Consider the following 57,671-nt stretch of genomic DNA (forward strand, 5'->3'; position numbering starts at 1 on the left):
TGGGAAAAACAAGATTATGGGAAAGCGGCGATCGCCTATTCCAAAGCCCCAAAAACTCCTAAAAATCTCTATCGTCATGGCAGAGGCTTATGGTTAGATGATAAAATTCCTGAGTCTCGAATTGCTTATCAACAGTTAATTAATACCTTTCCCAATGAGATTGATCCCCAAGGAGAAGATGCCGGATTTGGTTTATTAAGATTATCCAGACTTTCCGATCAAAAAGACGCTTTAGTGTATTTAGATCGAGTGATTTCTCAATTTCCCCGCCATGCAGCCGAGGCTTTATTAGATAAATCTAAACTCTTAGATCAAATGCGATCGGAAAAATCTGCTTCAGAAACTCGTCAACAATTACTCAGCCAATATAGTGAGTCTGAAGCCGCCGCCCAATTGCGTTGGGAACTGGCCCAACAAGCAGTAAAAGCCGGGAATTTACAAGTAGCATCCGACTGGGCTAAACAAGTTTCACTGAAGAATCCTGATAGTGAATTTGCTCCAGAAGCCACATTTTGGGTGGGGAAATGGGCAGAGAAAATCGGCAATTCTCAAGAGGCAAAAAAAGCTTATGAATATTTAATTGTCCGTTATCCTTCCTCTTATTATGCTTGGCGTTCTGCGGTGCATTTAGGATGGCCTGTAGGGGATTTTACCACCGTTCGACCCCTCTCTCCCCATGTTGAACATCCTGAGATTCGAGAAGTGCCTCCGGCGGGTTCTAAAATATTACAAGAACTGTATGCGTTAGGGCAAAATCAAGACGCTTGGACGCTATGGCAAACGGAGTTTAAAAATCCGATGCAGCCTTCGGTTTCTGAACAATATACCGATGGGTTAATGCGAATGGGAGTGGGGGATAATTTGGATGGAATTTGGATGTTATCGAGTTTAAATCGGCGAGATGATCCCCAAGAGCGATCGCAATATTTAGACTTAAAACAAAGACCCGCTTATTGGGAAGCATTATATCCTTTTCCCTATTTAGAAACCATTGTTAATTGGTCAAAAGAACGGCAATTAAATCCGGTCTTAGTAACGGCTTTAATTCGTCAAGAATCCCGATTTATGCCTCAAATTAAATCTGTTGTCGGGGCGACGGGATTAATGCAGGTGATGCCAGAAACGGGGGCGGATGTTGCTAAACAAATTAAATTGAAGGATTATTCCTTAGAAAATGTCAATGATAATATCAATTTAGGAACCTATTATCTGGATTTTACCCATCGAGAATATAACAATAATTCAATGTTAGCCGTCGCCAGTTATAATGCTGGCCCTGGTGCGGTTTCAGATTGGCTGAAACGATTTGGTTTTCAAGATCCTGATGAATTTGTAGTCAAAATTCCTTATCCTGAAACCCAAGGTTATGTAAAATCGGTGTTTGAAAATTACTGGAATTATCTCAGAATTTATAATCCCGATATTGCTCAACGTTTACAAGAACATACTGCTAATTATAAAAATTAAGGAGGATTTATGGAATCTGGAGCCTCTTCTACCTTAGCTGTTGCTCAACAAGGGTTTGATCGACTTCAGCAAGGTTTAGTGACTGGACAGTGGGAACCTTTTTTAGAAATGGTGATGGAAGATTGTACCTTTTCTTTTCCTGCGGGCTCCTACAAAGGCGTTAATCAAGGGAAAACAACGTTAGCCAAGTTCTTAAATTATGCCAGTGAATGTGTGTTTAAAAAGAGTTTAACGTTAACGTTACAACGGATAACTTATAATGAAACAACGGTGGTTTTTGAAGTGAGTTCAGAAGGTGAAATGTGGGATAAACCTTATCAAAATCAAGCCGCTATTGTATTTGATATTCAAGGCGATCGCATTTGCAGTTACCGAGAATATTTAGGTGTTATTTTTACCTTACCTTCCTAATCAAACGTAGTCAGCCCTTCAGGGCTGTCTGGATTCAATCATAATAAAGAGGGCTGAAGCCCTCACTACAACTAGAGGGCTGAAGCCCTCACTACAACTAGAGGGCTGAAGCCCTCACTACAACTAGAGGGCTGAAGCCCTCACTACAACTAGAGGGTTTATATTAACTGATCACTGTTTTCGGTTAATCGAATTAAACGAATAAATCGACAAGGATAACCAGAAACATGACTTTTAAAGCTTCCAATTTCTTGAAATCCGGCTTTTTGATAAAATGCGATCGCTCGTTGATTTCCAGCCATAACAATTGTATAAGCGGGGGAACCAATTAGCTTTAAAGCTAAGTTTAATAACCGTTTACCAATGCCTTGATTTTGATAATCGGGATCGATATATAATAAAGCAATACAGTTGCGATCTATTGCAACAAAACCAACAATTGTTTTCCCTTTACAAGCTACAAATTTATCATAAACATAGCAAATTTGATTCCCATTGGGATTGTGCGCTAGAGGGGTCATCGCCCTTAAATCACAAGATCCCAAAAATTCCGCAGGTTGAGCGCGATCATGAACACGACAAATTAGTGGCCAATCTTGATCTAAATAAGGGCGAATTTTAATCATTGTTGTTGATCATTAAACAAATTTTGGGCGTTCTAAAGCTTCCGAAAATAAGGTTTTAAATTCAGCTTTTTGGGTTTCTGATGTCATCATTTGTTTCCAGGTTTCATAGAAGAAAAATGATGTTCCTGCAAATTGGCGATCGCGGGTTAGTTGGATTTGTTCTGTTACAGTAGCAAAGGACATCGGTTTAATTCTGAGTCCCGTTAAAATCCCAATACTCACAGGAATATGGCTTTTGGCTTCCAAGAGTTCAGGACGTTTTAAATCGGCTAAAAAGCCATTCATATCCTCTCGATAGACTTGTAAGACTAATTCTTCTAAATAGCCTTCCTGTTCCCAGGTTTTCCAATCTTGTAAAAACTGAGAATAAGCATACAAATAAGGATTAGGAGATAAAGATAGAATACAATTCGGTTTATAATCTTTAATCACCCAGAAAATTCGAGTTAAAAATTCTGTGATTTTTTTTGCCCTCCAACTCACCCAATTTGCCTCTTTAAAATCCTCTGGAGGAGTTGAATTTCCCGTTTCTTTCTGATATAATTTAACAGTAAATTCATCATAACCTAAATCAACAGGTAAACCAAAGTGATCATCCAGTTGAATGCCATCAATATCATAGTTTCTGACGACCTCAATGATTAATCCTAAAATAAATTGTTGAACTTGAGGATGAAAGGGATTTAACCAAACTTGATTAACTTGACTTTCTTGATAACCTTTTGTCCCATCTTGACGACAAGTAATCCAATGGGGTCGTAGTTCTGCAATTTTAGAATTTGGGGGAACCATAAACCCAAATTCAAACCAAGGAATCACACTCATATTTCGTTCTTTGGCTAAAGGAATCATTTCTTGAAGAATATCTCGATCTTTTAATTCAGGAATTGGATCAATTTTAATTCCCGTAAATCGTTCCATTAAAACACTGGGATACAGGGTATAACCGTCATTCCAAACCGTCGGATAAACGGTATTAAATTTGCATTCGGCTAATAAATTAAACGCTTCTGTTAACGCATTTTTAGAGAACAGAACATCACTATCAATATTGGTTAACCAAACTCCTCTTAATTCTCCAGTAGGAACAGGGAGAACAGGAGGTTTCACAATATATTGTTCTGGAATGGTTAAAGGTTCATTTTGTTGACGCAATGCTTGACAAAAAAACACCGCTACTTCCCCACGAGTTGCAGGTTTATTGGGGTTTAAAAGTTTCACCTCTGGATAATTCACCACTAACCCAGATTCAATCGCCGCAGCAACAGCAGTTCTAGCATAAATTGGGATATCTTTAGCATCATTTAAGCTTTCATTTAAAGTTTTAACAATAGATTGAGTGGGTTCATAATTTAATCCCTTAACTAAAGCCACTAAGGCTTGAACTCTGGGAATATTTTGTTGGGGTTTAAAACTTTGGTCTTCATACCCACTCATAAACCCAGTTCGATAGGTTTTTTGAATCACACTATAGGCCCAAAATTGCGACGAAACATCCTTAAATTCGATGGGTTCTCGATTCTCTAAAAGTTGAGGAAAAGCTTTAATCAGCATTGTAGCAAATTCGGCCCTTGTGACGGGTGCATCGGGTTTAAAGCTGCCATCTCGATAACCTGTGATGATGTTTTTATTGGCTAAATTTTCAATACTGTCTTTAGCCCAATGAGTGGTTATATCTGTAAATTTTACCATAAGGAATTCAATTGATCAGGAGTTTTCAGTTGAGGAAGAGATCGGTTATAGATTCCAGTTTCAGGGTTAATCTTTCAGAACAAAACTACACAATAATTTAATTTTGTATCAAATTTCATCCTAAAAGAATATAATATAAGTCAGAATTTTACCCTAAAGTAGGATAAGTTACAATCCTTGAAGATGTTAACTTATTCATAGCCTTTCAGTTATTGTTTTATAGCTTCAGGTCTAATTATGAAATTCATTTCTACACTGGTTTCTGGAATCACAACAGCCATTACAACTCTCACGTTAGTTACAAGCGTGGGAGTGGCTCAAATGGCTGAAGTTCCCCAAGCGAATTCTAAAGGAGATTTTGTGACTGCAAAAGTTCAAGGAAATCGAGGACTTTATAATAATATTTATTGGTTAGTTGTTGACCCCGAATCTCTCAACTGTCGGAATACTCCCGAAGGAACGATTAAAGCTAAATTAGTGTCGGGAGCGATTATTAATGCCCTGTTTTCTAATAATGGTAAAGGAGATGCCATTGTTCTTAAAAATGGTCAACCTTGGTTAAAAGTAGAAAGTATTCATCCGGCTGGCCCTCGGTTTAATTCAGGAGTGTGTTATGTTCGGGCTAATTTGAAATATATTGCCCCCATTAATGCAGATTATCTTGAGCTTTTTACCAAGGAATAAAAGTTATGCGTTTTATTAACCCTAAAACTGATTTTGCCTTTAAAAAAATTTTTGGTTCATCAGAAAGTAAGGATATTTTAATTAGTTTCCTGAATGCTTTGGTTTACAATTCTGAGCTTATCATTCAGGATTTAGAAATTTTTGATCCTTATCTTTCTCCCAAAATTACGGGTTTAAAGGACACTTATTTAGATGTTAAAGCTCAACTCAATACAGGTGAAATTGTAATTATTGAGATGCAGGTTTTAAATGTAGAAGCCTTTACCAAACGAGTTTTATATAATGCAGCAAAAACCTACTCGCTGCAATTAGATGCTGGACAAGGCTATCGATTTTTAAAACCTGTTATTGCTTTAACGATTACCGATTTTATTGAGTTTGAAAATACTGATAAACTCATTTCTCGGTTTGTCTTTAAAGAAAAAACTCAAAACTTCAATTATTCTGAAAATGACTTAGAATTAGTGTTTGTGGAATTACCTAAATTTCAGAAATCCTTAGAAGAATTAGAAACCTTAACGGATAAATGGATTTATTTTATGCAAAAGGCTCGATTATTAGAATCTGTTCCTAAAACGTTGGAAAGTGTTCCTCAGATTCAACGGGCGTTTCAAATTGCTAATCAAACCAATTTAACCCGTGAAGAATTGGATGAAGTTGAAAAACGAGAACTGTTTTTACAGGATCAAAAAAATGCAATTACTTTAGCTCAAAATGAAGCAAAACGTGAAAAAGCAATAGAAATTGCTCGTCAACTTTTAAATATTTTAGATGATCAAACCATCAGTCGAACAACAGGATTGAGTTTAGAAGAAATTCAAAATTTGCGTTATTTTCGTTCTTAAACTCTCAACTCTCAACACAGATATCGACCATATTTGGCAATAATAGGGGTCTTATTTTGTTGTTGATTCGTTAACCAAGCCCATAATTGATCTCCCCAGGAAAAATGCCACCATTCATTGGGATGTTGTTGAAATCCTGCGGTTTTCATCACTTTGGATAAAATTTGACGATTTTGATGATAGTTTTGTTCCGTTGGGTCTGAACTGTTTTCAAAATAGTTGGGGTAAGATCGAGGAGAAATTTCATCAATTTCTGACCCCATATTCAGCCATTTTCCGGTTTCATTTACTAACGTAATATCCAGTGCTGCACCTGTACTATGGGGGGGCGGTGTAGCGGGATCTAAACTGGGAGATGCCCAAAATTGATCAACTTCTGTTAAGATAGATTGGTGTTGTTCTGCGGAAAGAGAGTGTTGATTTAATCCCCGTTCTTTTAATAACTGATTAAAAGAATAATCTACCATAAATTGTTGCACTTCTACGGGACGATAGGCATCAAAAATGAGAATTTTCCAGTTAGGATAATTGTCTTGTAAGAGCAATTGTGCGGTTAGTAAACGCTCTAAAACACTTTGTCTTAAATAATAGGGAGAATCTACCGCCGAAAGATGATAAGGCGCACCTAATTTTTGATACCCATGGGGAGTTTCTACGACAAATTTTTCTAAGGGAATCTTAACGAGAGGTTCACCGCAGTCTTGAATGGTAATTTGTTGATAAGGTTTCATAATATTGGTTAATTTTAAGTAGTAAGCCCTTCAGGGCTTAGAGTCCTGAAGGACTCACTACGGTTTAGAGTCCTGAAGGACTCACTACGGCTTAGAGTCCTGAAGGACTCACTACGGTTTAGAGTCCTGAAGGACTCACTACGGCTTAGAGTCCTGAAGGACTCACTACGGTTTAGAGTCCTGAAGGACTCACTACGGTTTAGAGTTTCGGGATGCAATGACCGCATAAAAGGGATCGCTTCCTCCCATTCCTAACATTTGCATAAATAGAGGGGTTTTAGATTGGTTAGAAATAACTTCTGGGGAACTAAAACCGGGTAAATGATTGATTTGAACTGAATTAAAATATCCTTTTACTAATTCAATACGATGGGCTTCTGTTTCTTCTCGCCAAGCTGCGATCGCTTTTTGATAAAACATTCGATTAGAAAAGCTAATAATGGAAATTCCACCGGGTTTTAAAATTCGATGAATCTCTGAGACAATGGCTTCAGGATATTGTAAATATTGAATTGAGACACAGATTAAAACCGCATCAAACTCTTGATCTGATAGGGGAAGTTTAGGATTTTGATTTAAGTCTTGAATAAAATAATGATCGAGTTGAGAATTTTTAGCTAATTCTTCTTCGTTCATTCCATGTCCTTCAACATGAGCAAATTCAATATCATTGGGAAGATGAGACACCCAACTACTCATTAAATCTAAAATGCGTGTTTGGGGTTTTAAACGGTTTCGATAGAGGGTGGTTAACTGATCAATAAAGGCTTCATCGACGTGGGTAACAAAACGAGGAAAAGAGTAAAATAGAGAGTCGTCTGTCTCGTCTAATTTAATCCGTTGATGACGTTGCAGTAACATAATGGGATTGATTAAGCGTGAGTTCAATTTGATCTGGCAATCTGAATATTAAGAATTGTATCCTATTTTCAATTAAATGGCTATAATGATTCTAATATTGATTTATTAGTCAAAAAACAAGATTCAGAATCGATCTGAAACATACGATAGAAACTCATGCCTCGTACACCTATATTAACCTTTGATCGGGGTACATTATTATTACATCCACCTCCACAGGGAAAAAGTTGGATTGATTTTGCCACCTGGGATGATCGGGTGGAAAAATTTAGAATTCCAGCATATTATTATCGTAGCTTAGTAGAAACATTACGCAAAAATCAAGTTAATTTTATTGATCAAGCTCAGAATTTTAACTCTTTAGAATTAACCCCTAGTTTTGAAATGCCTCCCTATGTTCATCAACAGGAAGCTTTAGAAGCTTGGCAAGCGGTGGGAAGTCAAGGGGTTGTCGTTTTACCCACTGCTTCTGGGAAAACTTATTTAGCTCAATTAGTCATGCAAGTGACGGGATATAGCACTTTAATTGTGGTTCCCACATTGGATTTAATGCACCAATGGTATGCCCATTTATTGGCAGCCTTTCCTGATATTGAAATCGGATTATTAGGGGGAGGATCGAAAGATAGAACGCCAATTTTAGTGGCAACTTATGATAGTGCAACGATTCATTGTGAAACGTTAGGCGATAAATATGGGTTATTGATTTTTGATGAATGTCATCACTTACCGACGGATTTCTATCGCGTCATTGCTGAATATTCCCTCGCTCCTTATCGGTTAGGACTAACAGCAACCCCGGAGCGTTCTGATGGTAGGCATAGTGATTTATCAATCTTAATTGGGTCTACCGTTTATCGAAAAACACCGGAACAGTTAGCCGGAGGAGCATTAGCTAGTCATAAAGTTGTCCAAATTCTAGTTAAACTTTCTCCTAAAGAACGAGAAATTTATCAAGAACAAATGAAAATTAGAAATGAATTTATTAAAGACAATAATATTAAATTATCGAGTTTAGAGGGGTGGAAACAATTTGTGATGTTAAGTGCGCGATCGCCTTTAGGAAGACGGGCAATGTTAGCCCACCGACAAGCGAAAGAGATTTCATTATGTACCCATGGGAAATTAAGAATATTAGGAGATTTACTCGCTCAACATTATCCTGAAAAAACCTTAATTTTTACAGCCGATAATTCTACGGTTTACCGAATTTCTCAAGCCTTTTTAATTCCAGCTATTACCCATCAAACCCCCATTAAAGAACGCCATGAAATTTTAACTAAATTCCGAGAAGGAGAATATAAAACCCTGGTTGCATCCCATGTTTTAAATGAAGGGGTTGATGTTCCCGATGCTAAAATTGCAATTATTTTATCAGGAACCGGATCAGAACGGGAATATATTCAACGGTTAGGACGGGTTTTACGCAAGGGAAATACCCCCAATAAACAGGCGATTTTGTATGAAGTGGTTACGGAAGATACCAGCGAAGAACGTACCGCCCAACGTCGCAAAGGAGAAACGAAATCTAAACCCCAACCCCCGAAAAAAGCCTCGAATTCTGGTTATCAACAATTAGATATTTTTCAACCCACTCCTTTATATAGTCGCCCCAATTCTCAAAGCAAACGAGTTGCTGAATCTTCTGAACAATGGAATTCTTCAGAAGAGTCTGAATATAATAGGGAACAGGAAGAAGCAAAAGACTTTAATCTCTAGGTTTTCTGCATCAGCTTTGGTTAATCACTGTGTTTGTATGGCTACTCTATGATAGGATTTAAAAATATATTTTCTTACAACCATCTTGTGAATTTAGGAACCTTAATTTCTCATGCTACCTTCTGAACTTTTAAGTTATAAACAACAGGGAGAAACGGTTATTCCCCTGCGTTTAAATATTGATACAAAACATATCAATCTAGCAACGGATGTGATTCAATGTTTTGAAGAATCTGTGAATCAAACCCAAGGAGAACTGAATAAGAAATTACAGGAATTTGAAGGGGATAGTCCTGACTATCGGTTGAAACGAGGATTAGCTCATTTATTAAGAAGTAGTTTTTGTACCTTTGAGGTTGTTAGTCCCTTAGAACCTGTAGAATTACGACAAAAAGTATTTGCATTAGCGGCGAAAACTGTACCCAGTTCGGCGGCGACAGAACACACCTTAGAACAGTTAGCGACTCAACTTAGCCAAGACTTAAATCGAGAGGTTTTACCGCATCAAATTCTATCGGGTCTTTACGCAGATTTACAGGAAAATCGAATTTTAACCCAATTAGATTCTCCCACTCCAGAAGCATTATTACATCGGTATAATTTATCTCAAGTTCAGGGTATTTTCTATCAAGCCAGCCAAATTATTATTAACGCCTATCGCAATGACCCAGGGGAATATAAACTATTATTTCGATATTTAAAATTATTTCAATTAATGACGTATATTGAAGGAGATGCCGATCAAGGATTTACCTTAACGATTGATGGGCCGACGAGTTTATTTAAAGCCAGTACCCGCTATGGTTTATCTTTAGCTAAAATGATTCCGGCTTTACTTCATGTCACAAAATGGAGTTTAAAGGCGAAATTACAACAACGTGACCCCTATACTCGTGTGGTGAGAACGGGTTATTTTAGTTTAAATTCTGATTGCGGTTTGGTCAGTCATTATCCACCGGGTAAACCCTATGATAGTATGATTGAACAATCCTTTGCTGAACGTTGGAATAAGTTAAAAACGGAATGGAAATTAGAACGTGAAGTTGATTTAATTCCGCTTCCGGGGAGTGTAATGATTCCTGATTTTCGGTTAGTTCATCCTGATGGACGGGTGTTTTTATTAGAGATTATTGGCTATTGGCGACCGGAATATTTACAGAAGAAGTTTTATCAAGTTCAACGTTCTGGATGTGATACTTTAATTTTAGCGATTTCTGAACGGTTGAATTTAGAAAATGCTGGAATTAATATTAATCGTCTCCCGGTTCCTGTGGTATGGTTTAAGGATAAGTTATCTCCCAAGGCGGTATTAGAAATTTTAGAAAATCAGCTTGACAATTTTAACAAAAATTAGCTATAATTAAGGCTAGGTTTAGGTTTTTATGTTTATGTTGGCTCAATCTCCTCGTCCGACTGAAACGTTATACGACCAAGACTATTATCTCTGGTTGAAAACAACGATTAACCAACTCCGTGCTAATCAGTTTTCACAGGTTGATTTAGAGAATTTACTGGAAGAATTAGAGACAATGGGGAGAAGCGAAAAACACAAAATTGAAAATTTATTAGTTAAGCTATTTGAGCATCTCCTAAAATTGCAATTTTGGCAAGAGGAACGAGAGCGAAATCAAGGACATTGGAAAGGGGAAATTATGGCATTTAGGAGACAAATTAACAAGCAACTTAAAACCAGTCCTAGTCTAAAACCTTATATTTTAGAAATCTTTGATGAATGTTATGAAGATGCCCGGAAAGAAGCGAGCGCTCGTTCTCAACTTCCGTTAGAGACTTTTCCAGTAATTTCAATTGGATCTTTAGAACAAATTTTAGATGAAAATTGGTTTCCGATATAACTTTTCTCTAATGAGGAGATTTGTGTCCCAGAAAATTCGTGAACTTAAAGCCATTTTACTGAAAGCCGGATTTACCTATCGACCGGGTAAGAGTAGTCACACAGTATGGAGTCATCTTCTTTTAGAAAACAGTGTATCAAGCGAGGGGGAAACAATTACCATCAGTGCAGATATAGGTTTTCTGGGGATAAAAACCCTCACTAATATTTTGCTCCTGTTCTAATTGACCCAAGAGAAAATAGTGATCGCTATCAAACTCCATAACTTAACTTTGTTTCATTAAGCTGTTAATTTTGTTGAACTTGGATAAATTCAATATGGGGTAAGAGGGGATCTTTAATCATACCAATTCCCGCAAAACCCCAGCGCTGTAAAATCGGTTTAATTTGCGAACCTGTAATTGATTCTACCGCAAACCTATCTTTCAAATCCCCCGCGTGTTTGTTTAAATAACCCAAGGCATCAAATTGTTCTGAAAATAATAATAAATAACTTGATGGCCTATCCGGGTTAGGACGGGCGGTGACATAACGGCCATCAGATCTCGCTCTAAGAATATAATAAACTTCTGAAAACATTTTAACACAATCCTCAGCGTTTTAAAACAAAATGAAACGATGGAAAACCCTCAGATTTTAACGTAAATCTTCTAATTTTATTCGAGGGTCAACGGCTTTTAAAAGTAAATCTGCTAATAAATTACCAATAATTAACATCACCGCCCCCATCATTAAACTCGCCATAACTAAATATAAATCCTGTTGTTGTACTGCTTGCAAGATTAATTTACCTAATCCCGGCCAATTAAAAAAGGTTTCCGCAATAAAAGCTCCTCCTAATAAACTGGCAAATTCAAAGCCTAATAACGTAATTAAAGGGTTAACCGCATTGCGGAGGGCATGAATATAAATAACGCGATTTTCCGGGAGTCCTTTCGCCCTAGCAGTTTGAATATAATCTTGACGTAAAACATCTAAAAGCTGCCCCCGCATTAACCGTTGTAACCCAGCAAAACTGGTAATACTTAACGCTAAGGTGGGTAAAATACTATGCCAAGCAATATCAGCAATTTTTCCCAAAGGAGATAAATCCGGGAAATTAATACTGGTCATTCCACCAACGGGAAATAAGGGGGAGGTTTTTTGAGCTAAAAACAATAATAATAAAGCTGTGATGAAACTGGGAAAGCCTTGTCCGGCGTAACTAATCACTTGTAAAAATCGGTCAATGAAACGGTTTTGATGAACCGCCCCAACAATGCCTAACGGAATTCCAATCGCCCAAGTGATAATTAAGGATAAAATGGCTAATAATAACGTAGCCGGAACTCGTTCTAAAAGCAAAGAAGTAACAGACCGTTGATTGGCAAAACTATAGCCAAAATTGCCGTAACCAACAATTTGCCCTAACCAATACCAATATTGTTCCCAAGCCGATTTATCAAGGCGAAATTGTTGTCGCAATTGGTCTAAGGTTTCCGGTGAAATTTGGGGATTATTCGAGAGGTTATCTAAATAATCTCCAGGGGCAAGTTGAGTAATGGTAAAACATAAAGCCGAGGCTAAAAATAGCGTTAAAATAGCTTGTAATAATCGTTTGCCAATATAGACCAATGTTTCACTCATCATCTGGATTTTCCCCTTTTATAACCTGCAAATAACGTCACGGAAAACCTGGAATTATTAATCGTATTGTAACAAACTAATCACCGGAACATCGGGCAATTGTTCTCGACCCTTTAAACCCGTGAGTTCCACAACAAAACAAAATCCGGCAACGGTAGCCCCCGCTTGTTGAACTAATTCAGCCGTTGCTTTTGCTGTCCCACCTGTGGCAATTAAATCATCTACAATTAACACCCGATGTCCTGATGAAATTGCATCTTGGTGCATTTCTAAACAATCCGTGCCATATTCTAATTCATATTCAGCCCGATAGACGGCGGCGGGTAATTTTTTAGGTTTACGGATAGGAATAAACCCGACTTCTAATTGATAAGCTAAAGGCATTCCAAATAAAAATCCCCTCGACTCCATTCCGAGAATATAGTCAGGAGACAAAGGACGACATTTTTCCGTTAAACAATCAATGGTATACCGCAGTCCTTGGGGGTCTTGTAACAAAGTCGTAATATCTCGGAATAAAATTCCAGGTTTAGGAAAATCGGGAATTTCCCGAATGAGAGACTTTAAATCCATGAGTATTGTAATCAACGAGAAAATAGAATAGACTCAGGGAAATTGTCTCTCATTCTGTGCCCTCTGTCGAGTTATTTTTTCCCTTTGTGTTTGCTGTCTTCATCAGGAAAACGAATAATATCATCGTCCCCCAAATATTCGCCATTCTGTACTTCAATCATCACCAAAGGAATCACCCCAGGATTTTCTACGCGGTGGGGGGTATTCATGGGGACATAGGTGGACTGCTTTGGAAGCAGTAAAGTTTCCTCGCCCCCACAAACGACTTTAGCGGTTCCTGCTACTACAATCCAGTGTTCACTGCGATGATAGTGCATTTGGGTACTGATATGATAACCTGGATTGACGACAATGCGATTAATTCGGTAGCGATCGCCTTCTTCAAGTAAACTCACCTGACCCCAAGGCGGTGTCCGAGTTGTACTTTCTTCGGAAATAGGGGTTTGTGCGGTTTTATCTTTGCTCATATTCTTGTCAGTATCAGAGAATACCAATTTTATCACCTAATTTTGGGGTTAAAATCCCTCTTCATCTTACCGATTCATGAATCCGAATTCAACAATTATTGTTCAAATTCAAGAATCTGGTCAAAATATTTACCAAGGACTGCCAATTAAAGTAAACGCTGACCAATAATAAGGATGAGTCAAAGTTTGAGGCGGTAAATTTCCCAGTTCTGGCGGCAGGAGAATTGTTTGTTTCTCATCGAGTTGTAAATAACCTTTTTCTAATTTTACCTCGCCTTTTAAAAGTTTAATTTGAGCTTTTCTTAATGCCTCCGCTTTAATTTTAGACCCCTGTAATTGACGATAAAACTCAGTCATTAACCCCAACGTTCCCTCATCACTAACATACCATAAACTCGCTAAAGCTGATTTTACACCCGCTTGAACGGCTAACCCCGCAAATCCGAGTTCTGCGTGTTCATCCCCTAAAGCAGTACGACAAGACGACAAAACTAATAACTCCACTGCGGGTTTATTCCATCCTAACTGTCTTAACTGATTTAAACCCAATCGTTCCTTATCCCACAATTGTATAAAAGAATTATCAGGATGTCCGGGGTTAAATTCACTATGGGTCGCTAAATGAATAATTTGATAGGGATAATCTCGCCGTTGACGAATTAAATTATTAATCGTAAACGCTTGATTCATAAACACATGACCCGACCACATCCGTTGAGTAATTAAATTTAACTCAGTTTCCACCGCAGGTAAGGGTTGTAAATCCACAAACTGACTCGCTCCCATGGCTAAAACTTGCGTATTTTCCAGAGAACGATAACGAGTATCTAATAAACTCAAACTGGGAATTAAACTCAAACTATAATTTTCGACTAAAAAATGCTGACCGTCGTGGAGTGCCGCCATCGGTAAACTGCGTAACCCGGCATCTAAACTTAATAATAAGGTTTCAATATTACCTGCTTTTAATTGAGATTTAATCGGAGCAATTAACCAGCGATAAAGTTGTTGAGAAGCTGATAAATAATTCTCCGAATTTCGATCTCGTGGATTTGTAATTCCGGCTCTAAACTCCTGAACTTTCGCCATTAATTCGGCATGAGAAACATCAACACGTTTCAATTGCGGTTTTCCATTTTCCGTTAACACCACCACATCTAAATCATTTTTCCTCAACATCACATAAACCACCGCCGCATGGGTTCCCGTTTCTCGATAAATGCGTTTTAAAACCGATGCTGCATCCGCCGTTGTTAACGAAAAACCTACCACGTCTTGACCGAAATATTCGGCAAATTCATCCCGACGTAATTCCTCTAAGCCAGTAAATCCCCCCCAATTTCTATCCTGTAATTGCGTTTGATTAGCACTAAAGATTAAATTATTAACTTCACGAATAGGAATCTCTAATTTTTGTTGAGCATTAACGTCTTTTAAGCCCGGAAAACCCATCATCGGAGGCATTCCCGGTGCACCATTTCCAGGAACTAATCGAGAATCCAACTGCAAAATCCCCGGAGAATGATTTGAAAACGGCCCAGAAGTTATCCCCATTGAGGAAGGGTTAGTATTACTTAAAATCATCTGACCTTGAGCATTCACACTCACATGATTTGCTGGACTATTAAAGGGAGAACCTGTTAGTAATTCAGGTAAAGCCAAAGGACTCACCGACCCATTTCCCAGAGTTGCTGTCACCGGAACTTCTAAATTTAACATTTGTCCCATTCCTGATAACTGAACAAAATGACCATTCCCCCCTGGAGTAGGCTGGGGTGCTGCATTTCCTGGTATTGAATGGGGAGCAGGTGAGAGGGGACTGGTTGAAAACATAGAGGGCGAATTAGGCGGTAAAACAATATTATTTCCACCCATCGGTTGATTAGGAATTTGCATGAAATTCCCCGGCATTGGAGAGACAGAGTTAGGGCTAAAAACAGGGGAATTATTAACAGGAATAGCCGGAAAAAATAGTGCGGAATTTAGATTCGAGAGTTGGTTCGGGGGGACAGCACGCCCCTGATGTTCCCCAGGGACAGCCATGACACCCCCAGAAACCCCAGGCATTTCAGCCATCGCCGGACGAATAAGACCATTTAAAACCAAAAGGGGGATCAATTTTGCAGTGAATCGATGGGTTTTCATGTCGTCTAAACTCCTTAGACATCCGGCGAATCCAGACGCCTATCAATAGTTTAGGATATTTTCTGCCTAAAAAATCAGGCTTTACCAACTCTTTACCGATTGCCTATTTATTTCTTCAACCCTTGATTTAACCATTGCTGCATTAACTTAATTTCCGCTTCTTGAGATGTTAAAATAGCTTGAGCAAGTTGTTGAATTTCCGAGCGTTTTGATTTGGTTTGAGCATCTTTTGCCATGATTAATGCCCCTTGATGATGGGGAATCATCGCGGTGAAAAATCGTTGATCAAAACCTGAATCAGCCGCTCCTAAATCACCCATCATCATCATTGAATCCATTTCTTGCGAAGACATGGGCATACTATGACCCATCGCCCCATGATAAGCAATGGCATCTTTTGCTTGGGGATACCACGTTTTCCGCCATTCCTGCATCTGAGCAATTTCTTTTTCTTGAGCTTTAATGATGTCTTCGGCTAATTTTTTAACTTCAGGACGAGTCGATTTTTGGAGAACTTGTTGAGCCATGTTAATAGCGCCTTGATGATGGGGAATCATAGCATCAATAAAGCGTAAATCATACTCAACATCGGCTGGGCCTAAATCCATGCTCATGCCATGATTTTGACTCAGGATTGTTTCAGAACTAACGGGAGTTGCTGTTGAAGAATTAATCGGTTTAGAAGAGGATTCAACTGTTGTACAAGCACCTAAACTTAAGGTCAGGGAAATTCCGAGAAGGGAAGATAACAAGTCAGGGTTAAATCTCATAAAGTTTGGGTTAAAAATTCAGAATGGAAAGGTGAATCTGTTAGAATAAAAGCGGAGTTAATCTCAGAGGTAAACTCCTCAGTTTTAGTTTGACATTCAAAAATGAAATCAGGATGAAATGATCAAAAATCATCACCCCTCATCGTCTCCTTGGAAAGTTATTCAACTTTTAGCCGAGATTCGTTCTCCTTGGGTAACGGTAATTGCGGAACAATTACAAGATGATCAAGGCAAAATTGTAGACTATTGGCGAGTAGAAAAAGCTGATTCTGTTGTGATTTTAACGATTCAGAATCAAACCTTGATTTTGCCTCGACCTATGTATCGTCCAGGAGTTGGAAAAACCACACTTGATTTTCCAGGAGGACGAGTTTCCTCAGAACAAACACCTTTAGAAGCAGTTCCCTTGATTCTCCAAAAAGAGTTAGGAATTCAATCTCATGAAATTGCTCAAATTCTCACTTTAAATCATGAGGGATGGGCAATTAATAGTTCTTTTTCTAACCAAAAATTATATGGATTTATGGCTGAGATTTTACCGAATATTTCTATCAATCCCGAACAAATTGGGGCAATTTACCCGATTACAACTCAGGGAATTGAAGCGTTACTCAAGGATTTAGTTTGTCTTCAATGTCGAGGAATTTTATTAGAATGGAAACAGCAATTTAAAATAAATTAGCATCTGAAGTATCAACTACAATAACCCGATCTCGTCCCTGTTTTTTAGCTTGATATAAAGCGATATCTGCTAGTTGTAATAACTGATCACAGGAGTTTCCATGATCAGGAAATCCAGCAATTCCAATAGATACCGTAATTCCTTCTAAAAAATTATAGGAATATTCCTGTTGTAAGTTTTTAATTTTGAGGCGGATTCCCTCAGCAATCATTTGAGCAATTTGAAGATTGGTATTCGGTAAAATAAAGACAAATTCTTCACCGCCATAGCGATAAGCCATATCAGAAATACGGAGAACATCTTGTACTGTTTTACTCACCAATTTCAGAACAATGTCTCCGGCTTTGTGACCAAACTTATCATTAAAACTCTTAAAATAATCAATATCTGTCATTAAAATACTTAAACATTCTTGCACCTTTTGTGCTGAATTGAGTACCTGGGGAAATACGGTGTCTAAATATCGGCGATTAAATAATCCTGTTAGGGAATCATGAATACTATCATAATGTAAGCTTTCTTCTACCAGATTACTATGTTCAATCGTGGTTTCCAAAATTAACTCTAAATCATTTTTTTCCTGACGTAATAAACCAACTAACGATTGCAGGTGTTCTTGAGAAGCTTGGAGTTTCATTTGCGCTAAATGACGTTCGTGAATTTCTGCTTTTAGTTGTTGATAGGATTTCTGTAATTGAGCTTCTACTAAATCCCCATGAGCCGTCGTAATTTCTAATAAAATTTCTAGATCAGCTTTTTCCTGCTTCAGGGTTTTAATCTTCTGGCGGAGTTCGTAAATACAGTCCAGTAGTTGTTTTTCAGAACAAGGATCATTTTCCATTAATTTATGCTAGTCATCAAGGATGAAATAATAAGGAAAGTTGTCTAAATTTAATATACATTTAAAATTCATCCTATTCAGATTGGATGAGTTGACTATAGCAAGAGTTCAGTGGCGGTAATCGCACAGTTTCGTCCTTTGGCTTTTGCTTGATATAAAGCGGCATCAGCCGATTCAGTGATTTGCAAACTCGATAATCCGTGGACGGGAAAACTCGCAATTCCCAAAGAAATTGTCAGATTTTCCCAAAATGGGTCATGCTTTTCTAGCCTCAATCTTTCAACTCCTAAACGCAGTTTTTCTGCTAAAATTTTAGCTTCTTCTAAAGACGTTCTGGGTAAAATCAGCATTAATTCTTCCCCTCCATATCGACAAGCTATATCTGATTGACGAATATTGTCAATCAAAAATTGACTGATTTCCTGTAGAACCACATCTCCGACTTGATGACCCCATTTATCATTAAACCTTTTAAAATTATCGATATCAATCATAATAACACTGAGGACTTGCTGATATTCCTGGGCATATTTGAGATGACGGTCTAAGGATTTTTCCTGATAACGCCGATTAAACAAACCAGTCAAGGGATCTCGAATGCTAAGATTGTGAGTATATTCTTCAATAAAATCTCCATGAGCCGTTGCTGTTTCTAAGATAATTCTCAGATCATGATTGGCTTGGTTGACCGTTTCCAGTAAGCTTCTAAGTTGACGTTCTGATGCTTTTAATTTAGCTTCAGCCAGTTTTCGCTCTCGGATTTCCAGGTGCAATTGTCGGTTGGATTCATATAATTGAGATTCTACTAAATCAGCATGAACGGTTGTTGCTTCTAATAAAATTTCTAAATCCAACTTTTCCCGTTTCAAGGTTTCTAACTCTTGAGAGAGTTTTTGCATTTCCAAGAACAGTTCAGAGACTGAGTGGGGGGTAGTTTGCTGCATCTTTAAAGTATCCCTCTGGTCTATCAATAAATACTTTAGTTTAGCCTTTAGCCTTCATGGGTCATGGAAATGAAAGAAATTATTTAATCTTGAGTTCCAAAGTTGGCATTAATCGTTGTAAATTTTTTAGGGATTTTCCTTGCCAGGGAATTGTATTAGAGGCTAAAATGATTAATCCCATTTCTTTCTTTTGACGAACTTTAATAACAAATTTAGACAGCATATTAATCCCCGAACTATTCAAAAACTCTAACTCTTGGAGATCCAGGGTAATCAAGGTGGGTTCTTCTAGCAAAATATCATTCAGTAACTTAATCACAGGATTAGTATCTTCAAGACCACTCAAACGCAATGAACCTGATAAAGTGATGGTATTGGTACTACTTTCATAGCTCACTTGATAATCTTCCGTTTTAAATTCTTTCATCACCATTGTTATAATCCTTATATTTTGGGGGTAAATTAAACGTGAAATTGTCAAGTTTAAATGGCAAGTTGAACCATTGTTGTGACGTTGACAATTTTAGGTTCTGTTTGAATGGTTTCAAATTTCCATCCCAATCGAGCGAAGTAATCATTAATCATGGTTAAATACCCTAAGCCCGACTGGGTATCATTTTCTAAGTTTTGTTCAATTTGCTGAATGTACAATGTTTCAGTATCAGAATTTATGAGTTTTTCAATAAATTCTTTAAAGGGTTTAACAGCTTCAGGAGTAATGCTATTCACAACAACAAAGATTAGTCTATCTGTTTTTAAATACAGTTGAATACTAATAGGTTGATTGACGGTATCATCGCTAAATTTCATCGCATTTTCTAATAATTCATTTGCAATAAAACTAACGGAACTTTTAATGTCATTTTGTCGAGATGAAGTCGCTTGATCATATTCACTTTTGGGAAAAAATGTTGTTACATAATCAGCCATAAAATTAGCTGACAATCCATTATTCCGCCAACGCTGTTTGAGTGGCATGGAATAGGGAGAGAAACCAATCATCAGAAATTCGTTACTGACGGGAGGAACTTCAACAAAGTCGCCAAAAATCTCGGTCATAAATTCTTTAAGTGATAACAAACAAAAGGCTATTGAGCTAATCATTTTACTTTTTTACAAAAAGTAAACGAAGGTAAAATAAATAAATTTAGGGAAAAGCACTAAAACAGTGGGAGTCGAATCTCTAAGTGTAACTGGTCTAGGGTGAGTGTAAACAATCTAACCCCATAAAGCAGTCTGGTGAATGGTTGTCAACTTCCCGATTGAAATCTTAGACCTAGATTACTGAACTTGTGTACAAGCTGTCAAGAAACAATTAATCTAGATCCTCCCGGTCTAAAATTTAACTCCTTTTCTGTTTCTTTCAAGCTGAATTTGCTGATCCTGTGGAAACAATGCAGATTACCTTGAGAAAGATTGCAGCACACGCTGTAAATAAATTTGAGCAACTTGATCCGATGGATTTTCCCGCAAACAGGCTTCAAAACAATGAGCAGATTCAGGAAAGGCTTCCAGATGATAGAGGGTTAAGGCTTGTTCAAATAACGTTTTTGTTGCCACTTTTCTGCGATATAAATCGGGCGGATCAGCATCAAAAACTTCAAAAACTGATACCATTTCTGATTTGCCTTTCACCCTAACTTTATCAATCACACGGAAGGAATAAATATTGGGATCTTCCAGTCGCAAAAAGGTATGTTCACTAATTAATAAAGGGATGCAATAACGTTTACTTAATTCCTCTAGTCGAGCCCCTAAATTGACAGCATCGCTAATAACGGTACTATCCATTCTGTGTTGTCCACCCACGATCCCCAGCATTAAATCCCCCGTATTAATTCCAATGCCAATTGTAATCGCAGGACGATTAGGACGTTGACGAGTGAGATTATATTCTGACAAGCGTTGTAACATTGAAATTCCAGCTTTGACGGCATCATCCGCACTCCCTCCAAACAGTGCCATAATCGCATCGCCAATATATTTATCAATAAAGCCTCGATTTTCTGTAATCGCAGGTTCCATCCGCGATAAATAAGCATTAATAAATTTAAAGTTATCTTCAGGAGTCATCCGTTCAGACAGTTGGGTAAAACTCCGAATATCTGAAAATAAAATCGACATTTCTTTTTGTACCGCATCCCCCGATTTAACATCCACTAAACTTTCATAGCCTAAAAACGATAAAAATTGATTCGGAACAAATCGACCCGCCGCATCCGTTAATTGTTCTTCTTCATCTAAGGCTAATTCTAAATTACAATTAATCTCAAACATTTCTTCAATAAACCGTTGCCGTTCTTCTTCGGCTCGTCGGCGTTCTGTAATGTCTTGAAACACGCCAATGGCATAGGCAATTTGTCCCCATTCATCATAAATTGGGGTTCCCCAAGTTTGTAAGGGAATAATCCGCTCTAAATATTCAATTTCTAATTGATCAATACTGCCAATTCCCTCATGCAAAGCTTTAAAAATAGGTAAATTTTCTAAGGGATAGGGTTTCTTAATATCTGAGGATGAATTAGAATAAATATTCAATTTTAAAGGGGGATCAGAAAAGAAAACTTTGTTTCCTAATAACTCTTTAACCACTTGATTCGTATAGTATAATTTTCCGGTTGCATCCACAACCACAACTCCTAATGGAATCGCTTCTAAAAGTTGATAGAGTCGTTGATTTTGTACCCGTAATTCCGTCATTAAATCCAAATTTTCGGTTTTAAGCCGTTGGTTGAGTAGGGTAATTTCTTGATAGGCTTGGGTTAATTGAGTTTTCTGAGCTTCAACGGTTTGTTTTTCTTTTTTTAATTGGGTGAAGCTGTCTCGTAATTGAGCTTCTTTCTGCTGAAGCAGGGCAACTTTTTCTTCTAAACCTGCATAAAGACGGCGTAATTGTCGAGTCATTCGGTTAAAAGCGATCGCTAATTGTCCGATTTCATCATCGGTTGTTACTGGCGCGACTAAGGTTAAATCTCCATCCGATACTTGAGTTGCCGTGTGAGTAATTGCTAAAATGGGACGAGTAATTTGTCGAGCTAAAATATAGACTCCTAGAGCTAAAATAACCGCCGATGTTAATCCAACTGATAAAATAATCCAAGCCAATCGGTGGGCTGGTGCATCAGCTTCTGATTGGTGCATTTCTACTAATAATGCTAAGTCTCGTTGATCTAACCACCGATAAACCCCAATGACTGGAATTCCTGCATAGTTTAAATAGATTTTGCGACCGTCTTCTCCTGCTAACGCCGCTTCAATTCCCCGGCTATGAATCTCAGCCGGAAAGTCCTTTCGACCAAAACCTTCGGCGGTGACAAACCTCTGAGATCGATCCACTAAATAAGTTTCCCCACTCTGACCTAAACCGGTTTTATCAAAAACAATTTCTTCCATTTTTTTTAAGTTCAGATGAGTAACTAGCACCCCAAAGACATTTTGATCTTGTCCAATAATGGGTGTGGAAATGGTTAAAGTGGGTTTATTCGTGATCGACGAAAAATAAATATTTTGCACAAAAGTATGGTAACGACCTTCTTTAAAATATTGTTCGTTAAACCGATATTGGCCTTCAAATTGGGGATTGGTCGAAAAAATAACTTTTCCGTCCTTAGCTGTCAAAAGCTGTACTTCCTTTAAGTCTGGTTTAGCCGCTAGAGCAGAAGCCATATACTGCTTAATTTGAGTATAGGCATCCCTCCATTGGGGGGAACGCGCATCCACCGTCAATAGAATCGCTGCGGCTGTTTTGAGATCGGGTAATTGTGCTAAAGAAACGGTTGCATTTTTTTGGTTCTCCACCCATAGATTTAACGCTTCTTCTTTCAGGGTAGCCGTCACTTCCAATCGGTCAAACACCAACTGTTGAATAGAGGCTTTGGCGCTTTGAAAGGCGATGGCCCCCACACAGAAGACGGTTACTACAGATAACAGTAAAAAGTAGACCACAAGCCTGGACATCAGGCTTTTTGTCCAGAATTTCATTCAATTGGCCCTTCATCACCTGTCACAACTCACGTTTTCAAGGTCTTTTGTCTGGCTAAGGACTTTATTTTGTCTATCTTAGCTAGTTCCGAAAGAACTCATGGCAGCAGCCTCAATTGGTGATCCTTATTTTATCGGGTTTCGGTTGACCCTTGAGTATTAAGGCTTTATTGTTAACAGCGAATCCCTCACACCTGACCCTTGAGTTCATGCCAAAATTGAGGAACTGTTAACTTGAAATTTACCTCCATGTCAAGACCTACCGTCTATTTAGCGATTACAAATCATGGATTTGGTCATGCTGTGCGATCTGCTGCGGTTGCCAATGAAATTCAAAAGCGTTGTCCTGATGTGTTATTAATTCTGGTGACAACAGCACCTCGATGGTTATTAGAATCTTATCTGGAGGGGGATTTTATTGTCCGTCCCCGTGCTTTTGATGTGGGAGTAGTGCAGTCTGATAGTTTAACAATGGATCAAGCCGCAACCTTACAGCAATGGCAACAAATTCGCCAACAAGACCGTTCAATTATTGCCGGGGAAGTCAGTTTTATTAAACAAAATAAAGTTAATTTAATTTTAGCAGATATTCCTCCCTTAGCTTCAGCGATCGCCTCATCTGCGGGAATTCCCTGTTGGATGATGGGGAATTTTGGTTGGGATTTTATCTATCGAGATTGGGGGGAAGAGTTTATGGAATTAGCGGATTGGATTTCGGGTTGTTTTAGGCAGTGCGATCGCTTATTTCGCTTTCCTCTCCATGAACCGATGACGGCTTTTCCCCATACCATTGATGTCGGTTTAACGGGGGGAAATCCTCGGTTTAATTTAGAGGCTTTGAGAGAAAAATTAGGAATTACGACTCCTCCTGAAAAAACTATCTTATTAACCTTTGGCGGTTTAGGATTAAATGCGATTCCAGTTCATAATTTTGAACAATATTCTGATTATACTTTTATTACCTTTGATGTAAATTTACCTCCTTTCCCGAATTTAGTTCAAGTGAGTAATTTTTTGCAATTACCGGATATTCATTCCCATTTATTTCATTTGCGTCCGGTGGATTTAATGCCTTTGTGTGGACGAGTTATTTCTAAACCGGGATATAGTACCTTTGCGGAAGCTTTACGCTTAGATATCCCTTTAATTTCTTTAACTAGGGATGGATTTGCCGAAGCCCCGGTTTTATTAGACTGGTTACAAAATTATGGGGGGCATCAAATTATCACAGCTAGTGATTTTTTTGAAAATAATTGGGATTTTATCAATCAACCCCTCCAACAACCTCACCTTTCGGAAAGATTAGATAAAAATGGCAATGAAGCGATCGCTCAAGCGGTTGTTGACTATCTTTTGAATTTACCTTAAAATATAAGAAAAATAAAGCCCTGAAGGGCTTACTACGGGTTTTGATTATGGCGCATTATCAGGAAATTTTAGATGTTCAAACCAGTGGTAAATCATTTTCTAATGTTACCGCTTATGTGCAGGAAATTGTTAAAAATTCGGGAATAAAAATCGGAATTTGTCATTTATTTTTACGGCATACTTCCGCTAGTTTAATCATTCAAGAAAATGCTGATCCTGATGTGTTACGGGATTTAGAAAACTTTTTATCGAAATTAGTTCCTGAAGGTAATTATTATATTCATGATGCGGAAGGTTTAGATGATATGCCAGCCCATATTAGAACTGTTCTCACCCATACCTCTGAACAAATCCCCATTTCTCAAGGACGATTATTATTAGGAACCTGGCAAGGAATCTATCTCTGGGAACATCGTCGCCATCGTCATACCCGTGAATTAGTGGTACATATTATGGGGGAATAATATTAACACATTATTTTATTTATGGAAATTATAGGTTATAATTTTGATTAATACGATTGGAGGTTAATCGTTATGGTACAACAAACCCATCCCATTCATGACGAATATCCTGAACCCAAAGGAACTTTAACCCGTTCTCTGAGATATTATGGGAGAACTCCTGAAGAACAAATAAAGATTAACCAAAAAGGTCTGGAGTTAATTAAAATTTGGCGTCAGGAACAGTTACATCGAGAAAAAAACATGACTCCGCAAGAATTGGAAACCTCACAAATAAATTGGAAGGGGATAGAAACAATAATTGATGAAAATCGTAGTCGCAAGTTATTTTCATAATCTATGATTGTTTTTTTGGATACAGGGGTTTTGGGAGAACTCAGTAATCCTAACGCTTTACCCAAAGTTATTGCTTGTCAGAACTGGTTTGAGAAATTATTAGCTAGGGGGGTTTATTTTGTTTCTTCTGAACTCTGTTTTTATGAAATAAAACGCAGTTTAGTATTATCTATTAAAACTGGAGCTACCGATGAAGGACTCAAAAAATTAAACGCTTTAAGGACAGTTGTAGATTTTTTAGACGTTGATCAAACAGTTGTTGAATTAGCAGCAGAAGTTTGGGCACAAGCTCGATTACTGGGAACACCAACAGCCGACGAAAAAAATATTGATATCGATATGATGATTGTTGCTCACTGGCGACTTTTAACAGAGGAGTTTCCCGGTCGTTCCGTCGTTATTAGTACAACCAATGTCAAGCATTTAGGGTTGTTTTCCAATGCTGAAAAATGGCAAGATATTAGTTATTAAATCTCTAGTTACAGTGGGGTGAGTCAGTGGATTTCTTCTCACTCACCCCCACCCCAAAACTTACCAACTAGACATCACTTCTCTAGCGGCTGCTAAGGTTTTTTCAATGTCTTCATCCGTATGAGCTAAAGACGTAAACCCAGCTTCAAATTGAGAAGGCGCTAAATAAATTCCCCGTTCTAACATTCCCCGATGGAAACGGCTAAATTTAGCTAAATCGGATTTTTTAGCATCCTCATAATTGTGGACTGGCCCTTGGGTAAAAAATAAACCAAACATTCCACTAATTTGTCCCCCACAAGCCGCATGACCTGTTTCTTTGGCAATTTGTAACAACCCCTCACTTAATTTTTTGGTGATTTTATCCAAATATTCATAAGTTCCTGGTTTTTGCAATAACTCTAGGGTTTTGATTCCCGCCGTCATTGCTAAAGGATTTCCTGATAAGGTTCCCGCTTGATACATCGGGCCAGCCGGAGCGACCATGGACATAATATCCCGACGTCCACCATAGGCCCCCACAGGTAAACCACCACCAATGACTTTTCCTAATGTCGTTAAGTCCGGTGTCACCCCAAATTTCTCTTGAACGCCGCCATACGCAATGCGGAAGCCGGTCATCACTTCATCAAAGACTAATAAAGCCCCATTTTCCTTGGTCAGTACCCGTAACCCTTCCAAAAACCCAGCATCGGGAGGAATAAAGCCAGCGTTGCCTACAATCGGTTCTAGGATGACTCCAGCAATTTCGCCTGGATTTTCATTAAATAGGTGTTTGACGGCTTCTAGGTCATTGTAGGGGGCAGTGAGGGTACTACTGGTGACGGATTTGGGAACCCCTGGGGAGTCGGGTAAACCCAAGGTCGCAACCCCTGAACCCGCTTTCACGAGGAACATATCTCCATGTCCGTGATAGCAGCCTTCAAATTTAATCAATTTGTCTCGTCCGGTGAAGGCTCGCATTAAACGCAATACGGATAAACACGCTTCCGTTCCTGAATTGACAAATCGTACCATTTCAATGCTCGGAACCGCATCAATCACCATTTCGGCTAAAACATTTTCTAATACACAAGGCGCGCCGAAACTGGTGCCTTTTTCTAAAGCCTCTTTGAGAGCGTTGATGACATCGGGATGGGTATGACCGCAAATGGCTGGCCCCCAAGAGCCAACATAATCAATATATTGATTGCCGTCAACATCCCAAACATAAGCCCCTTTGACTCTATCAAAGACAATGGGTTGTCCGCCAACGGACTTAAACGCCCGCACGGGAGAATTAACGCCACCTGGCATAATTTTCTGGGCGGCGGCAAAGATTTCTTCTGATTTTGTAGTTATTAAGGGTAGGGTCACTCTGAGATAATCTCCTTGAATGGTAAGATTGTTTAGGTTAGTGCGTTAAAAGCTGTGTGAATATTGCTTTTTTACAGCTTTTTAACAGGCAGGATGCCTGTTCCACAGGAAAACCAACAAGATGATATTGTAGTCAAGTTAGGGTTCTGGTTGTATTGGTTAAATTTATGTCAAGCTCAAAACCCCTAGAGTTAAGCCTGTTGAGTCCTATTGATACAATTCGTTACAATGAAAAAGGATTGATTCTGGCCGTTATCCAAGATTGTTTAGAAGGAACGGTGTTTACTTGGGTTTGGATGAATGCAGCGGCTTTAGAAAAAACTGTATCCTCTCAGCAAGTTTGGTCTTGTCAAGACGCAGAAATTGTGTTATGGAATGCAGAAATTTTAGTCAAAGAAATTCGCTACAGTGATGAAAATCCGATGGTGATTATTGGAGTTGAAGAACAACATCAAGAATTATCAGGAAATACTTTATCAGGATTATTTAATATAATTTGCGATCGCCGTGACTATCCCCAACTTGAATCCTATACTTGTAAATTATTAGCCGGAGGAGATAACAAAATTCTCAAAAAAATTGGGGAGGAATCCGCCGAAGTGGTGATGGCTTGTAAGGATAAAGACAAAGATGCGATCGCCGGAGAAGTCGCTGATTTATTTTATCATACTTTAGTGGCTTTAGCTTATCATGATGTAGATTTGAGAGAGGTTTATCAGAAATTAGAATCACGACGAAAATAAACCCGTAGGGTGCGTAAGCGCAGCGCACGCACCATCCAGCAATTGATTTCTGATTAGCCTCTAAAATATAATGCCTAAAAAGATTAGAGAGCTAAAACAACTCTTGCGTAGTTGTGGTTTTATAGAGCATCCAGGTAGAACAAGAAATCATGAATCCAATTCAGTATAAAATGGTCATTCAATGGTCAGAGGAAGATGAATGTTTTTTAGTCGGACTCCCTGATTTTAGGGGTCAATATTGGAGAACTCATGGCGCTACTTACGAAGAAGCGGTTGCGAATGGAAAAGAAGCCCTAGAATCTTTGATTATTTCCTATCAAGCAGATGGTGAACCTTTACCAAAAATACATATTCAGTGAAAATACGGATACAATTCTTGAACGGTTGAGTTAGAATGATCCTTAATAAAGGATTCGACCATCACGGATTAATAATTATGGTACTGACCAGGGGTTTTGATTCACTCACCCATCTGTTAACCGGAAGCGCTACCGTTGCGGCTATTGTGATTAGTCAAAGCGTGGCGGTTCATGCTAAAACTGGCGAGGAAGTTTACAAAATCGCTGTTCCCGTTACCGTCCAAATTAATAGTGATATCGGTGGCGGAACTGGGGTAATTATTGCTAAAGATGGCAATACCTACACGGTTTTAACCAATCATCATGTGGTTTGTCAACCCCAAACTTTTGTTAACAATTGCAATACTAATCGCTCCTATAATATTACCACTTCTCAACGCAAAACCTATACTGCTAACTTTGTCCAACCCTTCCAAACTAACGAGAGTAGCCCGGATTTAGCAATTCTAACCTTTACCACTTCTGATAACTATTCCGCCGCTATTTTAGGCGACTCTAATCAACTGATTGAGGGAACATTTATCTGGGTTTATGGATTTCCTGGGTTAGGGGGACGTTCAGGAGTGGAACGAGAACCCCAATTTACTCAAGGGGCAATTACCAGTTTACCCCAACGCAAACCCGGCGGCTACACCATCAACTATAGCGCCTTGACCTGGGCTGGGATGAGTGGTGGCCCTGTATTTGATAGTGAAGGGCGAGTGATTGGAATTCATGGACTGGGGGGACAAGAAGCGAGTCTAATTTATGATAGTAATGGTCAACCTACTGGACAATTTACTCTCGTCAAAACGGGAATTAATTATGCGATTCCGATTAATACTTTTATCGCCCTCAAACCCCAAATCCGTCAAGGAAATACAACGGTTACGGTTAATAATACCGCCAAGAGTCGAGTTGCTAACCTGAATAATCCTAGTACGGCTGATGATTACTATGCTAGAGGTGCTACTAATTTTAGTCAAGGCAATTATCGCGCTGCTCTTGATGATTTTACTAAGGTTATCAACGTTAATTCTGATAACGCAAATGCTTATATTTATCGGGGTAATGTTCGCCGTGAATTAAAAGACTATCAAGGGGCGATATCCGATTACGATAAAGCTCTTAAAATTGATCCTAATTATGCTGGCGCTTACATCAATCGGGGTCTTGCTCGCTCTGATTTAAAAGACTATCAAGGGGCGATATCCGATTACGATAAAGCTCTTAAAATTGATCCTAATTATGCTGGCGCTTACATCAATCGGGGTCTTGCTCGCTCTGATTTAAAAGACTATCAAGGGGCGATATCTGATTACGATAAGGCTCTTAAAATTGATCCTAATTATGCTATTGCTTACCTCAATCGGTGTAAGGCTCGCGTTGATTTAAAAGACTATCAAGGGGCGATATCTGATTGCGATAAAGCTCTTAAAATTGATCCTAATTATGCTGCTGCTTACAACAATCGGTGTAAGGCTCGCGTTGATTTAAAAGACTATCAAGGGGCGATATCTGATTGCGATAAAGCTCTTAAAATTGATCCTAATTATGCTGCTGCTTACAACAATCGGGGTAACGTTCGCAGTGATTTAAAAGACTATCAAGGGGCGATATCCGATTACGATAAAGCTCTTAAAATTGATCCTAATGATGCTGATGCTTACGTCAATCGGGGTGCTGCTCGCAATAATTTAAAAGACTATCAAGGGGCGATATCCGATTACGATAAAGCTCTTAAAATTGATCCTAATAATGCTGCTGCTTACCTCAATCGGGGTGGTGCTTTCTATATGGTTGGAGATAAACGAAAAGCGAGGGGAGACTGGGAAACAGCGGCGCAACTGTATCGACAACAAGGTAATGAGGATGCGTATAAAAACGCAATGGATAATCTTAGAAACTTTAAGTAGGGTGCGTAAGCGCAGCGCACGCACCATCAACGCCCACGCACCATCAATTAATTAACAATGATAATGTTTTCCCTGAATACCCATTCCCTGCTCAAAACTTTTTGATTAATATTAAAATTCTTGGAATAAAATCATGATTTAATTGTTAGAGATGTTGGTTTTTTATTTAAAATTGGGTTTTGGTGTGTGCACTGCGATCACCGCACCCTACTATTTCAATAGGTAAAATAATGATGGTGCGTGCGCTGGGCTTACGCACCCTACAGATCAGAATGATAATCAGAGTGAATATTGTTGAGTTCAGAATGACAATCATAGTCTTGAGCATGATTGATTGAGTTATAATCACCTTAATTCAATTCTATTTTAATTATGATTATTAATCCATCTGATCAGCATATTTCCCATGAAGATTATCTCGAAGGGGAAAAAATTAGCCCCATTCGCCATGAATATATTCGAGGAGAAGTTTATGCAATGGTGGCGGGAAGTGATGCTCATGATACCATTTCTGGGAATTTGATTGCTTTATTTAAAAATCACTTACGCGGTCAAGGATGTCGTGTTTATACGGGAAACATGAAAATTTATATTCAAACCGCAGATGTTTATTATTATCCTGATGTTATGGTAACTTGTGACTCCCGCGACAGAAATAATGGTTATTTTAAACAATATCCGAGTTTAATTATTGAAGTCTTATCTCCCTCAACGGAAGCCTTTAACCGAGGTGATAAATTTGCCGACTATCGACAGATTGAAACTTTACAAGAATATGTATTAGTGAGCCAAAATAAAATTAATATTGAATGTTTTAGACGGAATTCAGACGGACGATGGGAATTGTTTACCTATCAACCCCAGGAAGCTCTTCAATTAGAAAGTATTAATTTTAGTTGTCCTGTCTCAGAAATTTATCAAGATGTATTAGGATTAATTCAATAAGTATAATTACGCCCTAAATATTCCGAATTTTCCAAAGATTTAATAAAATTATACTCAATTAACAAAAATTGTGATACCATCTTCAGCTAATAAGCTAGGGGTGCCTGCTAGGTTCAGGCTGAGAAAAGACACCCTTGGAACCTGAGTCCGGTTAGTACCGGCGGAGGGAAGCTGTTAATAAGAGGAAATTCAAGATGCGGACAGAATGGATTGCCAAACGGCATGGACAGAGCAACGTTTCTCAAATGCACTATGCCCGTCAAGGTGTTATTACCGAAGAAATGCAATATGTTGCTCAACGGGAAAACTTACCTGCTGAGTTAATTCGGGAAGAAGTCGCACGGGGACGGATGATTATTCCGGCTAATATTAATCATCCTAATTTAGAACCGATGGCGATAGGAATTGCCTCTAAATGTAAGGTTAATGCTAATATTGGTGCCTCTCCCAATTCTTCTAATTTAGATGAAGAAGTCGCTAAACTGAATTTAGCCGTTAAATATGGCGCAGATACCGTGATGGATTTATCCACCGGAGGCGGCAATTTAGATACAATTCGGACTGCTATTATTAAAGCTTCTCCGGTTCCCATTGGTACAGTTCCCATTTATCAAGTTTTAGAAAGTGTTCACGGCAAAATTGAAAATCTCACCCCCGATGATTTTCTCCATGTAATTGAAAAACACGCCCAACAAGGTGTGGATTATATGACGATTCATGCGGGATTATTAATTGAATATCTGCCCTTAGTTAGAAGCCGAATTACCGGAATTGTCTCTCGTGGTGGCGGAATTATTGCCCGTTGGATGCTGCACCATCATAAACAAAATCCCCTTTATACCCATTTCGACGATATTATTGAAATCTTCAAAAAATACGATGTTTCCTTTAGTTTAGGAGACTCTTTACGTCCGGGTTGTACCCATGATGCCTCCGATGATGCTCAACTTTCGGAACTCAAAACCCTCGGACAATTAACTCGCCGCGCTTGGGAACATGATGTACAAGTCATGGTAGAAGGCCCCGGTCACGTTCCGATGGATCAAATTGAATTTAATGTTAAAAAACAAATGGAGGAATGTTCAGAAGCGCCCTTCTATGTTTTGGGGCCGTTAGTAACAGATATTGCCCCCGGTTATGATCATATTACCTCTGCCATTGGTGCAGCGATCGCAGGTTGGCACGGAACTGCAATGTTATGTTATGTTACGCCAAAAGAACACCTGGGTTTACCCAATGCTGAAGACGTCAGAAATGGGTTAATTGCCTATAAAATTGCCGCCCATGCTGCCGATATTGCCCGTCATCGCATTGGAGCCCGTGACCGAGATGATCAGTTATCCACAGCGCGATATAATTTTGATTGGACTCGTCAATTTGAGTTATCCTTAGACCCAGAACGGGCGAAGGAATATCATGACGAAACCCTTCCGGCGGATATCTACAAAACGGCTGAATTCTGTTCCATGTGTGGCCCTAAATTCTGTCCGATGCAAACGAAAGTTGATGCGGATGCGTTAACAGAATTAGAAAAATTCCTAGCCAAAGAAAAAGAAGTTGTAACTCAAAGTTAATTGAGTCAATGAGTTAGAAACCGGGTTTCTCAAGCAGGGTTGTTGGTGTTAGCTTACCTTCTGGTTAGAAACTCGGTTTGTGAGTGTTTACTCTTGAAGGCTAGAGATTTCATCCACCACTTCAATTTGTTTGCGAACAATAGACCGATAAATTCGACTGAGCGATCGCAATTCCTCTTCCGTTAAACTCTCATCAAAAATTGCAGCCAATAACCCATAGCGATCCGCTAATGTGATCTGGCCTGTTTCATGAACTTTAACGAACAATTCGCTGAGTGCGGACTCAATTAAACAAATAGGTGCTTCCATGATCCGGTTAGTTGGGATAACTGAATTGATATGATGATGGAGAATTGAGAATTTGAAAAACTCCACAGCTTTAGAGGTAATTCCGTAGAGTTTTAGCCTGTAATTCGATGAGAACTATTAACTGGGGGCCTTGAACTTTTAAACTTTACAATTATTATTTCAGAATTTTGGCTTCAAAGAGGTGATTAAACTTCAATAGCAATTGTGATTTTTGGGAGATCAGGCTGTGATCTCAATCACCTATACAAACTTAATTTAATTTTAAGGCACTGACAGGAACATCATCCCAAGATTCAACGGTTCTCAGAATAGCAACCCAGCCTTGTTGTTTTTGAATTTCTGTTAAATTTCTTTGAAAGGACTCATGGCAATCTTGAGCTTGCTTCTCATCACAACAAGCAATACAAGAATAGACGATTCCCATTGGATCAAGTTGTTCATTTACCCAAATCGTCATTGTAATTTTCTCCTCACTCAATACCCATTAATGAATTTTATTTTATCAACATTCAAGCCCAAGGCTCAAAAAACTAAAAAGGACAGATTATTTTCGATTTCCCAATGCTGCTAAAGAAGCTCCAGTGACCCGACAAATGCGCCAGTCAGGTAAAATTTTCGCGCCTATTTTTTCATAAAAATCAATAGCGGGTTGATTCCAATCTAAAACAGACCATTCTAAACGTCCACACCCTCTGGATACGGCTAATTCTGCTACATGAGTGATTAATGCTTTACCAATCCCTTGACGACGATATTCAGGAAGTACAAATAAATCTTCTAAATAAATTCCAGGTTGGGTTAAAAACGTAGAATAGTTATGAAAAAACAAGGCAAAACCAACGGCTTTTCCTTCAACTTCAGCTAAGATTGCTTCTATATAGGATGGAGAACCCAATAAATGCTGTTTTAAGTTTTCTACACTTCCACTCACTTCATGGGATAAGTTTTCGTATTCAGCCAAAGCTTGAATCAGTTGGAATAAAACCGGAATATCCTCAAGGGTTGCTGGTCTTAAAATGGCTGATTTAGACATATTCAATGTTGAATAGTTGATAATGACAACAGAATTTACGTTTAGGTTGTTATATTTTTGTCAGTATACAACAATTCCAACCCATCATACCGGAAAAAATTATTTAATCCAACCTTTTAGCCTTTCTGCAATATGAGGACGGCGTAACTTTCGCATGGCTCTGGCTTGAATTTGTCGCACTCGTTCCCGTGAAAGATCATAAAGACCACTAACTTCTTCTAAGGTATAAGGAACTCCGGTGGTTAATCCAAATCGCAGTGCTAAAACATCTTTTTCTCGTTCCGTTAAAACGGTTGCTAAAACTTCTAATAAATCCTGACGCATCATCATTTCATTCATTTGAGCTTCAGGAGTTTGAGTTTCTTGATCTTCTAAAATATCCATTAATTCGGAGTTTTCTTCAGTCCCAATTCGGTGATTTAAAGACAGAGATTTCCGATGAACTTGTTCAAGAACCCGAATTTGTTGGGGGGTAATCGCAACAGCTTCTGCTAATTCTTCTTCTGTCGGTTTTCGTTGAAGCGATCGCTTTAAATCTCGGTAAGCTATCTTCAATTTATTCAATTGTTCAACAACATGAACAGGTAATCGAATGGTGCGTCCTTGATTAGCAATCGTTCGGGTAATCCCTTGACGAATCCACCAATACGCATAAGTGGAAAATTTATATCCTTTATCAGGATCAAATTTCTCCGTAGCGCGATTGAGTCCTAAAGCCCCTTCTTGAATTAAATCTAAAAACGGAACCCCTCGATTAATATAACGTTTAGCAATAGAAACGACTAATCGTAAATTAGAACTAATCATCCGACTTTTAGCCGCCGTTCCTAATTTTAATTGATGTTTGAGTTCTGTTTCCGTAATTCCTAGAAATGTGGCTAGTTCTGCGGGAGGAGGTAAGTACCCTAATTCCAGGGTCAGTCGAGTTTGTAATTCTTCAATTTTAACCAGGGTTTGAATATGACGACCGAGTTCTATTTCTTCATTGGGTTTAAGTAAAGGATAACGCGCCATGCGTTTAAATAATGCAGCAATTGCGTCATCTCCCGCTACAGTGGTTTCTGTAATCGGAAAAAACGTCGAATTCTGTGGATTCATGGTTATATCCTCCAGTTGACGATCTAAATTTGAACAGTTCGCTTGCAGTTTTCCCTATCGTCAAAATCTTCTGTCAGATCAGAAGACAAGGAAATCCCATCTATGACTACTTTAAGTTGGTTCCATTATAGAAGACTCTCTCAAAAGACTGGGAGAATCGATCTGATCTCTACAGAAGTCAGCAGATAGGAGTCAGGTATTTTTATCCCAAAACTCAAAGCTCAAAATTCAAAATCCAATTTCTTGAACTTTGAACCATGAGCCTTAATAAAATTCAGAAAATTTTAGAGGAATAACCCCACTGCTTAACTCCACATTCCTACACTCTTAGTGGGTCGAGGAACAAAAGGAGGAATATCCGCATCAGAGTCAGACGGAACAGTAGGAGTTGTTGGGGGGGAAGTAAATTCCGAGGTGGGAATACCTTTCGGTTCTGCATCGGGTTCATCGGGGCAAAATTCTAAACGAATCCGAAACTTCCCGGTTTGCCAAGATTTACCAGGACGCAACAGTTGACACTCGATTCCTTCCTTAAATAAATTTTCCTCCTCTAACTTAGATTCCATAATAGACAAAAATTCACTAGCTTTAAATGTGCATTGAAACATCAAGGCACTTTCACTGGTATTAATCACATCATCATCATTGAGAATATAAGTTGAATCGCTCATTTCTATGTCCTGTAAATTGTCTTTTGTACAAGGGAATTACCCTCAAAAGGGATCGATTCATTTAGAAGAACCAACCGTAGGAATGTAACCCTTTTCCTAATAGATTAACTCCTAAATAGCACACCCACACCACGACGAATCCTGTGGCTGCTAAAATAGCAGGTTTGCGTCCTTGCCAACCGCGAGTAATGCGGGCGTGTAAATAAGCGGCGAATACTAACCAAGTAATTAATGCCCAGGTTTCTTTGGGGTCCCAACTCCAATAAGAACCCCAAGCTTCATTTGCCCAAACAGCCCCAGCGATAATCCCAATGGTTAAAAGCGGAAATCCTAATCCAATAATCCGATAACTAATATTGTCAATCGTTTCCACTAACGTTAATCGTTGTGGAGACAGGGGTTGAACAGAGGGAAGAGTCTGTGTGAGTTTAACCGCTTCTAGGACAGCCGTTGTACCATTTCCATTCGTTGTTAACCCTGGTGTGGGGTTCGACTCTGTAACCGTGGACGAAGAATAGGTGACTAAATTAGTAACCGGTTTTTGATGATTTCGAGAAATGCGCGTTCCCAGTGAACTACCACTTAATTCAACCTCCTGTCCCCGTGTCAGAATTAAAAAGGCGATCGCTAACAAAGAACCGACCATTAAAGTGGCATAACTTAACATCATGACGCTGACGTGCATCATTAACCAGTTAGATTTTAAGGCGGGTACTAACGGTTCAGCCACGCGCATTTGGGGCGGTAATTTTAAAGCGGCAAAGGCTACAATTGCCATCGCCACAGGAGAAGTTACAACTCCCACTAAACGGCTACGACTCATATTTTCAGCAATCAGATGAATCGTTGTAATACCCCACGTTAGGAAAAATAGCGATTCATATAAATTACTAATAGGAAAGTAACCCGCCTCAATCCATCTCGCTCCCAATAAAGCCGCAATCGAAAGATTAGCGATCGCCATTCCTGCGGTTCCCAACGCCCACAGATAAGGAATATTAGGAAATGCAGCCCCCACCCAATACAACAATAGGGTGGCAAATAAAATGGCAAAGGATATATTATCTAATCCATTCTGGAGTATAACCAGACTCATGAACGATTCTCCTAGTAACGGTATGAATTACCGAGTTTTTTCAGAACTCTATCTCTACTGATCCTACCGATTCCTGGCGATCTTGGGTGATGTTTCCGTCGAGATCCTAATTTCGTAAAGTTCGGACATTGCGCTGATTCCATCAGCAACAACCGAACCCAATTGTCTTAAAAACCTTGATACCTTGTAAGAAAGATTGAGCAGCACTGAGATAGGGGATGTTGAGTGTAGGGAAATCCAGCCTGATTAAACCCCTAAATTGAGATCAGGATCAGCTTAGGAAATTAATCTGCTGAACTATATTTAAAGAATATTAATCATAAAACAACTGGCTTCAGGATCACTGTATTGAGGAGAGGGGAAGAATGCCTGGGACTGACTATAAAGACTACTACTCGATTTTAGGATTGGACAAAGTGGCAACGGCTGATGATATTAAAAAAGCCTACCGTAAACTCGCCCGTAAATATCACCCGGATATGAATCCAGGGAATAAACAGGCTGAGGCTAGTTTTAAAGAAGTCAACGAAGCTTATGAAGTTTTGTCCGACACTGATAAACGGGGAAAATACGATCAATTTGGTCAATATTGGAATCAAGCCGGAGGTACTGGATGGCCCGGTGGGGCGGGTTCCAACGTAGATTTTAGCGGATTTGACTTTAGCCAATTTAACAGTTTTGATGAATTTATTAATGCTCTTTTAGGCCGTGGGGGTGGAGGGCCAAGACCTGGAGCCAGTAGCAGTCGCAGTTATTCCTATCGTACCCAACCCGGAAATCCTTCGGGATTTGGAGGGGGTGCTTATAATGATTTTTCCTCTGGATTTAATAGTCGCAATCCCTCTGCTGTTGCTGATTCCGAAGCGATTGTAACGCTCTCCCTCAGTGAAGCCTTTCATGGAACCCAAAAACGTTATGGAACCGGGGAAGTCACGATTCCGGCGGGAGTCAAACCGGGGAGTAAAATTAGGGTTCGCGGTCAAGGTCAACTCGACCCCTACACCCAACAACGGGGGGATTTATACCTGAAAGTGGAACTACAACCCCATCCTTTTTTCCAATTTGACGGGGAAAATTTGGTTTGTGAACTACCTTTAACCCCGGATGAAGTAGCGTTAGGAACCTCTGTTGAAGTTCCCACACCCGATGGGATGGTAACGATGAATATTCCACCGGGAATTCGTTCAGGACAGTCTTTGCGATTGCGGGGCAAAGGATGGCCAAAACCCAAGGGAGGAGGACGCACGGATCAATTAGTTAAAATTGTTGTTGTTCCGCCTAAAGAACTTAATTCTAATGAACGAGAATATTATGAAAAAATTCGTGCAACTCGAACGTTTAATCCCCGCAGCAGCTTGAAAGAAATGAAACTCTAAAAATGTTTAAACCGATCAGAAGCATGGTGTCCTGATCGGTTAATACTGTGAACTTGCATAAATTGTTGAATGTTTTTGGACGATAAAACTACTCATTCACCCATTGGCAAGAAAGCCGAGAATTTTCATCCTTCACCCAACGCGCCACTAATTGTCCTTTTTTGGCGAGGCTTTTGCTTTGGGTCTGGGTCAAAATCGGCGTTTCTTGGGTCGGTTTTTCTAGGTGTGGATGAGAAAAAGGTTTCCTCCAGTGAAGATTGATAAACATTGTTGGTTTTACTCCCCAAACTTTTCTATTTCTTTTTTAATTCCACTTTATCCTTTGTCGAAATTTTGTTACAAAAATGACAATTTTTTTAACAGTTGTGCAAAGTTTTGTAAACAAACTGTTAAGGATTGAAAGACGTTTGGGGAAAGAAACTACCAATCATTTACCTTCAGTTTTGAATCTGTTCCCAAGCGGTAATAATAGTGCGTAAGGGTTGGGGGAGAAATTGAACGTTTAAATCGGCATAGCGGGTTACGGTGGCTTGTCCCACTAAGGTTACGGTGATGAAATCAGCGGCTCCCGAAGGCGCGGGAAAACTGAGACGATGATATTGAGTTAGCTGTTGTGTAGTCAGCAGTCTTTGGAAAGCCTGGACTTCTTGGGGTGGAATCCAATTCCTTTGGATCACAGAAGGTTGACCTCCGTTTAGTTGTTGGGACGTAATCCATCCATCTGACCACAACGTTACTTTAGACAAACCTCCCGTAATTCCCCCAGAAGAAATCGTCTGAAATACAGCACCTCTGGGTAAGGAAGGAGAGACTTCACTGGGACTAAAGGGAATCGGTTGCAGGGTTCCAATATTATTATTACCTTGAGTCGTGGTGCTATAAAGTCGGACTTGAAACCCATCCTGATTTGTATGGTAAATCCAACGTTGACCCCTACCTCTGACGGTGATTTGCCAACCCATAATTGCAATTTGAGGACACATTTGATGGGGTTGATAAATGCCTAAACATCCATCCCAAAGACGAGAATTGGCTTGAATAATTTGAAGTTGATTCCGGGGAATTCCTGACTGGGACTGTGCGGTTTTTAATACGGCTTCTTGTACAGAAACAGGTAAAACACTTAAACCATTTTCCAGATAAATTGTATTCCCTCGGTTATCCGTGCGAAACAGTAAACCTTTTTCGCCACTCTTAACGGTAACTAACCAGCCTTCCACTTGGCTTTGGGAACAGGCGATGTCGGGAAAGGAAAGACCTAAACAGCCATTAGGCCAGATGCGACGTTCTGCATTCAGGAGGGTGACACTTGATGCAGGGACACCGGTAAGTTCCATAGCTTTTTGTTTGACCAAACCCGCAAGGGATATTGGAAACTCAGGAGCCAAAGAATTAGAGGGATTTACAAACTGAGCAACAGGAACTGAATTGTTGTTTGCTTGGAGGGGAAAGCCATAGAGGGGTTCAGCCGGAAGTAAACATAAAACACTGAGTAGAGCAATGAATCGAGGATGAACTCTCATAGCAGAAGAAAGCTAAACGCTTCAGAGGAATCTTTAACCCGATCTTTCCTGTGGCTGGCCTACAGATTCAGGAAATTTTGGGGATGGAGAGTTACAGCATGACTTTTTGAATACAATTTTGAAAATATTGGCTACATTTTTTGTGTCATCTTCAGATTTTGTCTACAAAAACACCCATTTATCTATATTGACAAAATACACATTTTGTGTATTTTTGCTCCCAATGTACAAGGATCAGTAATTTTACAGATGTAACTTGTTAACTTTATCGATTTTCAAACCTCTAGTTTCATTGAGATAATGGGCACACAGTAGCAGAGAGATGTGTCCTATGCACTTAAGGAATTTCTGGGTTAGAACTTAATCTCCTTAAGTGACTCACAGGAGCCAGATGTAGACTCAATCCGGTAGCATCCCTGTTGGAAGATGTGGTAGCGGGTTTGTAAGTAGGGGCGGAAGTAGATAAGATCGAAGTTCCCATCAATCTGAGCTTCGATTCCCCCCTACACTTTTTTTTAAGAAATAGAGAATAATAAAAAACAGAATTAGCCTTTAAAAATAAGCACCTATAGCAATCCCAAATAGATTGTAATCATTTACAACTGACCTGAAACAGCCAGAAGTATTATCTCGGTTCCCTGTTCCCTGGAGAAATTAACAATGCTATCCGATCTGTCTGCGGGTAGAAAATCTAAGTATTTGTTAAATCAAGGTGACATTACAGCCAAGCCTGCATGACAATCAAAATAGTCGATGTAAGTCTGATCCGCTCAGAAAGAGTAATAATTGAAATAGCCCAGATCACTCATTGTCTACCTGTGTTACTAATCATCAGACGTTCGATGATGCCTCTATGAAGCGTAAATGGCTCTATAAGTTCTTGTCACCCAATCGGCAGATTGTTCCGTATGTTGTTCTGTTAAGCACATTGCTGCTGACAGCACTGGCAACCTATTATGTAGAATCTACGGCGCGTGCTCAAGATCGGTTGCGATTTGACTCTTCTATTCAACGTACAGAAAATTTAATCCGAGATCATGTTAAAACCTATATAGCTTTACTACGGGCAGGAAGTGGATTATTTGCGGCTCAAGAGACTGTAGACCGAGAAGAGTTTCGCGCCTACATGGAACGGTTACAACTGCGTGAGGAATATCGCGGTATTCAAGGAATTGGGTTTAGCATTCGGTTTTCGCCCTTGGAAAAAGATCAATTAATTGACCGAATGCGACAGGAAGGGAGTTCCAACTTTGCGCCTTATCCTGATTATCCTCGCCCCGAATATCATGCCATTATCTACCTTGAACCCTTAGATCAACGAAACCAAGCCGCTATTGGTTTTGATATGTTTAGCGAACCTGTGCGTCGTAAGGCGATGGAACGTGCTCGTGATGCGGGTCTACCCATCGCATCCGGTCGAGTCATTCTTCGCCAAGAAATTGACCAGAAAAAACAAGCGGGTTTTTTAATCTATTTCCCCATTTATCAAGGCAATTCTATTCCGCCAACGGTAGCAGAAAGACGGCAGAAATTACTGGGATTTATCTATAGTCCATTTCGGATGGGAGACTTGATGCAAGGACTTTTCGGGAGTAATCAAGAGTCTTTGATTGATTTTGAAATTTATGATGGTTTAGCGATTACCCCAGCCCATCTTCTGTATGATTCTACTTCTGAGCGTCTCTTCGGATTTGAACCTCGATTTGAGCGACGGAAAATGATCTCGATTGCTGGACAAACTTGGACAATTAAATATACGTCTCGCCCGGAACTGGATTTTAATTCTCAACGTTTGATTGCTCCCTATATTGCCTTGTCGGGGAGTTTAGTTGGTATTATTTTATTTGGATTAATGCGATCGCAAATTCAAGCCCGAGGCATTGCTGAAAAAACGGCAACAGAATTAAGAAAATCCGAAAAAGCGTTGCGAGATAGTGAAGCCCGATTTCAAGCTTTTATGGATTATAGTCCAGCCATCGCCTGGATTTGCGATCGCCCAGGTCGAATGTTATATTTTAGTAAAAGTTATACTCAAACCTTTAATATTTCCCAGGACGCTTTAGGAACAACAGTTGTTGATCTATTTCCTCCCCACTTAGCTTCAGAATTCCTCGATTGTATTTCTATTGTTGCTTCAGAAAAACGTGTTTTAGAAGTGATTCAGTCTATCCCTAGGCGGGATGGCACGATGGGAGAATTTTTAGTTTATCAATTTCCGATTTGGGATGCTTACGGACAGCCGTTAGTCGGGGGGGTGGCGATTGACCGCACAGAAAGCCGTCAAGCGGAAGCTTTATTACGTCGTTCAGAAGTGCAATATCGAACGATGGTTGAACAATCTCCCTTGAGTATTTTAATTTTATCGGTAGACGGTTCTGTTCAGCGTGTCAACCGAGCCTGGGAAGATTTGTGGGGAATTAAAGGAGAAAATATCAAAGATTACAATCTTTTTAATGATCAACAATTCATTGAAAAAGGAATTATCTCTTATATTAAACGGGGATTTGCTGGGGAATCGGTGACCATTCCTCCGATTTTGTATGATCCCCATAAAACCTTCCCAGGATTCTCTCGTTATAGCTATGCTCAACGTTGGGTACAAGCTTATATTTATCCGGTGCGGGATGAAATTGGTCAAATTCGGGAAGTGGTTTTTATCTATGAAGATATTACAGAACGAAAACACGCAGAAGAAGAATTACAAGAAAGTGAAGCTCGGTTTAGAACGTTAATTGAAACGACGTTTGATGGAATTATTATTCATGAAAATGGGATGATTTTAGATGCTAATCAAGGGGCAGCCATTATGTTTGATTGCTGTTTAGAAAACATGATTGGATCGTCTTTTTTAGATTTTGTCACTCCCGATAGTCAAACTTTAATTTTACACAATCTTCAGAAGAATTTAGAAGCTCCCGTTGAAGCCGTTGGCTTAAAAAAAGATGGGATAAAATTTAATTTAGAAATTATCGGTCGTCCCCATGTTTATAAAGGGCGTCAAGTTCAAGTAACGGCTTTACGCGATATTACCAACCGTAAACAATTAGAAGCTCAACTCCGCACCCGTGCGGAAGAGTTAGCGGAAGCAAACCGCCTCAAAGATGAATTTTTAGCAACCCTTTCCCATGAATTGCGGACACCGTTGAATGCCATGTTGGGATGGACACAACTATTAATGTCGAAACATTTAGATCCAGAAACTTTTAATCGAGCTACAGAAACAATTAACCGCAATACCCGTTCTTTAGCTCAACTCATTGAGGATTTATTAGATGTCTCTCGAATTATGAGTGGAAAATTACATTTAAGTTTGGCTCCAACTTCTTTAATTCCGATTATTGAAGCCGCCATTGACACAGTACGTCCGGCGGCGGAGGCGAAAAATATTAAGATTCATGTTTCTCTTCAATCTAATATTGGGATTGTGATGGGGGATAGCAATCGTTTACAGCAAGTGATTTGGAATCTACTCACAAATGCGGTGAAATTTAGCTCAGAAGGCGGAAAAATTGAAGTGCGACTCGGTAAGTTTCAAGAGAAAAATTTCTGTTCTTGTTTAGATGCTCTAACTCAACGGAATAGGTCGTTTTCAGAAGGATTTGAAAAGGTAGAATATGGAGAAATTCAAGTTAGTGATACAGGACAAGGAATTAGTCCAGATTTTTTACCTTTTGTGTTTGAACGTTTTCGACAAGCTGATGGTTCTATTACTCGCAAACAAGGGGGATTAGGATTAGGATTAGCTATTGTGCGCCATTTAGTTGAACTGCATGGGGGAACTGTTAGCGTTGATAGTCCAGGGTTAGGACAGGGTACAACCTTTACGGTCAAGTTACCTTTTATGACATCAGAGTTATTAGAAGAAAATGATGATTTTCAAGATTTTCTCAGTGACAATGATTTGATCCTAGAAAGTTGTTTAAAATTAAAAGAGATACGGGTATTAGTTGTTGATGATGAAGTTGATGCTCGTGATTTAGTGGCTCATATTTTACAAAATTGTGGGGCAAATGTGGTGACGGCAGGTAGTGCTGAAGAAGCATTTAATTTATTAAAAGACAACAGTAGTACATCTCCATTTCATATCTTAGTGAGTGATATTGGAATGCCTCAAGGAGACGGTTATTCTTTATTACGTCGAATTCGTTTATTACCCCCAGAAGAAGGTGGTCAAATTCCGGCTTTAGCGTTGACGGCTTATGCCAAAGCTGAAGACCGCACAGCAGCATTCTCAGCAGGATTTCACGCTCATTTGGCAAAACCTGTAGAATCCCATGAATTATTGTTTACAGTTGCCAATTTAGTTGGAATTATTGGATAATAAAGCGGGGTTATCATTGGAAATTAACTCGATGCGCTGGTATAGAATTTTAAAGCAAATTCCCAAAACTTTGCCGAAAATATTAATAGTGCTAAAGCTAATAATCCTGAACCCATCACCCAGGAGATTTGAGTTCGCCCTAAAATAGATTCGGCGGGAATTGTTGTTAAAAATGCGACGGGAACAATAAACGTAAAAAAGAACCGATAAGCCATTGGATAAGCGACCATTGGATATCGTCCGGCTTCTAATAATCCCCGTAATACCTCGGTGACATTATAAATTTTAACAAACCAAATACTGGTTGCTCCTAAGATAAACCAGATACTATATAAACTCATAATGCCAAAAGATAAAGGCAATAAACTATCGAGATAATCTCTGACCGTTAAGCCGAGTTTATTGCCTTCATAGACAACAATTGAACAACCAAAAATTAGATCCGGGGTTCCCCAAGGAGAAATCATTCGGGTGGATAGCCAAAATTGACTACTGAGGGGTTTAAGTAAGACAAAATCTAAGGTTCCATCTTGAACATGGGTAACAATTCTGTTTAAATTGGGAACTAATAGTGTTGTAGAAATTCCTTGTAAAATTGTAAAAATTCCCAGAACAATTAAGGCTTCTTCCCAACTCCATCCTTCAAAACTATAGCCGGTTCTATAAAATAGAAACAGGCTAAACATACTGCCAATTAAACTTCCTAAGCTAGTGATAGCAGAAATTAAAAAATTTACCCGATATTCTAGTTCTGCCGCGATCGCAGTTTCCCAAAATAAGGTTAAAATTTTCAAATAGCGTTGGATCATAACTTCCTGTTGTTCCCTTGTCCCTATAAAATCGAAAATAACCGTTCAATGGTGCGTTGATTTTCATCAGGACGACCAATGGTAATTCGCAGTCCTTCTCCGGTGTGACGGACTAATGTTCCTTTGGCTTTTAATTGTTGCATGATCTCGTTTAAGGCAGCTTCAGAATTGTGTTCATCGCTGAGTCTAATATAAATAAAATTAGCATCACTTCGCCAAAGCTTTAATTGTTTATTTTGAGCTAAAGCGTTAATTAAACGAGTCCGTTCTCCTAATATTTCAGGAATAACGGCTAGTAAATCTTGACGGTGGTTTAAAGCTAATAACGCTGCGGTTTGTGTGAAGCTGGGGAGATTATAGGGGAGACGAACTTTTTCTAATGCGGTGATCAATTCAGGATGAGCGATCGCATATCCAGCGCGTAATGAAGCCAAGCGAAAAGCCTTAGAAAAAGTGCGTAAAATCACCCAATTGGGATGTTGTTTTAACTCCTCGACAACGCTGGTTTGACTAAACTCAAAATAAGCTTCATCAATAACCACTAAAATATGTTTGGGTAAACTTCTTAACCAATCTAATTCATCTTCTGTTAAAGCATTAGCCGTTGGGGAATTAGGATGAACCACAAATACAACTCGAATGGGAGGGTTTTGTGTGGTTTTAATCGCCGTTTGAGCAGCTTTTAAATCCATTTCAAATGTGTCTTCATTCCGTCCCACGCTCACAACTGGAATCCCTAAAGTTTGAGCAATGATTCCATACATGGAAAAGGTAGGATTAGCCACTAAAATTGAGCCTTCTCCCCCTAAACAAGTGGCAATTAAGATAGAGCGAATTAATTCATCTGACCCATTCCCCACAGAAATTTGCTCTGGATTAACACAGGCTTCAGCATTAGAAATGATTTCATTAATATAACTGGCGATCGCTAGTTTTAACGGGAAATGGCTGCCATCAGGATAACGATTTGTTTCAATTTCATGTTGATACGTCCACGCCAGCTTTTGTTTTAATGCTTCGGGTAAATCATAGGGACATTCATTAGTATCTAAGCGATCTAAAACTTCAGTTTCGACCGGACTACCGGAACTCCCTCCAGGGTGAGGAGTATAGGCGCGAATTTGGTTGAGATCGTTGCGAAGAAAAGACAGCATGGCGTTGACGTGATCGTAATTTTTTCTGAAGTTCACACAAACTCTATTATCTCTTAATTTAGGCTAAAATAACATCCAAAAACAATATTTTTAGATCCTGATTTTTGCCTAACTACTCGTTATCGTTATTCAATAGAATAAATTTGCATCTTGCTCACCTCCATTCATCCATTATTAATGCTGTCAAAGCTAATTTACAAAGATTGAATCTCTTCGAGACTTAATCCAGTTGCTTGAATAACTTGCTCTAAACTCAAACCCATCCGCAATAAATTTAAAGCAATTTCTTCCTTTGCTTCCTGTCTCCCTTCCAATTTTGCTTCCTGTCTCCCTTCCAATTTTGCTTCCAATTTCGCTTCCAGTCTCCCTTGCAATCTCCCTTCTTGTAGAATTTCTTGATAGATGACTGAATTTCGCATAAGATCACTCCTTAAAAGTCTTTTTACGGTATCTTTATTTAAAACTAAACTCGCCAAAATTGTCGAAGCAGCCACGAGATTATGCAAAAATCGGGTTTCTTGAACAATACATAAATTCTCGATATCACTGACAAGAATACTAAAGCATTTTACAAAGATTGAACCTCTTCAAGACTTAATCCTGTTACCTGAACAACTTGCTCTAAACTCAAACCCATTCGCAATAAATTTAAAGCAATTTCTTCCTTTGCTTCCAGTTTCCCTTCCCGTTTCCCTTCCCGTTTCCCTTCTTGTAGAATTTCTTGATAGATGACTGAATTTCGCATAAGATCACTCCTTAAAATTCTTTTCACGGTATCTTTATTTAAAACTAAACCTGCCAAAATTGCTGAAGCAGCAGTAAGATTATTTTGAACCTGTTGATCTGTAATTCTGCCAATCACTTCAGCAACTTGACTTAATATCATTGTCGGATCATCGGTCTGACTCAGTACCGCAAAGGGTAACAGTCCTGTTACACTTAAAAACCCTTCAGGGGGTTGTTCCCAAAGACGAATTACCTCAAACTGATGAAACGTATTTTCTAGGCGAAAACTATTTTCCTGTACTAAAGGGGAATTAGTTTGACCCAGATAAATCACCACCTGACGCATGACTTTGTTAGGAAAACGACGATAGACCCTTACTCGATAATCTAACATCCGAAAGGGGATTTTAGCATCGGGTTCGGTTTGAAATTCTGTGTGCAAGACAAGATCATCTGATTGCAGTAAGATCAGGGAATCAGCACGAATGGGTTCCAATGATAACTCTTGGGGACTCAAATCAGTTAATGCAACGGGAGAACCCAACAACCAACTCGCCAGATCTTGAGAATAGTTTTCTGCCAGAAACTTGCAAATACTGTCAAACACCCTTGATTATCCCTCCCCAATCATCTGCCGTATTCATTTTACAATCAACAATTTATAATATAAAGGGAAAAGTGATTTTTCTAATTAAATTTATCTTATGGCTGCCAAACAAATTTTAATGCTCGTGGGTGACTTCGTTGAAGATTACGAGTGCATGGTATTGTAGAAGTTAAACTGTAGACTATTCAGAAATCGGGTTTCTTAAAGAAACCCGATTTCTCCTATTAACTTTATTTTTTTATTTCCCCTTTTAATAACCAAAATCCACTAAAAGTCATCCCCGAATCATCCGGTTGAACTAATAAAAAATGTAATCCTTTAGCTAACTGTTTTCTAACTTCAAAGGTTTTAGCTGCTTCCGTAACTTCCGAATCTTCAAAGGTTGCCACAACCCACCGATCAACTAAGCCAGATTCTAAAATTAATCCATCGGGTGAACCCGCCATATAATTGCAAGAAAAAGGTTGAATTTCCGCTAACCATCGCGCCAACTGCATCGATTTTTTACCTCCATCAATCACAATTCCCGGAATGGCAACTACAGATGCTAATCCTAAATTTAACGGTAAAAATTCATCCGGCATTTGTAAAATTGGAATCGGACGATCGGCAAAAAACGCTTGCAAATTTCCCGCAGATAGGTTAGCAAATCGCCAGCGATCGCCCCATAAATTTTCCGGTAAAGGTAAAGGGGGAGGTTGATCTAATTTCACAGGATTATAAAGTTCCCCCGTATAATTTTCCAACTCAGAATAGGATTTTGAACGTTCCTCTAACCACTGTTTTAAGGCGATAGTATTTCGAGCAGGTTCGACGACAATTCCTAATGCTTTACCAGCCATTTCTAATAAACTAAAAGACTGGGGACGAAAGACTTGAATTCGCTCCGGTTTTCGGATTACAATTGCTTGCTGTAACTGTTCAATTAACCAAGTCGAATTCGCTTGCGATTGAGGACACATCGCTATAAACTCAACTTGGCGAGTCTGATCACAGACTAATAACTCCCAAAGGGGTTGCCCACTGGTATCCTTCAGGGGACGACGATAAAAATCAGCTTGCCAGATCAACATAGACACAAAAACCCGTAACATTCTGATTGAAACTATTCTGTATTTTCAATTCTAAGGTTAAGATTGATCAAATGAGGATTAACAGGCATCAGATTCCATTGCTGAGGTTTTGGGTATTGATTTCTGGTTATGATTCTGCCGACGGCCTCCTGATAACAGGTGGATAATGTTAATTAATTGGGTTATAGAACTATGAATCCTGCATTGACACAATTTGGTGAACGGATGTCTCGTTTAACCGGGGTTCGTGCCATTATGAAAGATATTATTGAAACGTTAAGATCGGGAAAAGGTAAAGATTTTATTAATTTAAGTGCGGGAAATCCGGTAATTTTGCCAGAAGTTGAACAACTTTGGCGAGATTGTACGGAACAATTGCTATCGAGTCCAGAATATGGAGAAGTGGTTTGTCGGTATGGTTCGAGTCAGGGATATCAACCTTTTATTGATGTTATTGTTGAGGATTTTAACTCTCGTTATGGGTTAAATTTAACGGATCGTAATGTATTAATTACACCGGGGAGTCAGTCGATTTATTTCTATGCTGCTAATGCCTTTGGGGGATATACCACCGAAGGTAAATTGAAAAAAGTTGTTTTACCTTTAAGTCCTGATTATACCGGATATGGAGGTGTGAGTTTAATTCCTGAAGCAGTTTTTTCCTATCAACCTGCCTTAGATATTGATGAAGCTAATCATTATTTTAAATATCGTCCTGATTTTAGTCAATTAACGATTGATGAAACGACTGGGTGTGTTGTTTTCTCCCGTCCCTGTAATCCCAGTGGTAATGTTTTAACGGAAGCAGAAGTCAAAAAAATTGCAGCATTAGCCGCACCTTTTGAGGTTCCTGTATTTATTGATTCGGCCTATGCTCCCCCCTTTCCAGCGTTGAATTTTACGGAAATGAAACCGGTTTTTGGAGAGAATATTATTCATTGTATTAGTTTATCAAAAGCGGGTTTACCGGGGGAACGATTAGGAATTGCCATCGGGAATGAAAGCACAATTCAGGTATTAGAAGCATTTCAAACTAATATGTGTATTCATTCCCCTCGTTATGGACAAGCCATTGCCGCTCGCGCCATTGGGTCTGGAGCATTATCAGAAATTGCTACTGAGGTGATTCGTCCTTATTATCAGCAGAAATTCACCGTTGTTGAAACGGCATTAAATCAAGCCATGCCTAACAATTTACCTTGGTTTTTACATCGAGGGGAAGGCGCAATTTTTGCCTGGATGTGGTTTAAAGATTTACCGATGACGGATTGGGAACTTTATCAACAGTTAAAAGAAGTCGGTTTAATTGTAGTTCCTGGTAGTTCATTTTTCCCGGGTTTACAAGGAGAATGGAGCCATAAAAACCAATGTCTTCGCATTAGTTTAACGGCAACGGATGAAGAGATTACCGAAGGTATGAAGCGGTTAGCAACAGTGGTTGAACAGGTTTATAAATCCGTAGTAATTTCTATTTAATGAGCATAAAAAAAGGGTGTGTCACTTGAGATGAAACACCCTAATCGTTACTTTTTAAAACCTTATTCAGCGTGTTGACGATACCAATCAATGGTATTTTTTAACCCTTCTTTAAAGCCAACTTCTGCCATAAACCCGAATTTTTCTTTCGCTCTGGTTGTATCTAAACAACGCCGAGGTTGACCATTGGGTTTATCCGTTTCCCAGACAATTTCTCCCTCAAATCCCATCAATTCACAAATCGTTTCTACTAAGTCTTTAATTTTGACTTCGTGATTAGTTCCTAAATTAACAGGATCGGGTTCATTGTACAATTGAGTAGCCATAACAATTCCCCGTGCTGCATCCGTTGAATATAGAAATTCGCGGCTGGGACTGCCATCTCCCCAAACCGGGAGGGTTTTATCTCCCCGTTGTTGAGCTTCATAAACCTTGCGAATTAATGCCGGAATTACATGGGAACTTTTGGGATCAAAATTATCTTCTGGGCCGTATAAATTCACGGGTAACAGATAAATTCCATTGAAACCATATTGTTGACGATAAGCTTGTAATTGCACCAATAATGCTTTTTTAGCAATTCCATAGGGTGCATTGGTTTCTTCAGGATAACCGTCCCACAGATCATCTTCTTTAAAAGGAACAGGCGTAAACTTAGGATAGGCGCAAATGGTTCCCACACAAACAAACTTTTCTACCCCTGCACGATAGGCACTTTCAATTAATTGAGTCCCCATCATCAAGTTATCGTAGAACAATTCAGCCGGTTTGACTAAATTCAAACCAATGCCGCCAACGTGTGCCGCCAAATGAATCACAATATCTTGATCCTGAACCACTTTTTGGCAAGCGTCTAATGTACACAAATTATAATCTTTAGAACGAGGGATCATAATCTGGTTTGGATCAGCACCTGCTTGATGCAGTTGAGCCACCACTTGACGCCCTAAAAACCCCGCACCTCCTGTTACCAGAATCCGTTTATTTGTTAAATCCAGTGGACTCATGAATTTCGCCTCTATTATCAGAAAATTCGGTTTAAAACCCCTAACTTCTAGTTAGGCTTTAATTGTAAACCTTTGTTGCAATGTCAACCAATCTTGTGCCCAAAGATATAGCATAAGAAATCCGGCCGGAGGTAAGGCGATGTTAGTGTTTGAGTTCAAAGCTTACGGAAAAGCCAGTCAGATTGAAGCAGTAAATGAAGCGATTCGTACAGCACAATTTGTTCGCAATAGCTGTTTACGCTATTGGATGGACAACAAAAAAATAGATAAGTATGATCTCAACAAATATTGCGCCGTGCTGGCTAAGAATTTTCCGTTTGCTAATGAACTAAACTCTCAAGCTAGACAATCTAGCGCCGAACGAGCCTGGTCTGCTATTTCCCGTTTTTACGAGAACTGCAAAAAGTCAATTCCTGGTAAAAAAGGATATCCCCAATTCCAGAAAAACTGCCGTTCTGTTGAGTATAAATCAACGGGTTGGAAACTGGCAGATGACAGAAAATCAATAAAGTTTACCGATAAAAAAAATATTGGTAAACTCAAGTTAAAAGGCACACGCGACTTACACTTTTACCAAATTAGCCAAATAAAACGGGTGAGGTTAGTAAAACGTGCAGACGGTGTGTATGTTCAATTCTGTGTCGATGTTGACCGGAAAGAAAATACAAAGCCTTCTGGAAATACCATCGGATTAGATATGGGTTTGAAGGAATACTACACCGACTCTAATGGTGTAATGGTTGAGAACCCTAATTTTTTGCGTCAAGGGGAAAAGGTTCTTAAACGTTCACAACGTCGGATTTCCAGAAAAGTCAAAGGTTCAAAAAATCGAGGCAAAGCTAGACAGATTTTAGGGAAACGCCACCTCAAAATAAGTAGGCAACGTAAAGACCATGCTGTGAAATTAGCACGGTGCGTAGTTCAGTCTAACGACTTGATAGCTTACGAAGATTTGAGAATTAAAAATCTGGTAAAAAATCATTGTTTAGCTAAGTCTATTAATGACGCATCCTGGTATCAGTTTCGGATCTGGATCGAATATTTTGGTAAAGTATTTGAAAGAGTCACGGTGGCGATCAATCCGCAATATACCAGCCAAGAATGCTCTAGTTGCGGTGAAATTGTTAAGAAAACACTATCCACTAGGACACACGTTTGTCAATGTGGTTGCGTAATGGATAGAGATGAAAACGCAGCTAGAAATATCCTGAGTCGAGGATTGAGTACCGTAGGGCATACGGGAACTCTTGCGCTAGATGCAAGCAACGCTTTGGGAGAATTGACCTCTACTCTGGCTGGAGAAATCCTGTTTGAGCAAGTTGGCTCTGTGAACAAAGAATCCCCACGCCTTTAGGCTGGGGAGTGTCAAATCAGTTATTAATCAAATTGATGGGTAGGTTCTTGAGTTTCCTCCAACGCTTTGAGATCAGAATCTACCATTAATTTAACCAATTCTTCAAAGGTAACACTGGGTTCCCATCCTAATTTTTCTTTAGCTTTAGCCGGGTCACCAATTAAAATATCTACTTCCGCAGGACGTAAATAGCGTTGATCAAATTTGACATAATTTTGCCAATCTAAATTAACGTGTCCAAAGGCAATATCGAGGAATTCCCGAATCGAATGGGTTTCATTAGTTGCTACCACATAATCATCCGGTTCAGAATGTTGGAGCATCAGCCACATGGCTCGAACATAATCTTTAGCATAGCCCCAATCTCGTTTTGAGTCGAGATTTCCCAAATAGATTTCCTTTTGTTTTCCTTTAACAATTCGAGCGACGGCGCGGGTAATTTTACGGGTCACAAAGGTAGGGCCACGCCGGGGACTTTCATGGTTAAATAAAATTCCGTTACAGGCAAATAAACCGTAGGATTCTCGATAGTTTACAGTTTGCCAATGTCCATAAACTTTAGCACAGGCGTAGGGGCTGCGGGGATAGAAAGGTGTCGTTTCTTTTTGGGGAATTTCTAATACTTTCCCAAACATTTCTGAAGAACCCGCTTGATAAAAACGGACTTCGATTCCGGTACGGTGTTGATAGTCTCGAATTGCTTCTAATAAACGTAAAACCCCCATTCCAACCGTATCAACAGTATATTCAGGGGAATCAAAACTGACCCGAACATGGGATTGAGCGCCAAGGTTATAAATTTCTACGGGTTTAACTTCTTCGAGAATTCGGCGTAAAGTTGTGCCATCGGTTAAATCTCCGTAATGTAGAAATAACCGCGCCTCCAGGTTATGAGGATCTTTATAAATATGGTCAATGCGGTCAGTATTAAAGCTAGAAGAGCGACGAATAATTCCATGAACTTCATAGCCTTTTTCGAGTAACAATTCACTCAGGTATGAGCCATCTTGACCCGTAATTCCTGTAATTAAGGCTCTTTTCCGTTCCGTCATTTATAGTATTCCTTATGGTCTTGTAGGTTAATATTCCCTGGTTTAATTGTACATAACAATTAACGGGGAGAAGTCTGTCTTTTTTGCACCCCAGAACCTGATCAGCAATTCAGTCCGTGAATCAATCAACCTGATCTTGCAGACTGGTCAGTCTTGGATCAGTACCCATCACCAAATTAACCTGATATTCAGTTTAATTCAAGTTAATTCCAATCCCTACTCTATCAGGCTTGTTCAGTTACCGGAGAATCCTCATCCCAATTTGAGCTTATCGGCTAGTTAGCTCAAAATGAAACCCCTCAACTCTTGATGTACAAGGTTTAGGGGGTTTATCAAATTCTAGGTTTGAAAATTCAAAGAAAAATAAAACAAGATTCAATTGAGCTAGGAATCTTGTATTTTTTCTGAACCTAATAAGCTCCATTATTTTTAGGAAAAATCACAACACCAATGGTTTTGATGACTATCCATAAATCCGTCCAGAAATTCTTAAAATTGACATAGTATAAATCCATCTGAACGCGACGAGGATAGGGAATATCATTGCGTCCTGAAACTTGCCATAGTCCAGTAATTCCGGGTTTAATGGTCAAAATTTTATCCATGTGACGACCATATTTATGTAGTTCTTCAACCACTAAAGGTCTAGGGCCAACTACACTCATATCCCCCATTAAAACATTCCAAAATTGGGGAAATTCATCTAAACTTGTCACCCGTAAAAACCGACCTATCCAAGTAATTCTAGGATCATGTTTGAGTTTGAAATTATTGTGAAATTCTTCCCGCAAATGGGGATGGGTTTCCATCATTTGTACTAACATTTCATCGGCATTACTCACCATTGTTCTGAATTTAATACAACCGAACAATTTCCGGTTTTTCCCGACTCGCTCTTGGACATAAAAAACTGACCCTGGTGAGCTTAACGCAATCAGCAGAGCCAAAATTATGTAAACCGGAGCAAACAAAATCAGAACAGACAGGGAAAAGACAATATCAAAGGATCTCTTAAAAAACTCCTCGTCTAAACGCTGTCGAGACAGGGGTTGAGGCATCGCCCGATGGGCTAAGGGCAAAACACCCCGCCTTGTGAACCCACGCCGAAGTCCCTTACCAAAGATGAGTTGGCTATTGGCAGTCATCTTACTCCTTCAATTCACACCACACACAGTCCTGATCATAAAGCCTCAAGACACCCAATATAGGTAATTCGGCTTTAGTTCGTCAAAATTCGGATAAAAAATCGTTCTTGACAGAAGGGGAAAACTCCAGTGGAAAAGGGGAATATAGCCCAAATTTTAATCCACTGTTAAAAGAATTCCTTGATTTTAAACCCTCTGCTTTGGGAAACCTATTTTCAATATCCGAAATCAATTGGCATTTTAGCTGATATTTCCCGATTGAAATTGTTGTAAGCAATGCTCCACGAATCCCAAATAATGCTCTTGGAATTGTTTCGGGTTGAACCCAGAGGCGTTTAATCGAGCCATATCAGGGTTAAACTTTCCCCTAGACTGCTCAAACGCTTCTACAGCCTCTACCAATGCCTCCTCGGTTTGGGCACAAAACAGTAAACCCGTTGCCGAATCTGGATATTGTCGCAGATCTCGCACCGTTTCCAAAGCACCTCCCGCACCGTAGGCAATCACAGGAGTACCACAGGCTTGAGCTTCTACTAAGGCCATGCCAAAATCCTCACAGGAGGCGTAGACAAAGGCTTTAGCATCCCTCATATACTGGTCTACGACTTCATTGGATTGCCATCCTAAGACCTGAACATTGGGTTTTGCCAGTTGTTGAATCGCCTTTAAATCGGGGCCGGTGCCAATCACCACTAAAGGGTATCCGAGACGATTGAACGCTTGCACAATCAATGAGATTTTTTTATAACTTACCAAACGACAAACGGTTAAGTAAAAGTCTTGTTTTTGCGGCTGAAAACAAAATCGTTCTACCTGCACCGGGGGGTAAATCACGGTGGCTGGCCGCCGATAACACCGCCAAATCCGTCGAGCCGTATGTTTAGAATTGGCAATAAAATAATCCACTCGGTTCGCTGAGATGACATCCCACTGCCGCAAACGATGCAGGAGATAGCGCGTTAACACCCCTTGTAGCCCCTTTCCCGCTAAACTACTGTTGAGATAGTCAAAGGTTAAATCCCAGGCGTAGCGCATCGGGGTATGGCAGTAACACAGATGCAGTTGATGGGGACTGGTCAGCACCCCTTTAGCAACGGCATGGGAAGAGGAGAGGATCACATCATAATCTCGGACATCGAGTTGTTCAATGGCCAGGGGAAGTAAAGGCAAATATTTCTGCACCCCAGAACGCGCCAGGGGAAACTGTTGAAGAAAGGTTGTACCAATGGTACGTTGATACAAATAGCTGTCAGGGTTTGTCGATTCAAAATCAATCAGCGCGTAAACATCCGCTTCAATATGGTTGAGAATTTCCTGCACAACGAGTTCTGAACCACCCGTCGCCAAGGGTGTTAACCATTCATGAACCAGTGCATAGCTTAACGACACAGCAAATATCTAATCCAAGAGAGTGCAAGAATCAATATCGCACAGCTTGGGAATTCGAGAAATATGTTAATGTCCGGCGTTTAACTCCTGATCAAAAAATTTTGATCTTTTCCGGGAAAACCTTAATCCTAATTCACCCAATATAGGTTATCTTATTCTAAACTGTTCAGAATTATCAAAGTCATTCAGGGTGCAGGGGAAATAGGGATGGCGATATCAGTGAATTCTGCCCTCAAAGTTAATGGGTGTTGGCATAAAATGGGTCTAGCTTCTATTCAGAGGGTTAGCCCTAAATAACAATTCTGTGATGGGTGGTATTCTGCTTTAAGTATAAGTCGCTTTTTCCTTCCCGCTCAGATTTGGTATAACCCAGAGGATATTGGATTGATGCTGTCTCGTTAGTTACTGGTCTATTTCCCTGTCCTAGCTGTCAGCAAAACAACCAGTTCATGAGTCTTTTTTTAAACCCCCAATTCAATCTTGAAACTCTTGAATGATGCTAGAAGAAAAACTTTCCCAAGAATCTTTTACGGGTCACGCCAATTCCCTATTCCCAGACCTTGAAACCTGGAAAAATACAACTATTGATCTGAAAGTCTGGCATGACAAACAAAAACACAAATCCTCCCCGTCTATGGACACTTCTGAAACTCCATTAGAACGGCGAGAAATCTTTGAAGCGATCGCAGAAGCCACTCCTATTCCAATTATTATTAGTCGCTTATCCGATGGCTTAATCTTATATGCCAATGTCATGTCCAGTAATTTATTTTGTTTTTCGCTGAAGCAAATCAAAACCCTCAAAACCCTTGACTTTTATCTTATTCCTTTAGATCGGCAAAAATTAATTGAAAAAGTCATAGCGGAAGGCTATATTCATAACTATGAACTGCAAGTCAAAAAACTGAACGGAACCCCTTTTTGGGTGATGGGTTCTTTCCAAATTTTACTGTTTCAAGGAGAACGAGCGATACTCTCGATTTTCCATGATATTACAGAACGAAAACAAGCGGAACAAACCCTACAAGTCAGTACAGAACGCCTACATCGTCAAAATGTTGCCCTGCGGGATTTAAGTCGAGAACAAACCCGCAATTGTGATCATCTGGATATTGCCATTCGCCAAATTACTGAAACCGCAGCCAATACATTAGAAGTAGATCGCGTCAGTGTTTGGCTTAATAGTAGCATTCGTTATGCTATTTTAAAAACCGAACAATCTCCTGAATTCATTCCTGAATTTAACGTTGAATCTGGGATAGAAAAGCCAGGTTTAGATTGGATTTGTTTAGATTTGTATGAACGTCAAAACCATCACCATTCCCCGGAGGATTTATCCCTCGTTAATCCTTGTTTTCCCCATTGTTCAACTCAGATTAATCCTCAACCTGCACCTTTTTCTGCTGATCGTTTATTTTCTTTCGATTCATCATCTGAATCTTACCTGAAGGATCTTCCCTATTCCCAGAGAAACCGTTTAGATGTACCGATTTGGTTGGGGGGAAAAATTATTGGGTTTATCTGTGTAGAATATCCCAGTAATCAACAGAAATGTAATCTTGAAGATCGAACCTTTATTGATTCCTTAGCGAATTTAGTTGCCTTAGCCATTGAACGATTTGAACGCCGAAAAGCGGAACAAGCCTTAGCCCAAGTCAAGGCAGAATTAGAAATTAGAGTTAAAAAACGCACGACAGAATTACAAGATGCAATTCAACAATTGCGAACTGAAATGATTGAACGGTTGAAGGTTGAATCGATTTTACAAACCGCTTTAGATCAAGCTCAAACTGCTAACCAAGCCAAAAGTACATTTTTAGCAAATATGAGTCATGAGTTAAGGACACCGTTACACGCTATTATTGGGTTTAGTGATTTATTACTTGAAGAAGTCTTAGATCGTGAGATTCATGATTTATTACCCGATGTACAAAAAATTCGTCAGTCGGGTTCCCATTTACTCACCATGATTAATGAAATCTTGGATTTATGTAAAGTAGAATCGGGGCGAATGCCTCTGAATG

At 39.3% G+C, this 57,671-nt stretch carries 54 protein-coding genes, 1 pseudogene and 1 riboswitch (2 of these 56 cut by a window edge); of the genes and pseudogenes, 22 read left to right on the top strand and 33 right to left on the bottom strand.

Features of this window, described 5'->3' with window-relative positions:
- Both IQ236_RS05165 and IQ236_RS05170 read left to right on the top strand, forming a co-directional pair.
- Nucleotides 1–1,467: the 3' portion of a transglycosylase SLT domain-containing protein gene (locus IQ236_RS05165; RefSeq protein WP_193868270.1), read on the top strand. It extends 714 nt beyond the left edge of the window; 1,467 of the gene's 2,181 nt are visible here — the last part of the coding sequence; the start codon falls outside the window, past its left edge; it ends in the stop codon at nucleotides 1,465–1,467.
- 9 nt (nucleotides 1,468–1,476) lie between these two features.
- On the top strand, nucleotides 1,477–1,878 hold the full coding sequence (locus tag IQ236_RS05170) for a nuclear transport factor 2 family protein (RefSeq protein WP_193868271.1): 402 nt from the start codon (nucleotides 1,477–1,479) through the stop codon (nucleotides 1,876–1,878).
- A 158-nt stretch (nucleotides 1,879–2,036) separates the two neighbouring features.
- Here IQ236_RS05170 and IQ236_RS05175 read toward each other — a convergent pair whose 3' ends face one another.
- Both IQ236_RS05175 and IQ236_RS05180 read right to left on the bottom strand, forming a co-directional pair.
- Complete coding sequence (locus tag IQ236_RS05175; RefSeq protein WP_193868272.1) at nucleotides 2,037–2,504, bottom strand: GNAT family N-acetyltransferase; 468 nt, start codon at nucleotides 2,502–2,504, stop codon at nucleotides 2,037–2,039.
- Nucleotides 2,505–2,516: 12 nt separating this feature from the next.
- On the bottom strand, nucleotides 2,517–4,196 hold the full coding sequence (locus IQ236_RS05180; RefSeq protein WP_193868273.1) for a glycoside hydrolase family 10 protein: 1,680 nt from the start codon (nucleotides 4,194–4,196) through the stop codon (nucleotides 2,517–2,519).
- A 237-nt stretch (nucleotides 4,197–4,433) separates the two neighbouring features.
- Between IQ236_RS05180 and IQ236_RS05185 the strand changes: the two genes are divergently transcribed.
- A complete protein-coding gene (locus IQ236_RS05185; protein ID WP_193868274.1) occupies nucleotides 4,434–4,880 on the top strand; it encodes a hypothetical protein in 447 nt (148 codons plus the stop codon).
- A 5-nt stretch (nucleotides 4,881–4,885) separates the two neighbouring features.
- Nucleotides 4,886–5,725, top strand: a complete 840-nt coding sequence (locus tag IQ236_RS05190) for an Rpn family recombination-promoting nuclease/putative transposase (protein WP_193868275.1) — start codon at nucleotides 4,886–4,888, stop codon at nucleotides 5,723–5,725.
- Nucleotides 5,726–5,736: 11 nt separating this feature from the next.
- On the opposite strand, the gene IQ236_RS05195 is transcribed toward IQ236_RS05190, so the two are convergent.
- Both IQ236_RS05195 and IQ236_RS05200 read right to left on the bottom strand, forming a co-directional pair.
- A complete protein-coding gene (locus IQ236_RS05195) occupies nucleotides 5,737–6,456 on the bottom strand; it encodes a M15 family metallopeptidase (protein WP_193868276.1) in 720 nt (239 codons plus the stop codon).
- Nucleotides 6,457–6,648: 192 nt separating this feature from the next.
- Complete coding sequence (locus tag IQ236_RS05200; RefSeq protein ID WP_193868277.1) at nucleotides 6,649–7,317, bottom strand: class I SAM-dependent methyltransferase; 669 nt, start codon at nucleotides 7,315–7,317, stop codon at nucleotides 6,649–6,651.
- A 156-nt stretch (nucleotides 7,318–7,473) separates the two neighbouring features.
- Here IQ236_RS05200 and IQ236_RS05205 point away from each other — a divergent pair, with 156 nt between their 5' ends.
- The 3 genes from IQ236_RS05205 to IQ236_RS05215 all read left to right on the top strand — a co-directional run bounded on the left by IQ236_RS05205 (nucleotide 7,474) and on the right by IQ236_RS05215 (nucleotide 10,889).
- The gene (locus IQ236_RS05205; protein ID WP_193868278.1) at nucleotides 7,474–9,036 is read left to right on the top strand and encodes a DEAD/DEAH box helicase; all 1,563 of its coding nucleotides are present in this window, start codon (nucleotides 7,474–7,476) and stop codon (nucleotides 9,034–9,036) included.
- Nucleotides 9,037–9,148: 112 nt separating this feature from the next.
- Complete coding sequence (locus IQ236_RS05210) at nucleotides 9,149–10,390, top strand: DUF790 family protein (RefSeq protein ID WP_193868279.1); 1,242 nt, start codon at nucleotides 9,149–9,151, stop codon at nucleotides 10,388–10,390.
- A gap of 34 nt (nucleotides 10,391–10,424) precedes the next feature.
- The gene (locus tag IQ236_RS05215) at nucleotides 10,425–10,889 is read left to right on the top strand and encodes a DUF29 domain-containing protein (protein ID WP_193868280.1); all 465 of its coding nucleotides are present in this window, start codon (nucleotides 10,425–10,427) and stop codon (nucleotides 10,887–10,889) included.
- A 287-nt stretch (nucleotides 10,890–11,176) separates the two neighbouring features.
- Here IQ236_RS05215 and IQ236_RS05220 read toward each other — a convergent pair whose 3' ends face one another.
- From IQ236_RS05220 to IQ236_RS05245, 6 genes are all read right to left on the bottom strand, one after another.
- Entirely contained in the window at nucleotides 11,177–11,467 is a 291-nt protein-coding gene (locus IQ236_RS05220; RefSeq protein WP_190516032.1) for a hypothetical protein, read from the bottom strand.
- Between the two features lie 57 nt (nucleotides 11,468–11,524).
- Nucleotides 11,525–12,517 carry an ABC transporter permease gene (locus IQ236_RS05225; RefSeq protein ID WP_190516034.1) on the bottom strand — a complete coding sequence of 331 codons (993 nt, stop codon included), beginning with the start codon at nucleotides 12,515–12,517 and terminating at the stop codon, nucleotides 11,525–11,527.
- Nucleotides 12,518–12,571: 54 nt separating this feature from the next.
- Nucleotides 12,572–13,087, bottom strand: a complete 516-nt coding sequence (locus IQ236_RS05230; protein WP_193868281.1) for an adenine phosphoribosyltransferase — start codon at nucleotides 13,085–13,087, stop codon at nucleotides 12,572–12,574.
- A 71-nt stretch (nucleotides 13,088–13,158) separates the two neighbouring features.
- On the bottom strand, nucleotides 13,159–13,554 hold the full coding sequence (locus tag IQ236_RS05235; RefSeq protein ID WP_193868282.1) for a phosphomannose isomerase type II C-terminal cupin domain: 396 nt from the start codon (nucleotides 13,552–13,554) through the stop codon (nucleotides 13,159–13,161).
- A gap of 129 nt (nucleotides 13,555–13,683) precedes the next feature.
- A complete protein-coding gene (locus tag IQ236_RS05240) occupies nucleotides 13,684–15,699 on the bottom strand; it encodes a CHAT domain-containing protein (protein WP_193868283.1) in 2,016 nt (671 codons plus the stop codon).
- Between the two features lie 107 nt (nucleotides 15,700–15,806).
- Complete coding sequence (locus IQ236_RS05245) at nucleotides 15,807–16,469, bottom strand: DUF305 domain-containing protein (protein WP_193868284.1); 663 nt, start codon at nucleotides 16,467–16,469, stop codon at nucleotides 15,807–15,809.
- Nucleotides 16,470–16,587: 118 nt separating this feature from the next.
- Between IQ236_RS05245 and IQ236_RS05250 the strand changes: the two genes are divergently transcribed.
- Nucleotides 16,588–17,151 (top strand): NUDIX hydrolase, encoded by a 564-nt coding sequence (locus tag IQ236_RS05250; protein ID WP_193868285.1) that lies wholly within the window; start codon nucleotides 16,588–16,590, stop codon nucleotides 17,149–17,151.
- Here the strand turns inward: IQ236_RS05250 and IQ236_RS05255 are convergent.
- The 5 genes from IQ236_RS05255 to IQ236_RS05275 all read right to left on the bottom strand — a co-directional run bounded on the left by IQ236_RS05255 (nucleotide 17,138) and on the right by IQ236_RS05275 (nucleotide 22,893).
- Complete coding sequence (locus IQ236_RS05255) at nucleotides 17,138–17,992, bottom strand: GGDEF domain-containing protein (protein ID WP_193868286.1); 855 nt, start codon at nucleotides 17,990–17,992, stop codon at nucleotides 17,138–17,140. The genes IQ236_RS05250 and IQ236_RS05255 overlap by 14 nt on opposite strands.
- A 95-nt stretch (nucleotides 17,993–18,087) precedes the next feature.
- On the bottom strand, nucleotides 18,088–18,936 hold the full coding sequence (locus IQ236_RS05260; RefSeq protein WP_193868287.1) for a GGDEF domain-containing protein: 849 nt from the start codon (nucleotides 18,934–18,936) through the stop codon (nucleotides 18,088–18,090).
- 79 nt (nucleotides 18,937–19,015) lie between these two features.
- On the bottom strand, nucleotides 19,016–19,369 hold the full coding sequence (locus IQ236_RS05265) for a slr1659 superfamily regulator (protein ID WP_193868288.1): 354 nt from the start codon (nucleotides 19,367–19,369) through the stop codon (nucleotides 19,016–19,018).
- 50 nt (nucleotides 19,370–19,419) lie between these two features.
- Nucleotides 19,420–19,995: a slr1658 superfamily regulator gene (locus IQ236_RS05270; RefSeq protein WP_193868289.1), complete on the bottom strand. Its 576-nt coding sequence runs from the start codon at nucleotides 19,993–19,995 to the stop codon at nucleotides 19,420–19,422.
- Between the two features lie 342 nt (nucleotides 19,996–20,337).
- Entirely contained in the window at nucleotides 20,338–22,893 is a 2,556-nt protein-coding gene (locus tag IQ236_RS05275) for an adenylate/guanylate cyclase domain-containing protein (RefSeq protein ID WP_193868290.1), read from the bottom strand.
- A 273-nt stretch (nucleotides 22,894–23,166) separates the two neighbouring features.
- Between IQ236_RS05275 and IQ236_RS05280 the strand changes: the two genes are divergently transcribed.
- The 4 genes from IQ236_RS05280 to IQ236_RS05295 all read left to right on the top strand — a co-directional run bounded on the left by IQ236_RS05280 (nucleotide 23,167) and on the right by IQ236_RS05295 (nucleotide 25,556).
- Nucleotides 23,167–24,285, top strand: a complete 1,119-nt coding sequence (locus IQ236_RS05280) for a glycosyl transferase (protein WP_193868291.1) — start codon at nucleotides 23,167–23,169, stop codon at nucleotides 24,283–24,285.
- Between the two features lie 47 nt (nucleotides 24,286–24,332).
- Nucleotides 24,333–24,749 (top strand): secondary thiamine-phosphate synthase enzyme YjbQ, encoded by a 417-nt coding sequence (locus tag IQ236_RS05285; protein WP_193868292.1) that lies wholly within the window; start codon nucleotides 24,333–24,335, stop codon nucleotides 24,747–24,749.
- Nucleotides 24,750–24,821: 72 nt separating this feature from the next.
- The gene (locus IQ236_RS05290; protein WP_193868293.1) at nucleotides 24,822–25,085 is read left to right on the top strand and encodes a hypothetical protein; all 264 of its coding nucleotides are present in this window, start codon (nucleotides 24,822–24,824) and stop codon (nucleotides 25,083–25,085) included.
- Nucleotides 25,086–25,088: 3 nt separating this feature from the next.
- Nucleotides 25,089–25,556, top strand: coding sequence for a PIN domain-containing protein (locus IQ236_RS05295; RefSeq protein WP_193868294.1), 468 nt, complete (start codon nucleotides 25,089–25,091; stop codon nucleotides 25,554–25,556).
- A 60-nt stretch (nucleotides 25,557–25,616) separates the two neighbouring features.
- Here IQ236_RS05295 and hemL read toward each other — a convergent pair whose 3' ends face one another.
- Nucleotides 25,617–26,912 (bottom strand): glutamate-1-semialdehyde 2,1-aminomutase, encoded by a 1,296-nt coding sequence (gene hemL / locus IQ236_RS05300; RefSeq protein WP_193868295.1) that lies wholly within the window; start codon nucleotides 26,910–26,912, stop codon nucleotides 25,617–25,619.
- A gap of 167 nt (nucleotides 26,913–27,079) precedes the next feature.
- Between hemL and hisE the strand changes: the two genes are divergently transcribed.
- From hisE to thiC, 5 genes and pseudogenes are all read left to right on the top strand, one after another.
- Nucleotides 27,080–27,655 carry a phosphoribosyl-ATP diphosphatase gene (gene hisE / locus IQ236_RS05305; protein WP_193868296.1) on the top strand — a complete coding sequence of 192 codons (576 nt, stop codon included), beginning with the start codon at nucleotides 27,080–27,082 and terminating at the stop codon, nucleotides 27,653–27,655.
- Nucleotides 27,656–27,804: 149 nt separating this feature from the next.
- Entirely contained in the window at nucleotides 27,805–28,014 is a 210-nt protein-coding gene (locus IQ236_RS05310) for a type II toxin-antitoxin system HicB family antitoxin (RefSeq protein WP_193868297.1), read from the top strand.
- A gap of 77 nt (nucleotides 28,015–28,091) precedes the next feature.
- Nucleotides 28,092–29,909 carry a tetratricopeptide repeat-containing S1 family peptidase gene (locus IQ236_RS05315; protein ID WP_193868298.1) on the top strand — a complete coding sequence of 606 codons (1,818 nt, stop codon included), beginning with the start codon at nucleotides 28,092–28,094 and terminating at the stop codon, nucleotides 29,907–29,909.
- A 372-nt stretch (nucleotides 29,910–30,281) separates the two neighbouring features.
- Nucleotides 30,282–30,854 (top strand): Uma2 family endonuclease, encoded by a 573-nt coding sequence (locus tag IQ236_RS05320; protein ID WP_193868299.1) that lies wholly within the window; start codon nucleotides 30,282–30,284, stop codon nucleotides 30,852–30,854.
- Between the two features lie 86 nt (nucleotides 30,855–30,940).
- Nucleotides 30,941–31,040, top strand: a riboswitch (TPP riboswitch).
- Nucleotides 31,040–32,428, top strand: a pseudogene (thiC, locus tag IQ236_RS05325) (phosphomethylpyrimidine synthase); the annotation flags it as partial. It overlaps the preceding riboswitch by 1 nt.
- An 87-nt stretch (nucleotides 32,429–32,515) precedes the next feature.
- Here thiC and IQ236_RS05330 read toward each other — a convergent pair.
- The 6 genes from IQ236_RS05330 to ccsB all read right to left on the bottom strand — a co-directional run bounded on the left by IQ236_RS05330 (nucleotide 32,516) and on the right by ccsB (nucleotide 36,635).
- A complete protein-coding gene (locus IQ236_RS05330) occupies nucleotides 32,516–32,737 on the bottom strand; it encodes a hypothetical protein (protein ID WP_193868301.1) in 222 nt (73 codons plus the stop codon).
- 250 nt (nucleotides 32,738–32,987) lie between these two features.
- Complete coding sequence (locus tag IQ236_RS05335) at nucleotides 32,988–33,194, bottom strand: glycogen debranching protein (RefSeq protein ID WP_193868302.1); 207 nt, start codon at nucleotides 33,192–33,194, stop codon at nucleotides 32,988–32,990.
- Between the two features lie 87 nt (nucleotides 33,195–33,281).
- Nucleotides 33,282–33,770, bottom strand: coding sequence for a GNAT family N-acetyltransferase (locus tag IQ236_RS05340; RefSeq protein ID WP_193868303.1), 489 nt, complete (start codon nucleotides 33,768–33,770; stop codon nucleotides 33,282–33,284).
- A 99-nt stretch (nucleotides 33,771–33,869) separates the two neighbouring features.
- A complete protein-coding gene (locus tag IQ236_RS05345; RefSeq protein WP_193868304.1) occupies nucleotides 33,870–34,868 on the bottom strand; it encodes an RNA polymerase sigma factor, RpoD/SigA family in 999 nt (332 codons plus the stop codon).
- Between the two features lie 305 nt (nucleotides 34,869–35,173).
- On the bottom strand, nucleotides 35,174–35,539 hold the full coding sequence (locus IQ236_RS05350; RefSeq protein WP_190516072.1) for a KGK domain-containing protein: 366 nt from the start codon (nucleotides 35,537–35,539) through the stop codon (nucleotides 35,174–35,176).
- A 61-nt stretch (nucleotides 35,540–35,600) separates the two neighbouring features.
- Nucleotides 35,601–36,635: a c-type cytochrome biogenesis protein CcsB gene (gene ccsB / locus IQ236_RS05355; RefSeq protein ID WP_193868305.1), complete on the bottom strand. Its 1,035-nt coding sequence runs from the start codon at nucleotides 36,633–36,635 to the stop codon at nucleotides 35,601–35,603.
- 365 nt (nucleotides 36,636–37,000) lie between these two features.
- Here ccsB and IQ236_RS05360 point away from each other — a divergent pair, with 365 nt between their 5' ends.
- Nucleotides 37,001–38,011: a DnaJ C-terminal domain-containing protein gene (locus tag IQ236_RS05360; protein ID WP_193868306.1), complete on the top strand. Its 1,011-nt coding sequence runs from the start codon at nucleotides 37,001–37,003 to the stop codon at nucleotides 38,009–38,011.
- Nucleotides 38,012–38,099: 88 nt separating this feature from the next.
- Here IQ236_RS05360 and IQ236_RS05365 read toward each other — a convergent pair whose 3' ends face one another.
- Both IQ236_RS05365 and IQ236_RS05370 read right to left on the bottom strand, forming a co-directional pair.
- Complete coding sequence (locus IQ236_RS05365) at nucleotides 38,100–38,279, bottom strand: hypothetical protein (protein ID WP_193868307.1); 180 nt, start codon at nucleotides 38,277–38,279, stop codon at nucleotides 38,100–38,102.
- A gap of 169 nt (nucleotides 38,280–38,448) precedes the next feature.
- A complete protein-coding gene (locus IQ236_RS05370) occupies nucleotides 38,449–39,534 on the bottom strand; it encodes a hypothetical protein (protein ID WP_193868308.1) in 1,086 nt (361 codons plus the stop codon).
- A gap of 853 nt (nucleotides 39,535–40,387) precedes the next feature.
- Between IQ236_RS05370 and IQ236_RS05375 the strand changes: the two genes are divergently transcribed.
- Nucleotides 40,388–43,855 carry a hybrid sensor histidine kinase/response regulator gene (locus IQ236_RS05375; RefSeq protein ID WP_193868309.1) on the top strand — a complete coding sequence of 1,156 codons (3,468 nt, stop codon included), beginning with the start codon at nucleotides 40,388–40,390 and terminating at the stop codon, nucleotides 43,853–43,855.
- A gap of 23 nt (nucleotides 43,856–43,878) precedes the next feature.
- Here IQ236_RS05375 and IQ236_RS05380 read toward each other — a convergent pair whose 3' ends face one another.
- From IQ236_RS05380 to IQ236_RS05400, 5 genes are all read right to left on the bottom strand, one after another.
- On the bottom strand, nucleotides 43,879–44,661 hold the full coding sequence (locus IQ236_RS05380) for an ABC transporter permease (RefSeq protein WP_190516316.1): 783 nt from the start codon (nucleotides 44,659–44,661) through the stop codon (nucleotides 43,879–43,881).
- Between the two features lie 26 nt (nucleotides 44,662–44,687).
- Nucleotides 44,688–45,818, bottom strand: a complete 1,131-nt coding sequence (locus IQ236_RS05385; protein WP_193868310.1) for a histidinol-phosphate transaminase — start codon at nucleotides 45,816–45,818, stop codon at nucleotides 44,688–44,690.
- Nucleotides 45,819–46,012: 194 nt separating this feature from the next.
- Nucleotides 46,013–46,237 carry an RpnC/YadD family protein gene (locus IQ236_RS27605; RefSeq protein ID WP_228041428.1) on the bottom strand — a complete coding sequence of 75 codons (225 nt, stop codon included), beginning with the start codon at nucleotides 46,235–46,237 and terminating at the stop codon, nucleotides 46,013–46,015.
- Nucleotides 46,238–46,386: 149 nt separating this feature from the next.
- On the bottom strand, nucleotides 46,387–47,151 hold the full coding sequence (locus tag IQ236_RS05395) for an Rpn family recombination-promoting nuclease/putative transposase (protein WP_193868311.1): 765 nt from the start codon (nucleotides 47,149–47,151) through the stop codon (nucleotides 46,387–46,389).
- A gap of 230 nt (nucleotides 47,152–47,381) precedes the next feature.
- Complete coding sequence (locus IQ236_RS05400) at nucleotides 47,382–48,224, bottom strand: Tab2/Atab2 family RNA-binding protein (protein ID WP_193868342.1); 843 nt, start codon at nucleotides 48,222–48,224, stop codon at nucleotides 47,382–47,384.
- Between the two features lie 192 nt (nucleotides 48,225–48,416).
- Here IQ236_RS05400 and IQ236_RS05405 point away from each other — a divergent pair, with 192 nt between their 5' ends.
- Entirely contained in the window at nucleotides 48,417–49,700 is a 1,284-nt protein-coding gene (locus IQ236_RS05405; protein WP_193868312.1) for a valine--pyruvate transaminase, read from the top strand.
- 62 nt (nucleotides 49,701–49,762) lie between these two features.
- Here IQ236_RS05405 and IQ236_RS05410 read toward each other — a convergent pair whose 3' ends face one another.
- Nucleotides 49,763–50,707: a GDP-L-fucose synthase family protein gene (locus tag IQ236_RS05410; RefSeq protein ID WP_193868313.1), complete on the bottom strand. Its 945-nt coding sequence runs from the start codon at nucleotides 50,705–50,707 to the stop codon at nucleotides 49,763–49,765.
- A 139-nt stretch (nucleotides 50,708–50,846) separates the two neighbouring features.
- Here IQ236_RS05410 and IQ236_RS05415 point away from each other — a divergent pair, with 139 nt between their 5' ends.
- Nucleotides 50,847–52,061 carry an RNA-guided endonuclease InsQ/TnpB family protein gene (locus tag IQ236_RS05415; RefSeq protein WP_193868314.1) on the top strand — a complete coding sequence of 405 codons (1,215 nt, stop codon included), beginning with the start codon at nucleotides 50,847–50,849 and terminating at the stop codon, nucleotides 52,059–52,061.
- Between the two features lie 23 nt (nucleotides 52,062–52,084).
- On the opposite strand, the gene gmd is transcribed toward IQ236_RS05415, so the two are convergent.
- The 3 genes from gmd to IQ236_RS05430 form a co-directional block, all read right to left on the bottom strand.
- Entirely contained in the window at nucleotides 52,085–53,113 is a 1,029-nt protein-coding gene (gene gmd, locus IQ236_RS05420) for a GDP-mannose 4,6-dehydratase (protein ID WP_190516094.1), read from the bottom strand.
- 410 nt (nucleotides 53,114–53,523) lie between these two features.
- Complete coding sequence (locus tag IQ236_RS05425; RefSeq protein ID WP_190516096.1) at nucleotides 53,524–54,258, bottom strand: sugar transferase; 735 nt, start codon at nucleotides 54,256–54,258, stop codon at nucleotides 53,524–53,526.
- A gap of 240 nt (nucleotides 54,259–54,498) precedes the next feature.
- Nucleotides 54,499–55,647: a glycosyltransferase gene (locus IQ236_RS05430; RefSeq protein ID WP_193868315.1), complete on the bottom strand. Its 1,149-nt coding sequence runs from the start codon at nucleotides 55,645–55,647 to the stop codon at nucleotides 54,499–54,501.
- A gap of 493 nt (nucleotides 55,648–56,140) precedes the next feature.
- Here IQ236_RS05430 and IQ236_RS05435 point away from each other — a divergent pair, with 493 nt between their 5' ends.
- Nucleotides 56,141–57,671, top strand: the 5' portion of a protein-coding gene (locus IQ236_RS05435) for an ATP-binding protein (protein WP_190516099.1). It continues 482 nt past the right edge of the window; the window shows 1,531 of its 2,013 coding nt (coding positions 1–1,531); its start codon is at nucleotides 56,141–56,143; its stop codon lies beyond the right edge, outside the window.

Source organism: Planktothrix mougeotii LEGE 06226 (assembly GCF_015207485.1).
In the GTDB taxonomy this organism is placed as follows: Bacteria; Cyanobacteriota; Cyanobacteriia; order Cyanobacteriales; family Microcoleaceae; genus Planktothrix.

Bases quoted from the DNA above. Each gene is read 5' to 3' on its own strand.
- IQ236_RS05170 (WP_193868271.1), top strand. From the start codon at position 1,477: ATGGAATCTGGAGCCTCTTCTACCTTAGCTGTTGCTCAACAAGGGTTT.
- IQ236_RS05175 (WP_193868272.1), bottom strand. From the start codon at position 2,504: ATGATTAAAATTCGCCCTTATTTAGATCAAGATTGGCCACTAATTTGT.
- IQ236_RS05180 (WP_193868273.1), bottom strand. From the start codon at position 4,196: ATGGTAAAATTTACAGATATAACCACTCATTGGGCTAAAGACAGTATT.
- IQ236_RS05185 (WP_193868274.1), top strand. From the start codon at position 4,434: ATGAAATTCATTTCTACACTGGTTTCTGGAATCACAACAGCCATTACA.
- IQ236_RS05190 (WP_193868275.1), top strand. From the start codon at position 4,886: ATGCGTTTTATTAACCCTAAAACTGATTTTGCCTTTAAAAAAATTTTT.
- IQ236_RS05195 (WP_193868276.1), bottom strand. From the start codon at position 6,456: ATGAAACCTTATCAACAAATTACCATTCAAGACTGCGGTGAACCTCTC.
- IQ236_RS05200 (WP_193868277.1), bottom strand. From the start codon at position 7,317: ATGTTACTGCAACGTCATCAACGGATTAAATTAGACGAGACAGACGAC.
- IQ236_RS05205 (WP_193868278.1), top strand. From the start codon at position 7,474: ATGCCTCGTACACCTATATTAACCTTTGATCGGGGTACATTATTATTA.
- IQ236_RS05210 (WP_193868279.1), top strand. From the start codon at position 9,149: ATGCTACCTTCTGAACTTTTAAGTTATAAACAACAGGGAGAAACGGTT.
- IQ236_RS05215 (WP_193868280.1), top strand. From the start codon at position 10,425: ATGTTGGCTCAATCTCCTCGTCCGACTGAAACGTTATACGACCAAGAC.
- IQ236_RS05220 (WP_190516032.1), bottom strand. From the start codon at position 11,467: ATGTTTTCAGAAGTTTATTATATTCTTAGAGCGAGATCTGATGGCCGT.
- IQ236_RS05225 (WP_190516034.1), bottom strand. From the start codon at position 12,517: ATGATGAGTGAAACATTGGTCTATATTGGCAAACGATTATTACAAGCT.
- IQ236_RS05230 (WP_193868281.1), bottom strand. From the start codon at position 13,087: ATGGATTTAAAGTCTCTCATTCGGGAAATTCCCGATTTTCCTAAACCT.
- IQ236_RS05235 (WP_193868282.1), bottom strand. From the start codon at position 13,554: ATGAGCAAAGATAAAACCGCACAAACCCCTATTTCCGAAGAAAGTACA.
- IQ236_RS05240 (WP_193868283.1), bottom strand. From the start codon at position 15,699: ATGAAAACCCATCGATTCACTGCAAAATTGATCCCCCTTTTGGTTTTA.
- IQ236_RS05245 (WP_193868284.1), bottom strand. From the start codon at position 16,469: ATGAGATTTAACCCTGACTTGTTATCTTCCCTTCTCGGAATTTCCCTG.
- IQ236_RS05250 (WP_193868285.1), top strand. From the start codon at position 16,588: ATGATCAAAAATCATCACCCCTCATCGTCTCCTTGGAAAGTTATTCAA.
- IQ236_RS05255 (WP_193868286.1), bottom strand. From the start codon at position 17,992: ATGGAAAATGATCCTTGTTCTGAAAAACAACTACTGGACTGTATTTAC.
- IQ236_RS05260 (WP_193868287.1), bottom strand. From the start codon at position 18,936: ATGCAGCAAACTACCCCCCACTCAGTCTCTGAACTGTTCTTGGAAATG.
- IQ236_RS05265 (WP_193868288.1), bottom strand. From the start codon at position 19,369: ATGGTGATGAAAGAATTTAAAACGGAAGATTATCAAGTGAGCTATGAA.
- IQ236_RS05270 (WP_193868289.1), bottom strand. From the start codon at position 19,995: ATGACCGAGATTTTTGGCGACTTTGTTGAAGTTCCTCCCGTCAGTAAC.
- IQ236_RS05275 (WP_193868290.1), bottom strand. From the start codon at position 22,893: ATGTCCAGGCTTGTGGTCTACTTTTTACTGTTATCTGTAGTAACCGTC.
- IQ236_RS05280 (WP_193868291.1), top strand. From the start codon at position 23,167: ATGTCAAGACCTACCGTCTATTTAGCGATTACAAATCATGGATTTGGT.
- IQ236_RS05285 (WP_193868292.1), top strand. From the start codon at position 24,333: ATGGCGCATTATCAGGAAATTTTAGATGTTCAAACCAGTGGTAAATCA.
- IQ236_RS05290 (WP_193868293.1), top strand. From the start codon at position 24,822: ATGGTACAACAAACCCATCCCATTCATGACGAATATCCTGAACCCAAA.
- IQ236_RS05295 (WP_193868294.1), top strand. From the start codon at position 25,089: ATGATTGTTTTTTTGGATACAGGGGTTTTGGGAGAACTCAGTAATCCT.
- hisE (WP_193868296.1), top strand. From the start codon at position 27,080: ATGTCAAGCTCAAAACCCCTAGAGTTAAGCCTGTTGAGTCCTATTGAT.
- IQ236_RS05310 (WP_193868297.1), top strand. From the start codon at position 27,805: ATGAATCCAATTCAGTATAAAATGGTCATTCAATGGTCAGAGGAAGAT.
- IQ236_RS05315 (WP_193868298.1), top strand. From the start codon at position 28,092: ATGGTACTGACCAGGGGTTTTGATTCACTCACCCATCTGTTAACCGGA.
- IQ236_RS05320 (WP_193868299.1), top strand. From the start codon at position 30,282: ATGATTATTAATCCATCTGATCAGCATATTTCCCATGAAGATTATCTC.
- IQ236_RS05330 (WP_193868301.1), bottom strand. From the start codon at position 32,737: ATGGAAGCACCTATTTGTTTAATTGAGTCCGCACTCAGCGAATTGTTC.
- IQ236_RS05335 (WP_193868302.1), bottom strand. From the start codon at position 33,194: ATGACGATTTGGGTAAATGAACAACTTGATCCAATGGGAATCGTCTAT.
- IQ236_RS05340 (WP_193868303.1), bottom strand. From the start codon at position 33,770: ATGTCTAAATCAGCCATTTTAAGACCAGCAACCCTTGAGGATATTCCG.
- IQ236_RS05345 (WP_193868304.1), bottom strand. From the start codon at position 34,868: ATGAATCCACAGAATTCGACGTTTTTTCCGATTACAGAAACCACTGTA.
- IQ236_RS05350 (WP_190516072.1), bottom strand. From the start codon at position 35,539: ATGAGCGATTCAACTTATATTCTCAATGATGATGATGTGATTAATACC.
- ccsB (WP_193868305.1), bottom strand. From the start codon at position 36,635: ATGAGTCTGGTTATACTCCAGAATGGATTAGATAATATATCCTTTGCC.
- IQ236_RS05360 (WP_193868306.1), top strand. From the start codon at position 37,001: ATGCCTGGGACTGACTATAAAGACTACTACTCGATTTTAGGATTGGAC.
- IQ236_RS05365 (WP_193868307.1), bottom strand. From the start codon at position 38,279: ATGTTTATCAATCTTCACTGGAGGAAACCTTTTTCTCATCCACACCTA.
- IQ236_RS05370 (WP_193868308.1), bottom strand. From the start codon at position 39,534: ATGAGAGTTCATCCTCGATTCATTGCTCTACTCAGTGTTTTATGTTTA.
- IQ236_RS05375 (WP_193868309.1), top strand. From the start codon at position 40,388: ATGAAGCGTAAATGGCTCTATAAGTTCTTGTCACCCAATCGGCAGATT.
- IQ236_RS05385 (WP_193868310.1), bottom strand. From the start codon at position 45,818: ATGCTGTCTTTTCTTCGCAACGATCTCAACCAAATTCGCGCCTATACT.
- IQ236_RS27605 (WP_228041428.1), bottom strand. From the start codon at position 46,237: ATGCGAAATTCAGTCATCTATCAAGAAATTCTACAAGAAGGGAGATTG.
- IQ236_RS05400 (WP_193868342.1), bottom strand. From the start codon at position 48,224: ATGTTGATCTGGCAAGCTGATTTTTATCGTCGTCCCCTGAAGGATACC.
- IQ236_RS05405 (WP_193868312.1), top strand. From the start codon at position 48,417: ATGAATCCTGCATTGACACAATTTGGTGAACGGATGTCTCGTTTAACC.
- IQ236_RS05410 (WP_193868313.1), bottom strand. From the start codon at position 50,707: ATGAGTCCACTGGATTTAACAAATAAACGGATTCTGGTAACAGGAGGT.
- IQ236_RS05415 (WP_193868314.1), top strand. From the start codon at position 50,847: ATGTTAGTGTTTGAGTTCAAAGCTTACGGAAAAGCCAGTCAGATTGAA.
- gmd (WP_190516094.1), bottom strand. From the start codon at position 53,113: ATGACGGAACGGAAAAGAGCCTTAATTACAGGAATTACGGGTCAAGAT.
- IQ236_RS05425 (WP_190516096.1), bottom strand. From the start codon at position 54,258: ATGACTGCCAATAGCCAACTCATCTTTGGTAAGGGACTTCGGCGTGGG.